Here is a 57,671-nt window from a genome sequence, read left to right as displayed (position 1 = left end):
TGGCAGTCCGTGTCGCGACAGCCAGAATTGGCGAGCGCCAGTTGGCTGCCTTGGAGCGACTGCTGGACGAGATGGACGATTACCGCGAGGAAAGCGCCGAGTGGGTCAGCCGCCATCGCGCGTTCCATGAGTACCTGTGCAGCCTCAGCGGTCGTCCGCGATTGCTCAAGCAGATCAGCGCGCTCTATTCCCTGATCGAAGCGCCCATGCGCCTGTGGCTGCAGCATGTGGAAAAGCCCCTGAGTGCGCGCCAGGAGCACATGCTGATCCTCGATGCCCTGCGTGCGGGCGACGCCGACAAGGCCGAGGCGGTGGTGCGTGCGCACATCGAAGGCACCGTCCCTGAATTGATCGAGTTCCTGCAATCGAAAAAATAACGAGAGCGGGCTCCGAGCCTGCCCGTGTTCTGACTTTGAGTACTGCCCGTTACTTACTGAACTGGAGTGTCTGGTCATGCATAAGCCTCGCCTGTTGGTTGCCGCTTTATCCTTGGGTTTCTGTGCACAGTGGGCGGTTGCCGCGCCCGTTGTCCCGGAGCGTTTGCTCAAGGTCGATAAACTCGTCTACTGCTCGGGCATGGATTCGCCGCCGCTGGTGTCCTTCGATGAGGCGCAGAAACCCAAGGGACTGACCGTGGACCTGGGGCTGGAAATCGCCAAGCGCCTGGGCGACAAGAAGGTGGAATGGCGGGTCATTCCCTTTTCCGGGCTGCTCCCCGCGTTGCTGGCTCGACAGTGCGACATGATCGTCGACCAACTGTTTGACAAGCCCGAGCGCCGCGAGGTGATCGACATCGTCAACTACATGTATTCCAGCCAGGCGGTGGTGGTGCCCAAGGGCAATCCAAAGGGCCTCAAGACGCTGGCGGATCTCTCCGCAGACAAGGTCGCGGTACTTAACGGTTCCACCATCAAGACCCTGCTCGACGCCGAGAACGAGACCCTGGCCAAGGCCGGCAAGCCGCCTATGAAACTGGTGGTCTACAACTCCGACACCGATGCCTTCCAGGCTCTGCGCATCAGCCAGGTCGACGCCTACGGCACCACCGTGGAAACCGCCGGTTATTACGCCGCCATGGCGCCCGATCTGTTCGAGGAGGGCGTGCCAGCCTTCAGCCGGATTCTCACCGGCCTGGGCATTCGCAAGGACGACCCGCAACTGACCGCCGCCGTGCAGCAGGTCATCGGCGATATGCGCAGCGACGGCAGCTACAGCCAACTGCTGGGCAAATGGCATGTCGCCAGTGACACGCTTGATTGAGGTGAACCACCGATGAATTTCAATTGGGATGTGTTCTGGCAGTACCTGTTGCAGCCCAGTGGGGTGTACCTCACCGGGCTCTGGCTGACCTGCCTGATCAGTGTGCTGGCGATGCTGCTGGGCTGTGCCCTCGGGCTGGCTGCCGCGCTGTTGCGGTTGTCGAGGAACCCGTTGCTGCATTTGCCAGTGCGCTTTTACGTGTGGCTGATGCGTGGCACACCGTTGCTGGTGCAGATCGTCTTTCTCTATACCGCGCTGGCCGCTGGCGGGATTTTCCGCTTCGAAGACATCGACCTCTTTGGGCTGGTAATCCCTGGCAATATCCAGGCGGCGATCATTGCCCTGGGTCTCAACGAGGGGGCCTACATGGCCGAGATCATCCGCGCCGGCATCGGTGCGGTGGACAAGGGCCAATACGAGGCCGGGCGCTCGCTGGGCATGACCTTCGCCAAACTGATGCGCCGCATTGTCCTGCCCCAGGCGTTCCGGGTCATCGTGCCGCCGCTGGGCAACGAGTTCAACGTGATGCTCAAGAACACCACGCTGGTCAGCGTGATCGGCGTACAGGAATTGTTGCTCAGTACCCAGATGGTCACGTCGGCGACGTTCCGGGTGTTCGAACTGTATCTGGTGGTGGCGATCTACTTCCTGTTGCTGACCACGCTGTGGGGCTTTTTCCAGCGCTGGCTGGAAGCCCGTTTCGGTCAGTCGGACCGGCCCTCGTCACCGCCGCCGGCTTCGACGCGGATGTTCGGTCGCAGCACCCTGAACCTGCTGAGGGCACGTTAACCATGGCGCATAAAAGCGAAGAGCTGATTATCGAGGCGCTGGATGTCCACAAGTCCTTCGGCGAGCTGCAGATTCTCAAGGGCATCTCCCTGCAAGTGCGGCGCGGCGAAGTGGTGGTGCTGATCGGCGCTTCGGGCTCCGGCAAGACCACCTTCATCCGTTGCATCAACCTGCTGGAGGACATCCAGGGCGGGCGGATCCGCGTCAACGGCCGGGCCATGGGCTATCGCGAGCGGGCCGACGGCAGCCTGGTGCGTGAGTCGGAGCGCAACATCGCCCGTCAGCGGCGGGACATCGGCATGGTCTTCCAGCGCTTCAACCTGTTTCCTCACATGACGGCCCTGGAGAACATCATCGAGGCGCCGATCCAGGTGCTTGGCGTGACTCGCACCGCAGCGCTGGAGCAGGCCCGCGGCCTGCTGGAGCGGGTCGGCCTGGCGGACAAGGCCGATCACTACCCGTCGATGCTTTCCGGCGGCCAGCAACAGCGAGTGGCGATCGCCCGGGCCCTGGCGATGAAACCCCAGGCCATGCTGTTCGACGAACCCACCAGCGCCCTCGACCCGGAGACTGTCGGCGAGGTGTTGCAAGTGATGAAGGAGTTGGCCGAGGAGGGGATGACCATGGTCGTGGTGACCCATGAAATGGGCTTTGCCCGGGAAGTGGCCGACCGTGTGGTGGTCCTGGACCAGGGCGAGCTCATCGAGCAGGGGCCGCCGGAGCAGATTTTCTGTCACCCCATTCATCCTCGTACCCGGGCTTTTCTCAGTCGCGTGTTATGACTTTTCCCGGCCACTGAATTCCTGTATCGAAGAGCCTTCGCCATGCTGAAATTTTCTGCCCACCAATACCCTTATCCGTCGCAACGCCAGAGCGTTTTCGCCCGTCGGGGCATGGTCGCCGCGTCCCAGCCCCTGGCTGCCCAGGCGGGCATCGAGATCATGCAAAAGGGCGGCAATGCCATCGACGCCGCCATCGCCACGGCAGCCGCACTGACCGTGGTCGAACCCACCGGTTGTGGCATTGGCGGTGACGCCTTCGCGCTGGTCTGGTGCAAGGGCCAGTTGCACGGCCTCAACGGCAACGGCCATGCGCCGGCCGCCTTGAGCATCGAGGCGGTCAAGGCCGCCGGCCACGGGCAGATGCCGCTCTATGGCTGGACACCGGTGACCGTCCCGGGCTGCCCGTCGGCCTGGGCCGAGTTGTCCCGACGCTTTGGCAAGCTGCCCTTTGCCGAGCTGCTGCAACCGGCGATCAGCCTGGCGCGGGAGGGCTTTGCGCTGTCGCCGGTGGTTGCCCATCAATGGCAGGTTGCGGTGAACGAGTTCACGCCCCATCGGGATGCCGTCCTCGAGGCCTGGTTCGATACTTTCCTGATCGATGGCCAGGCACCACGGGCCGGGGAGGTTTTTCGCAACCCGGCCCAGGCGCGCACCCTTCAGGAATTGGCCGATACCCGCTGTGAGAGCCTGTATCGCGGTGCGTTGGCCGAGCGCCTGGACGCCCATTCCCGGGCCAGCGGCGGCTATCTGCGGGCCTCGGACCTCAAGGATTATCGTGCCCAATGGGTGGACCCCATCCACGTCAATTACCGAGGCGTGGATGTCTGGGAAATCCCACCAAGCGGGCAGGGCCTGGTGGCCTTGATGGCGTTGAAGATTCTGGAAGGTTTCGACTTCGATCACCGTGACAGCCAACAGACCTGGCATCGCCAACTGGAAGCGATGAAGCTGGCCTACAGCGACGGCCTGCACTACATCACCGATCCTTTGCACATGCGCGTGGCGGTGGCTGACCTGCTCAGCGATGACTACAGTGCCCACCGTCGTCGACAGATCGGCGAACAGGCCCAACCGCCCGCGCCCGGCGACCCCCACGCCAGCGGCACGGTGTACCTGGCGACCGCGGATGGGGAGGGCAATATGGTCTCGTTCATCCAGAGCAACTACCACGGGTTTGGCTCCGGTGTGGTGCTGCCCGACAGCGGTATTGCCTTGCAGAATCGAGGGCAGGAATTCAGCCTCGATTCGACCCACGCCAACTGCCTGGCCCCAGGCAAGAAGACCTTCCATACCATCATTCCCGGTTTCCTCACCCGCAATGGCGAGGCCCTCGGTCCCTTCGGCGTGATGGGCGGCTACATGCAGCCCCAGGGGCATGTGCAGATGGTCATGAACCTGGTGGATTTCGGCCTGAACCCGCAAGCGGCGCTGGATGCACCGCGCTGGCAATGGCTGGGTGGGATGAAAGTCGGGATCGAGCACGGCGCCTCACGGGACCTGGCCAATGCCTTGGTTCGACGGGGGCATGAGGTCCAGATCGCCAGCGACCTGACCGACTATGGCCGCGGCCAGATCATCCTGCGCGACCCGGTCAGCGGGGTGCTGTGTGGTGGTACCGAACCCCGGGCGGATTCGCATATTGCTGTCTGGTAAATGCGCGATCCGCCGACGCCTGGAGTGTCGGCAGGTCGCGTTTGCCGCTCAAGCCTCAGTAAGGATTGCAGTACTGTGCGACAGCCCTGGCCTGGTCGACGTAAGGACGTGCCGGCTCAAGGTTCCACTCGGGTTTGTCCCTGACGGGTTTGCCATCGAAGGTTGCCGCCAGATGACACACCAATTGCCGGCGGAGGGACCCACCGTAGACGCTGTATTGCCGCCATTGCCCGTCGTCTTTGTGCTTGTTGTACAGCTCGGCAAACATCCTGTCGGTCTGGTCATCCTTGATCGCGCGACCACAGGCCGTGGGCACGACCTGGAGCGACCAGGTGTCGGGCCCAAGCTTCGGATCAGGACGTTTTACCCAAGTGCTGGATTCGATGTAGCGGTCACAGAATTGTTGCGTGGGCGGTGGCGTGGTTCGGGTGCAGGAGAACGTGGCCTTGCTGCCCGGCGTCCTGGGGAAGTCGATCTTGATGACGTTGCGATCCTTGCCGGTCTTGTCCTTGTAGTCCCGTTGGTTGGCCAATGCATCGTTCAGGCCACGTTGATCGCTGTAGAAAAACGCCAGGATCGGCAGTGCATCGTCTTTCGGGTTACCCAGGCGCAGTTCGGTCTGGGTTTGAAACTCGCGGGTATTGATGACTTGCCGGGCGCCCATGAAGTTTCGAAACGCGTCGACCCGTTCCCGGCTGCTCATGGGGTTGCGCATATTGAAACCACATTGCAACTGGTCTTGCCTGCGGTCGTTGTTGAACCGGGTGAAATGCGCGACCCAGGCATTGGCGTTGAGGATAGGCGGCGCCATGGCCTGGCAGACCGCCTCTGTCTGGGCGGTGTTTTTGTTGTTGCCGCAGCCTCGGTCATCGCGAAAGTCGGTCCAGGCATCGTTCGGAAATGCGCAGTAGATGTGCACCGGGGTTTCCGGTTCACGTACCTGGTCGATCGGCGTGATGATGTAGCCGTTCTGGGTGCTCATGCCAGGATCTTCATAGCTGATGCCATCGACCCGCATCCAGGAGGCGGCAAAGGTGCCCAGCTCCTTCGCTTTCGGGCTTGGATTCCAGACATCCCATTTCTCGCCCTTCGCCGGATTGGCGCGGTGAGTGCCCCTGATCAGCAATCCCGAACAATCCGAGGCCGGGTCTTGCCGGCAACTGTCGACGGTGTTGTTGTACAACCCCTCCACCCGTTTCAGCGTCTCTTCGCACGACTCGGCATTGGCTGCTGTCGTTTGCCAGAACAATGGGAGGACGAGCAGTGGCGTGATCCTGTTCAAACGTGTCTTCATGACGTGACTTCCTTGTGGTGGAACCAGTAGCCGGCACGGCATTCCATGCCGGGGAAAGAGAAAACAGAAGGGTTCGTGGCGCCCGGCCGACGGGTTTCATTGAACCTGTCGCGGGCATCGGCGGTGTTATGGGCGAGGGCAACTCAACGCGAGAGCGAATGGCAACCGGCCGCAGCATCGAGTTCCTGGTGGATGTTGTAGTTGGGGTTGATGCGGGGCTTCAGCGGATCATGCGGCGACTGGGCAGCTACCGCATGGAACGCCAGGGGCGGGGTAAAAAACGCACGAGCAGCTGCGCACATGTCGACACTCCTTGTCGAACGAGATGGGTGAGTTTCAAGGTAGTCAACCCATTCCCGCAGGTCAAATCAACGCCTTTCCTCCAGGAGCCATTCCCGAGTGAATCTTGATGACGACCTTGCCCTTCGATCGTCCTTGTTCGACATAGCTCAGGGCATCGGCTGTCGCCTCGAAGGGGAAGGATCGGTCAAGCACCGGCTTGATACTGCCGGACTCGACGAGCGTGGTGATTTCACGCAGTTGAGAACCGCTGGCACGCATGAACACGAAGGCGTAGCTCACACCTTTTTGGCGGGCCTTGCGGCGTATACCGCTGCTCAACAGGCCCATGATCAGTCTCAGCACCCAGGAAAATCCCTGGGCCCGGGCGAACTGTGGGGTGGGTGGTCCTGAGATGGAGATGAGCTGGCCGCCAGGTTTCAGGATCTTCAGCGATTTCTCCAGCTCATCGGCGCCCAGGCTGTTCAACACGACGTCATAGTCCTGCAGAACGTTGGCGAAATCCTGTTGCTTGTAATCGATGACAACGTCCGCGCCCAGGGCTTTGACCCACGCCACATTGGCGGTGCTGGTAGTGGTCGCAACGAAGGCGCCGAGGTGCTTGGCAAGCTGGATGGCGAGGGTGCCGACGCCACCTGAGCCGGCCTGGATGAAGACCTTTTGGCCTTTCTTCAATCGGGCTGTTTCAACCAGTACCTGCCAGGCGGTCAGGGCGACCAAGGGCAGGGCGGCGGCTTCTTCCATGCTGATGTTTGCCGGTTTCACGGCCAGGGCATTTTCGTTCACTGAAATCTGCTCGGCGAAGGTGCCGATATGCCCATCCGGGGCGCGGGCATAGACTTCATCGCCCGCCTTGAATTGCTCGACACGGGATCCCACGCGGACCACGACCCCCGCCAAGTCATGACCCAATGCCAAGGGAAATGAGTAGGGCAGGATCAGTTTGAATTCGCCTTTGCTGATCTTTGAATCCAGCAGATTGACGCTGGCGGCCTGCACGCGGACCAGAACGTCATGGTCACCCACGTCAGGGGCCGGTAGCTCGCCGATACGGCCACTGTGCTTGCCGTAGCGGTCGATTAAAAATGCCTTCATGGTGCTTTGCTCTCATAAGGGATGCGGCGCAGTGATCGCCCGGCCCGGCATCCGGAAATACCGGCGCTGTCCTTCGCGCCGGCGCCCGCTAAACAATGATCACGCCGGGTCTTGATAGCGTTCGGCAACATGGGACTGCCGGATTTGCCCGAGCAGGCCTTGACGCGCGGCCTGCAAGGCATCCCAGCGTGCTTCTTCATGCAAGGGCGGGATGGTCACCGGCTCGCGACGATCAAAACCGACCAGCGCGGCATCGACCAGGTCACCGACTTCCATGACTTCATTCAGGGTGTTGATATCGATGCCCGCGCGTTCCCAGATCTCGGTACGGGTGGCCGCTGGCAGGACGGCTTGTACGTAGACGCCTTTCGGAGACAGCTCCAGGCTGAGTCCCTGGGAGAGAAACAGCACGAACGCCTTGGTCGCGCCGTAGACCGACATACCGAACTCCGGTGCCAGGCCAACGACGGAGCCGATGTTGATGATCGCGCCGTCACCCGCTTTGACCAGGCGTGGGGCGATGGCGCTGGCCAGCCGGACCAGCGCGGTGGTATTGAGCGACACCAGGTGCGCGACACTGTCGGTCGACTGTTCGATGAAGGTCCCGGATTGGGCGGCGCCGGCGTTATTGACCAGGATGCCGATGTTGGCGTCATCGCGCAGCCGGGCTTCGACGGTTGTCAGGTCGCCGGTCTGGGTCAGGTCGGCCTGGAGAATATCGACGGCAACGTTGTGTTCGCTGCGCAGCTTGGCGGCCAGCGCTTGCAGGCGCGCGCTGTCGCGGGCCACCAGGACGAGATCGTGTCCACGTTGCGCAAAGCGCTGGGCATAGACAGCGCCAATACCGGTGGAGGCGCCAGTGATGAGAACAGTTGTGCGAGTGTCCATGGAGATTCTCTTCTTCAAGGTGTTGATGAGCGAGTCGCGCGCTGTTGTTCAGGCGCGCGGTCGGGTCTGGCCAGTGTTACTGCGTGCTGGATTCAGCGAGCGTTGGATAATCGATGTAGCCCGTCGCACCACCACCGTAGAGGGTAGCGGGATTGAAAGCCGACAAAGGCGAACCGGTTCTGAGCCGCTCCACCAGGTCCGGATTGCCGATGAACGGCCGGCCGAAGGCGATCAGGTCAGCCTTGTCCTCGACGAGTCGTGAGGTGGCCAGGTCCAAGTCGTAGCCGTTGTTGGCGATGTAGGTTTTTTTGAAGCGCTGGCGCAAGGCACCAAAGTCGAAGGGCGCAACGTCGCGCGGCCCACCGGTCGCGCCTTCGACCACGTGCAGGTAAACGATGTCGAGGGCGTTGAGCTGGTCGACCAGGTAGTCGAACTGGGCCTGTGGCGCGCTGCTGGACACACCATTGGCCGGCGAGACCGGCGAGATGCGCAGGCCGGTGCGGTTGGCGCCGACTTCGTCCACCACTGCCGCGGTCACTTCCAGCAGCAGGCGAGCACGATTTTCAATCGAGCCGCCGTAGGCATCGGTGCGCACGTTGGCGCCGTCCTTGATGAACTGGTCCAGCAGATAGCCGTTCGCGCCGTGGATCTCCACGCCGTCAAACCCCGCCGCGATGGCGTTCGCCGCTGCCTGGCGAAAATCGTTGACGATCCCGGGCAACTCGCTGATGTCCAGCGCTCGCGGTTCGGAAACGTCCTCGAAACTATTGTTGACGAAGACCTTGGTCGCCGGACGCAGGGCGGAGGGGGCTACTGGCGCCGCACCATTCGCTTGCAGGTCGACGTGGGAAACTCGGCCGACATGCCACAGTTGCAGGAAAATCCGCCCACCTTTGGCATGCACGGCCTCGGTGACCGTGCGCCAGCCGTCGATCTGTGCCTGGGTGTAGATCCCGGGTGTGTCCTGATAGCCCTGTCCTTGCTGGGAAATCTGTGAAGCCTCGGAGATCAGCAGGCCTGCCGACGCTCTCTGGCTGTAGTAAGTGGCAGCGAACTCGCTCGGTACAAAGCCTTGCCCCGCACGGTTACGTGTCAGCGGCGCCAGGACCACTCGGTTGGAAAGCGTGAGATCACCCAACGTGTAGGGCGTGAACAGGATCTGGTCGGTCATGACGTCTTGTTTCCGTAGGTTTGGATAAAGGGAGCGCGTGCAGCCTGGCGAGGTGAGCGCGACTTTTCATTAGGATGATGACCGAAATCTAAACTGTCAACGAATTTGATTATGTTCGACATCTATGTATGATGTGAGCATGATTTTCGAGCAGCACGAGGGAGTGAAAAATGAGGGTGACCAAGGCCCAGGCCCAGGCAAATCGGGAGCACATCGTCGAGACGGCCTCTGTCTTGTTTCGCGAGCGAGGCTTTGACGGCGTGGGTGTGGCGGACTTGATGGCGGCCGCCGGCTTCACCCATGGCGGGTTCTACAAGCATTTCGGCTCCAAGGCCGACTTGATGGCCGAAGCGGCAGCTAGCAGCCTTGCGCAGTCGCTGACCGACAATGCGGGCATCGACGTGGCTGATTTCGTCGATCTTTACGTGTCCAGGGATCACCGTGACGGCCGGGGTGGTGGTTGCACCATGGCGGCACTGTGTGGCGACGCTGCCCGTCAATCGCCCGAACTGAAGGCTACCTTTGCCAACGGTATCGAAAACACGCTGGCCGCGCTCGAAAGCCGGTACGAGGCCGGGCAAGACGCGCCGCAGGAAGCGATCAGGGCAAAAATGCTCGACATGTTGGCGCATGCCGTCGGTGCGATCATGTTGTCGCGTGCCTGCCCGGACGATTCCGCGCTGGCCGATGAAATCCTCGAGGTATGCCGCACCCGGATCATCGCGGCGCTGCCGCCGTCGCCCGCGAAGCAGCCTTGAGGGCAGGGCGCCGGATGCCGATTGGCGTTATAGCGACGCCCTGACCACCAGCGGGCAATCCACCGGCTGGGCACCCGATACCTCGAGGTTCTCGATCAGGTGCCGGGCCGCCTGGCGACCGATCTCGTAGTACGGCAGTTGTACCGTGGTCAGTGGCGGGATGAACAGTTCGGCGATGCCGATCATGTTGTCATAGCCGAGCACCGCGACATCGTCGGGAATTTTCAGGCCGCGCCCCAGCAACAGCTGATAGGCGCAAAAGGCGATGCGGTCGTTGCCGCAGACCAGGATGTCGAATTGCGGACGGCCGTCAACGATATGCCGGTCGAGAATGGCGGCGGTTTCACCGTAGGCGTCGTGATCGGAAAGGTCGTACTGCAGGAGTGCTTCAGGTGCCAGCCCGACGGCCTGGCAGGCGCGTTGCAGGCCTTGCTGGCGCAGGCCCCAGGCAAGACTCTTCCTCGGTAAATTGATACACAGCGGGCGCCGATAGCCTTGGCTCAACGCATGCTGCATGGCTCGATGCTGCCCGGCTTCATCATCCGGCACATAACTGACCAGGTGGCTGTCATCGGCCAGGCAATTGGCGAGCACCAGCGGCTTGCTCTTGAGTCGCTCGGGAATGCTCACCTGGCGCAATCCCATGGCACTGAAGATCAACCCGTCGGGGCGGTGCGACAGCATCAGGTCGATGTTCTGGTCGGTGGGCGGGTTGCTCAACAGGTTGAGGATGAAGACGTTCCAGCCTGCCTGCTGCGCGGTCTGTTCGATGGACAGCAGCAACTCGACGGCGAACGGCGTGGTCGCGGTGTCCAGTGCGAACACACCAATGGTGCGCGCCTGCAGGTTGTCGCCGCGCATCCTGCGCGCCGACAGGCTCGGTACGAATTGCAGTTCCTCAATGGCGCGACGTACCCGCTGAAGGGTTTCGGGGCTCAGTTTTTCCGGCGTGTTGAGCGCGCGCGAAACCGTCATCAGGGATACGCCGGCCAGCTGTGCAACGTCTTTCACGGAAGTCATGCGAAGTGCGGCCAGTCAGGTTGACGCAGAATCATGACACAGGCCCTAGGCTTCTCGCGACTCGAATGACGGTACTCACAGCCAGCCCGAGTCCAGCGGCCAGGCCTTGGGAATGGCGACGCGCCCGCCAGTCCCGTTCGCCAACAGCTTCACCCCGAGGCTGTCGGGCCGCGGATAGAGGCGGCTGCTGAAGCTGAAGCGGCCGTTTTCCTCGAACACCTCGATGGACGAGCGATCGAGAAATACCCGCAGGTGCAGTTGTGTTTGCGTCGACTCGATCGACACGCTGCGCTGACCACTCACTTGCGCACCCGAGCGGCTGCGATCGAGCACCAGGCGTTGCAGTGACGCGTCGTAATAAAGCAGGGTTTGTTCCTGCTCATCGGCACTGCAGCGCAAGGCGACGCCCAGGCGGCCTTCGGTGCAGCCGAGCAGATCCAGATGCACATGGATTTCGATCCTGTCGCCCTGCACTTGCGGCACCCAGCAGCTGCCCGACTCGCCCCACGGTGCGACGCTCGGCAGCGGCGCCTGGCGCAGCGCCGTCAGTTCCCGTGCCGGAAACACGCCAAGGCGATCGCCCTGCAGTTCAAGCTCGCGGGGCAAGCCGAGCATGCCGCACCAGTGATGAGCCTGGCTCGGCATCGGGCTTTCCCACATATCCAGCCAAGCCCACACCAGGCGCCGACCATCGGCGGCCTCCAGCGTTTGCGCGGCATAGAAGTCGTGACCGTTATCCAGTTCGATGAACGGCCCGCCGGTGAAGTGCCATTCGCTGTCGAGTCGGCCAATGCGATAACCGGTCTGGTACTTGTTGAGGCGTTCGTAACCTTCGGCTTGCATGCCCTGGGGGGAGTACAGCAGCACGTCGCGCCCGTTGAGGTGAAACAGGTCCGGGCATTCCCACATGTAGCCATCGCCCTCATTGCCGCTGGACACGTAGTCGAGGAATTCCCAGGTGTGCAGGTCGGTGGAGCGGTACAGCGGCAGCAGCGGCTTGTCGCCCAGGCGCGCGCCGGCAATCAGGTACCAATAGCCGTCCTCCTGCCAGACCTTGGGGTCGCGAAAGTGCATGATCGTTTCTTGCGGCGCATTCTCGATGACAGCGCCATGCTTGACGAACCGGATGCCGTCGTCACTGGTGGCCAGGCACTGGACCTGGCGGATAAAGCGTTCGTCACCCACTTCTCCCAGCCAGGTGTGCCCGGTGTAGATCAGCGCCAGGGTGTCGCCACACACCACCGCGCTACCGGAAAAACAGCCGTGGCGGTCGAAGTCATCGCCTGGCGCCAGGGCAAGGGGCAGATGCTGCCAATGGACCAGGTCGGCGCTCTTGGCGTGCCCCCAATACATTGGCCCCCATTTGGCATCGAAAGGGTGGTGCTGGTAGAACACGTGATATTCGCCACGGAAAAACACCACGCCGTTAGGGTCGTTCATCCAGCCCGCGACAGGCGCCAGATGATAGTCCGGTCGATAATCGTCGATGAGACGAGACTGACCTTCACTCAGCGCCTGCTGCGCATGTTCAAGGGGGAGGGCATGGGTGCATTCATGGCATTCACAGACACAGTCATAGGGCGCCTGCTTTTGGCGAGCGCTGCGGGACGTCCTCCGGGAGGACTTCAATAACAGCAGGATGGCGTCTCAAGGCCGTGCCATCCGCGTCGAACAGATGCACGCTGCCGAACGCCAGTTGCAGTTCAACCCGATCGCCCACTCGCCATCCGGCGTTGACTTCGCAGCGACAGATCAACGGTTCATCCTCGCCTGACTCCAGGTGCACGTAGGTTTCGCTGCCCAGGTATTCGACCCCGACCACGACGATGCCGGCGCTGCCTTGCGCCGCTTTGAGCGACACGTGTTCCGGGCGAATCCCCAAGGTCAATGGGCTGTTCGCCGCCAGGTGGGCGCTGTCGAAGGGAAGGGGCGTCATGCCCAATAAAGGGCTGTCGATCTGGCTGGTTTCACCTGGGGTGTGCAGGTGCGCCGGCAGAAAGTTCATCTTGGGCGAACCGAGGAAACCGGCGACAAAGCGGCTGGCCGGATGCTCATAGAGTTCGCGTGGCGAGCCGACCTGCTCGATGCGGCCGCCATTGAGCACGACAATCTTGTCGGCCAGGGTCATCGCTTCAACCTGGTCGTGGGTCACGTAGATCATGGTCGAGCCCAGTCGTCCATGCAGCCGGGCGATTTCGTTGCGCATCTGCACGCGCAAGGAGGCGTCGAGGTTGGACAGCGGCTCGTCGAACAGCAGGATGTCCGGTTCCCGCGCCATGGCCCGGCCCATGGCCACCCGCTGGCGCTGTCCACCCGACAGTTCCCGTGGTTTGCGCTGCAGCAGTTTGTCCAACTGCAGGATCTGCGCGGTTTTCAGCACTCGCTCGCGCAGGCTGGTCTTTTCGGTCTTTGCCAGTTTGAGGCCAAAGCTGATGTTGTCGTAGACGCTCATATGCGGGTATAGCGCATAGGACTGGAACACCATGCCGACGCCACGCTCGCGCGGTTCCAGGTCATTGACCCGGCGTCCGTCGATCAGCAGGTCGCCGTCACAGATCGAATCCAGTCCGGCGATCAGTCGCAGCAAGGTCGACTTTCCGCAGCCCGAAGGGCCGACGAAAACCACGAATTCACCCGCCGAGATTTCCAGGCTGACGTCGCGAAGAATGCGTGCGCCGCCCAATTGTTTGTTCACGTTGTCCAGCTTCAACTTGATCACGATGCTGTTCCTTTCTTGTCTGTGTTGGGCCTCAACCCTTTAACGCGCCGGCAGTGAGGCCGGAAACGATGCGGCGCTGGAAGATCAGCACCAGAATCACCAATGGGACGGTGACCAGCACCGACGCCGCCATCAGCAAGCCCCAAGGCAGTTCATGTGGGCTGCCGCCGGAAATCAGCGCGATGGCGACCGGGACCGTGCGTTGCGAGTCGGTCAGGGTGAAGGTCAGGGCAAACAGGAACTCGTTCCAGGCGGCGATGAAGGCCAAAAGCCCCGTGGTGACCAGTGCCGGCCAGAGCAGCGGCAACAGCACGCGGGTCAGCGTGACCCAAGGTGACGCACCGTCCATGATCGCGGCCTCTTCCAGTTCATGAGGCAGTTGGCCCATGAAGGTGGTCAGCACCCAGACGGTGAAGGGCAGGGTGAAAATCGTGTAGCTCAGGATCAACGCCCAGGACGTGTTGTACAGGCCCAGGGCACGTATCACTTCGAACAATCCCGACAGCACCGCGACTTGTGGAAACATCGAGACGCCCAGGACCATCATCAACACCACGCCACGTCCGCGAAACTTCACGCGGCCCAGGGCATAGGCGGCGGTCAGGCTGAGGAACAACGCCAGCGCGACCACGCTCAGCGCAACCACCAGCGAGTTGCCGATGGCCCGCAGGAACGAGGCCTGGCTCAGCACGGCGGCATAGTTGGAGAAGTCGGGGTTGTCGATCCAGTAGCTCACCTGGAACAATGCGCTGGACGGCTTCAGCGACGTCACGATGGCGTAGTAGAACGGGAAGACCGCATACAGCAGCAAGATCCCGATCAGGCACCAGAACCCGGCGCGCAGCAGGGCTTTTTTCAGCAGGCGCGGGCTCATGAGCGAACCTCCAGCTGACGGCGTCCGAGGTACAGGTAAGCCATGGCGATGACCGCTACGACCAGGAACAGCAAGGTCGAAGCGGCGCTGCCGTAACCGACGTCCTGGAATTCCACCAGGTGCTGGCGGGCATAGACCGACATGCTCATGGTGCTCGATGAGTTCGAGGTCAGCACATAGATGACGTCGAACACCCGCAAGGAATCGAGGATGCGGAAGATCGCCGCCACCAGCAGTGCCGGCATCAACAGCGGCAGGGTGACCCACCAGAATACTTTCACCGGGTGAATGCCATCGACCCTGGCGGCTTCGTAGCAGTCGCTGGGCAACATCTGCAAGGCCGCCAGCATCAGCAGCGTGACGAAAGGCACGGTCTTCCAGACGTCGACGATGATCACTGCCCACATCGACAGGTCCGCGTCGGCTGTCCAGGCCAGGGGCGCATCGATCAGACCGAGGCCGAGCATCAGGTGATTGATGATGCCGAACTGGTCGTTGAGCATCCATGACCAGATTTTCGCCGAGACGATGGTCGGGATCGCCCAGGGGATCAGGATCAACGCCCGCACCAGCGCGCGTCCGGTGAACTTGACGTTCAGCAGCAACGCCACCATCAGCCCTAGTACGATTTCCAATCCCACTGACACCACGGTGAAATGCAAGGTGTTGCGCACCGCGTTCCACCACTGTGGATCGACCAGGATGCCCGACCAGCCGGCGCTGCTGTGATACAGATAATTGCTCAAGCCGACAAAGCTTGCATCGCCCGTGTCGGCCAGGCTGGCGTCGGTCAGGCTGAACCAGAATGTGCGCAGCAGCGGCCAGGCCGCCACCAGGGCCAGGCATAGCAACATCGGGCTCAGGAACAGCCAGGCGGCGCGAACGCGACGGCGTTGTACCGGCGTTTCCCGAGTGAGCAGGTACTCGTCGTCGCCGGGGGCGAGTGTAGTGGAGACAGACATGGTGATTTCCTTCCTTGTGGCTTACCAGTTCCGGCGTTTGATGCGCGTGAGTTCGCTTTCCAGTTCGGCCAGCGCCTGATCGACCGGCCGTTCGTCCGCCAGCACGCCGTGCACTTGATCGAAGAACGCATTGGAGACCCGTGGATAGCGGTCGGCGGTGATTGAAGCAGGGCGCATGACCCCATCATTGAGGATGCTGCGCAGTTGGCTGTAGTACGGCATGGCGGCGAGCAACTCGGGATCCTGGTAGAGCGACTCGATCACCGGGTTGTAGGCACCCACCAGGGCGCGGTGTTTCTGCTGTTGGGCGCTGCTCAGGTAGCTCACCAGTTCTGCGGCGAGCTTGGGGTTGGCGCTGTAGCGCGACACCGCCAGGCCCCAGCCACCGAGGGTGGACGCATGGGTGCCCGTCGCGCCGCCGCGGGGCAGGGGAGCGACGCCGACCTTGTCCTTCACGACGCTGTCCTGGCTTTGCACCAGGGCCCAGACATAAGGCCAGTTACGCATGAACAACGCATTGCCCGACTGGAAGACGCCGCGTCCTTCTTCCTCGGTGTAATTGAGTACGCCACGCGGGGAGATGTCTCCCACCCAGCTTTTGGCCAGGGTCAATGCGGCCCTCGAGGCCTGGCTGTTGACCACGATGTTGCCTTGCGCGTTGACCAGCCCGCCTTGCGGCTGGCTGCTGATCCACTCCAGTGCGTTACACGTCAGACCTTCGTAGGCGCGCCCCTGGAATACATAACCCCAGGCATTGGCGTTCCCGGCATCGCGTTCGGCCTGCTGGACAGCCCTGGCAGTCGTGGTCATTTCTTCCCAGGTCTGGGGCACGGGCTTGTTGTACTTCTCGAGCAGGTCCTTGCGGTAATACAGCAGCCCCGAGTCGGTGAACCACGGCATGGTCACCAGGCGCCCGTTCACCGTGGCGTTGTCCACCTGGGCCTGGAAGTAACCTTGGGTCGCGTTGGCAGGAAGCACCTCGCGCAGGTCCATCAAGTGCTTGGCAAGCATCCCCGGCCACACCATGTCGATCTGGATGATGTCGATGTCGCTGGATTGCGCACTGAGGATCTGTTGGTAGAACGACAACCGCTCGGTCGCCGAGTTAGGCGTGGAAACCACTTCGACGCTGTTGCCGGTCTGCTTCGACCACGCCTCGACGGCCTCCTTGCACAGTTGCAATTCAGCACCCACGGCACCGCAGGAAATCGTCAGGCTGGCGGCTGTGGAGAGGGATGGAAACCCGACGCACAGGCCGAGCAGTGCCGCTGGAAGGATCGATTTGAGCTGTTTCATAAAGCCCTCTTTATTTTTGTTTTTAGAAAAGTTAACGTTAACATCGCCAAATGTAGCAGTGTATTTGCGATGAGGCATCCTTTTTTTCCTTTGGTTTGACAATTCAGAACCTGGGCGAAAAAGACCGGTCGCGGCAACAGAACAATAAAAACAAAACAGGGAAAATCCACATGCAGAAAGCATCAAGCTGGCTACTCGCAGGCGTGCTCGGCGCCGCGGCGACCACTTCTCAGGCCGCGACTCTGGAAGAGCGCATGGCCGCGTTCGAGGCCCGTGCCAGCGCAGCGGAAAAACGCGCAGCCGCCGCCGAACAGCAAACCCAGGCACTCGCCAGGGAATTGCAGCAACTCAAACTCGCCACGCCCGCCACACAACCGGTGGCGTCCGCTGCTACGGTCCCCACGCTCGATGCTCGCCTGGCAAAACTCGAAGCCAGCCAGCAAAGCACGGCGAAGCAGGGCAGTGGCGCACACCTTACCGACGGCTTCAGCTTCAAGGGCTATGCTCGCTCCGGGTTGCTGATCAATGATGGGTTGGGCGGTGGTCGTGGCGGTCCGTACACCACTCCGGCCGGTTCTGTGGGTGGCGCTGTCGGGCGACTCGGCAACGAGGACGACACCTACATGCGCATCGACCTGTCGAAAGAGCAGTACGCGCAGAACGGCACCCACTCCAAGTTCACGGTGTCCATCGCCGATGGTGTGGAGAGCTCCAACGACTGGACCGCCGATGAAAGCAACCTGAACGTGCGCCAGGTGTTTACCGAACTCGATCACCTCGCGGCATTCAAGGGCAATTCGATGTTCGAAAACTCGACCCTGTGGGCCGGCAAGCGCTTCGATCGGGACAATTTCGACATCCACTGGCTGGACTCCGACGTCGTCTATCTGGCCGGCACCGGTGGCGGCATCTACGATATACAGATGACCAAGGACTGGCGCTCGAACTACTCATTGATCGGTCGCAACTACGGGGATTTCAGCGAGGGTGGCGTCAATGCCGATGTGGAAAGCTACATCCTGACGTCCAACCAGTTTTTCGACGGTGGCCAGTGGCAGTGGATGTTCAACGCCATCGGCTCGAAGAAAAACGACTTTGCTACCCGCACCAACGAGGCGGGGCTGACGCCGGCCGATTCCGGCTTGCACAGCATGGTCGCCAATCACCAGAAAAACTTTTTCGGCCGCGAGGGCTTCTTCAAGACGGCGCTGCTCTATGGGCAGGGCCTGGGGGCTGAGGTCAAGAACGTTGGCTCGGATGGCGAGCTGATCGATGATGCTCGTGCCCTGCGTCTGGCGCTCTACGGCGAGACCCCTATAGCGTCCGGCTGGCGCATCGGCCCGAGCCTGCTGGCTGAACAAAGCAAGGACCGCTACGTCAAGGGCGACGACTACCGTTGGATGACCCTGAACGTGCGGTTGGCCAATGAAATCAACAGCAATTTCGAGATGGCCTACGAGATGAGCTGGCAAACCATGAAGCTGGACCCCAAGGGTTACCTGCAACGCAATGCGGTCGACGGCAACTTCTGGAAGTTCACGGTCGCCCCGACCTTCAAGCCTGACCTGGGCGATCTGCTCACGCGTCCTGAGCTACGCCTGTTCGCCAGCGTGATGAACTGGTCGTCGGACCTGGACCGGTACAGCACCACGGATTCCTTCGGCAAGACTGACTTCAACGCCGGCGGTGTCTGGCAGTACGGCATCCAGATGGAAACCTGGTTCTGATGCCGGCCAGTTGAAACCTGTGGGAGCGAGCTTGCTCGCGATAGCGGTGGATCAGCCTGCAATGATGTTGGGTGTGCCGACACCTTCGCGAGCAAGCTCGCTCCCACAGTTTTACCGAGTTGCTCACAGACCTTGCGTACGCCACACCCCTTGTGGGAGCGAGCCTGCTCGCGAAAGCGGTGGATCAGTTTGCAATGATGTTGGGTCTGCCGACGCCTTCGCGAGCAGGCTCGCTCCCACAGGGGCTTTGCTTGACTGATGGGTATTACCGCGCATGCCAGCCCAACTGGCTTGAGATCTGTTGGGTGGCTTGCATCAGTTGCTTGACGTAGTCCTGCTTCAACTCTTCCCTGAAGCGAAAGCAGGGAAATGAAACGCTCATCCCGCCGATCACATGGCCAAAACGGTCGCGGATCGGTGCCGCCAGGCAACGCATGTTGTCTTCGAACTCTTCATGGTCCTCGGCATAGCCTTGCTGGCGGACGGTCTCCAGTTCCTGCAGATACGCTTCGGCACTGGTCAAGGTATTGGCCGTGCGACGCTCGAAGCTTTCCTGCGCCAAGTGCGCCAGCAACTCCTCTTCTTCAAGCCAGGCCATCAGCACCTTGCCGATGCCGGTGCAGTACAACGGCGCCCGCCGGCCGATGCGCGAGTACATGCGCAGGTTGTACTTGGAGTCGATCTTGTGCACGTAGACGATGCTGCCTTCGTCGAGAATCCCCAGGTGGACGGTTTCGCCGGTCAGCTCGTTGATCCGCCGCATACCCGGCTCCGCTTCCCGGACGATGTCCAGGTGGGGCAGGGCCTGGGCCCCCAGTTCAAACAGCCGGACGCTGAGGCGATAGCGATCCTCGGCGTCCTGCACCACATACCCACGCGCCTTGAGCGACTGCAGGAAGCGATAGACCGTGGCCTTGGACATGTCCAGCTTGTTGGCGATTTCCGAGACGCCGCTTTCTTCCGGATGCTCGGCCAGTGCCTCGAGCACGGCCATGGTCCGGCCAACCGCCGACACCAGATCGTTGTTTGGAATGACGCTGTTGTCCATGAAGGCTCCAACGTGAAAGTAAAACCCAAGGATATACGCAAGCAGAACAAAACGCTGTTTCATTTTTGCTTGACGAGGCGGCAAATCTGACTAGACTCGGGCCTTGAGATAAAAATGAAACGCCGTTTTAAAAACAAGAAAGGCGCGTTGATTATGGATGTAACGCTTAACCATGGCCCAGAGACCCGCTTCGCCCGCCCGATGAAGGTGGCGTTGGTGGGGGAATGCATGATCGAGATGCGCGGTGAACCGGGTGCCGCGATCACGCAGACCTTCGGTGGCGATACGCTCAACACCGCGGTCTACCTGGCGCGATTGAATCTGCGTGGCGCAGTGGCCGTGGACTACGTGACGGCCGTGGGCTGCGATGCGTTCAGCGTTGCCATGCGCCGCTCCTGGCTGGACGAAGGGATCGGCGATGCCCATGTCCGCGTGATCGAAGACGCGCTGCCGGGGCTGTATTTCATCCAGACCGATCCCCACGGCGAGCGGCGTTTCCTTTACTGGCGCGGGGAGGCGGCGGCGCGGCGCATGTTCGAGGGCCCCAAGGCAGAGGTCATGCTCGAAGCACTGGCTGATTACGACTACGTCTACCTGAGCGGCATCAGCCTGGCGATCCTCACGCGAGAAGGGCGCCAACGCCTGATCCAGGCCTTGCACCTGGCGCGCCGAGCCGGCACGCGCATCGTCTTCGACAACAACTACCGTCCCCACCTCTGGCCCGATCCTGAAACGGCCCGGCAGGCCTACCGCGACCTGTTGCAGATGACCGACCTGGCCCTGGTCACCTGGGAAGATGACGCGGCCCTGTTCGGCTATCGCGACACGGAGGCCTTGTTCAGTGCCTACGCCCAGGCGGGAGTCCGCGAAGTGGCCCTCAAGCGCGGCGCCGCCAGCTGTTTGATCCAGTGCCCGACAGGGCGTTTCGAAATACCCGCGCAAACCGTCGTCCATGTCATCGACACCACCGCTGCCGGTGATTCGTTCAACGCCGCCTACCTGGCCTGTCGCCTGCGTGGCGGCGATCCAGAGCAGGCCGCCCGCTGGGGCCATCGCCTGGCTGCCCAGGTCGTCCAATACCGAGGTGCGCTGATTCCCCAAGCGGCGATGCCGAACATGGGCACGTCCTCACTCCCTTCTGTTGCACAGGTCTGACTTTATGAAAATTGTTGAAGCGCGCGTCATCGTGACCTGCCCGGGTCGCAACCTGGTCACCTTGAAAATCGTCACCGACGAGGGCCTCTACGGCATTGGCGATGCGACGTTGAATGGCCGCGAACTGGCGGTGGTCGCTTATCTGGAGGAGCACGTGCTGCCCGCGCTGATCGGCCGCGACGCCCACCGCATCGAAGACATCTGGCAGTACCTGTATCGCGGTGCGTACTGGCGCCGGGGGCCGGTGACCATGACCGCCATTGCCGCCGTCGACGTGGCGCTCTGGGACCTCAAGGCCAAGGCCGCGAACATGCCGTTGTACCAGTTGCTCGGTGGCAAGAGCCGCGAGCGGGTGATGGTCTATGGGCATGCCACCGGCAAGGACATCGAAGGGTGCCTGGACGAAGTCGCCCGTCACGTCGAGCTGGGCTATAAAGCCGTGCGTGTGCAATGCGGTGTGCCCGGCATTGCCACCACCTACGGCGTCGCCAAGCGCAGCGGTGAGCGCTATGAGCCGGCCGACAGCGACCTGCCCGCCGAACACGTCTGGGACACCGCCAAATACCTCAACTACGTCCCCAAGTTGTTCGCCGCCGTGCGCGAACGCTTTGGCGATGACCTGCATATCCTCCACGACGTGCACCATCGCCTGACGCCCATCGAAGCCGGGCGCCTGGGCAAGGCCGTGGAACCGTACAACCTGTTCTGGCTGGAAGACTGTACACCGGCCGAAAACCAGCAGAGCTTTCGCCTGATTCGCCAGCACACCACCACACCGTTGGCCGTTGGCGAGGTGTTCAACTCCATCCATGACTGCCGCGAGTTGATCCAGGAACAATTGATCGACTACATCCGCACGACGCTGGTGCATGCCGGCGGCATTACCCATGTGCGGCGTATTGCCGATTTCGCCGCGCTGTTCCAGGTGCGCACCGGCTTTCACGGCGCCACCGACCTGTCACCGGTGTGCATGGGCGCGGCGCTGCATTTCGATACCTGGGTGCCCAACTTCGGCATCCAGGAACACATGCCTCACGAAGACCGCATCGATGAAGTCTTCCCCCATGCCTATCGCTTCGAGGACGGCCATTTCACGCCGGGCGAAACACCGGGACATGGCGTCGACATCGATGAAGACCTTGCCCGCCAATACCCCTACAAGCGCGCCAGCCTGCCGGTCAACCGTCTTGAAGACGGCACGCTGTGGCATTGGTGAAACGCTTTTAACCCTTTGAGCAAACGGGGCGAATGTCCCGTCAGGAGTGACCCGATGAAAGCGTTCCAGGTAAGAGCACCCTTCGAGTTCGGGTTGGCCGAGGTCGACCGACCGCAGCTCGCCCGAGGCGAGGTCCAGGTCGATGTGGCGTATGCCGGCATCTGTGGCTCGGACATGCACATCATTCATGGGCAGAACGCATTCGTGCGTTTCCCCCGTGTCACCGGCCATGAGTTCTCCGGGGTGGTCCGGCAAGTCGGCGACGGTGTCGAACACCTGCAAGTGGGTGACCGAGTGTGCGTCGATCCGGTGATCAGTTGCGGTACCTGTTATCCCTGCCGGATTGGCCGACCGAATGTCTGCACCCACCTGCAAGTGATCGGCGTGCATCGTGACGGTGGTTTCAGCGAGCAGGTGTGCGTACCGGCCGAGAACGCACACCGCTTGCCCGATTCGATGTCCCTCAGCCACGGCGCCCTGGTCGAGCCTTACTCCATTGCCTTGAACGTGCTGGATCGGATGCAGCCTCATCCGGGCGACAGCGTGCTGATCTACGGTGCCGGGGTGATCGGCCTGACCCTGGTGCAGATGGCCCGGGCGCTGGGATTGACCGACATCACCGTGACCGATGTCATCGACAGCCGCCTGGAGACGGCGCGGGCGCTGGGCGCCAGCCGGACCCTCAACGGCCAGCAAGTCGACGTCGAGGCCACGATGCGTGAATTGACTCAAGGTGAAGGTGTGCCGTTGATTGTCGATGCCGCCTGCATTCCGGCACTCATGCCGCAGATGGTGCGCCTGGCTTCGCCGGCCGGCCGCATCGGGTTGCTGGGGTTCAATGCCACGCCGAGTGATCTGGTGCAGTTGGAAATGATCAAGAAGGAACTGACCCTGGTGGGCTCGCGGCTCAATAACCGCAAGTTCCCGCGGGTGATCGAACTGATCGCCAGTGGCAAGTTGCAGGTCCAGGACCTGATCAGCCATCGCGTCAGCTTCGACGAAATGCCTGGCGCCATCGACCTGATCGAAAAACATCCCGAGCAAACCCGAAAAATACTGGTGGAACTGACGAACGCCCATCCCTGAGCTGTCTGTACCACCGGTTTCATCGTGCCTGTCATGGGCACCCTCACCGAATAAACACAACAAGCGGGAGGTTCCACCATGTTTGGTCAAGGACGTAGCTTAATCATCATCATGCTGTTCCTGGCCGGGGTCATCAATTACCTCGACCGGTCGGCATTGTCTGTGGCGGCGCCTTTCATCCAGAAAGACTACGGTCTGAGTACGGGTGAGATGGGCATGATCTTCAGTAGTTTCTTCGTCGGTTATGCCGCTTTCAACTTCATCGGTGGCTGGGCCGCCGACCGCTACGGCGCCAAGACCACGTTGCTGCTGGCCATGGTCCTGTGGTCGTTGTTCAGCGGCCTCACCGTGTTGACGGTGGGCTTCGCTTCGCTGGTACTTATCCGGATCCTGTTCGGCATGGGTGAAGGACCGCTGAGCGTCACCACCAGCAAGATGGTCAACAACTGGTACACCCCCAAGCGCCGGGCGCGGGCGATTGGCACCTCGATGTCCGGCACGCCGCTGGGCGGGGCGATTTCCGGTCCGGTGGTGGGCTTTATCGCCGTCACCTACGGCTGGAAGATGTCGTTCATCATCATCATGGTGATCGGCCTGGTCTGGGCGGCGGTGTGGTTCAAGTTCGTCAAGGAAAGGCCAGAAGGCGAGGGTGCCGAGGAGATTCTGCGGGCCGAGGGGCAAAGCGAGTTGGCAGCACAACCGGTGTTCCCACTGCGCTTCTACCTCAAGCAGCCAACGGTGCTGTTCACCTCCCTGGCGTTCTTTTCCTATAACTACACCTTATTCTTCTTCCTGACCTGGTTCCCCAGCTACCTGACCATGGCCCACGGCCTGAACGTCAAGGACATGAGCATCGCCACGGTCATTCCCTGGGTGCTGGGTTTCCTCGGCCTGGCCTTGGGCGGTTTCATCTCCGACTTTGTGTTCAAGAAAACCGGAAAGATGATGTTCTCCCGCAAGGTGGTGCTGGTGACCTGCCTGCTGGCCTGCGCCGTTTGCATCGCCTGTGCGGGGATGGTCAAGACCCTGTATCCGGCGGTCATCCTCGTCGCCTTGGCGGTGTTCTTCCTGTACCTCACCGGTGCCATCTACTGGGCGATCATCCAGGACACCGTCCCGGCGGCGCGGGTGGGCGGCGTCAGCGGTTTCATGCATTTCCTGGCTAACACCTCGGGCATTGTCGGCCCGACCCTGACGGGCTTCCTGGTGCAGTTCACCGGCTCGTTCACCAGTGCATTCCTGCTGGCGGGGCTGTTGACCGTGATCGGTGCCGTGTGTGTGGCGCGCTACGTGAAACCGCTGTCGGTGGCCGATACCGGCAACGCGGCGGCACAAAGCTCGCAACCCGCTTCGGCCCTGGGCCATCCCTGAACAGAAGGAGTGAGTCGATGCCTGTTGTGAAACGTGTACCTTGCACCGGGACTGCAGCGCAGATCGGTATCGTGCACCTGGGCCTGGGCGCGTTTCACCGCGCGCACCAGGCGGTCTACCTGCAACGCCATCTCAATCGCCATGGCGAAAGTGACTGGGGATTGTGCAGCGCCAACCTGCGCTCCAATCGCACCTTGGTCGAGCAATTGCGCGTGCAGGACGGCCGCTACCATGTGGCCGAGTACCGCGACCGCGAGCAGGTGACCCTGCGTGAAATCGGGGTGTTGCGCCAGGCCTTGTATGTGGGCGAGGGCGGTGATGAATTGGAGCAGTTGCTGCAGCGCATGGCTGCGCCGCAAACGCGGATCGTCACGCTCACCGTCACCGAAAAAGGCTACTGCCTGAGCCCTTCCTCCGGGCAGTTGCGCCGCGAAGATCCGACGATTGCCCATGACATCGAGCAGCCACAAACGCCGCGCTCGGCCCCCGGCATTGTCCTTGAGGCCTTGCGTCGCCGTCGCGCGGCAGGCATTCCGGCCTTCACCGTGTTGTGCTGTGACAACATGCCCGACAACGGCCAGCGCACCCGCCAGGCTGTGAGCGCCTTGGCGGCGTTGCAGGATGAGGCGCTGGCACAGTGGGTCGAGCAACAGGTGACGTTTCCCAGCTGCATGGTCGATCGCATCGTGCCGGCCATGGACGACGAGTCCTTCCGTCGGCTGGAGCAGCAACTGGACTGCCACGACCGCGCGGCAGTGGTCTGTGAAAGTTTCAGCCAGTGGGTGATCGAGGATCACTTTCCCCTCGGCCGCCCGGACTGGGAAGTGGAAGGCGTGCAGATGGTCGACGATGTGCGTCCGTTTGAAACCATGAAACTGCGCATGCTCAATGGCAGCCATTCATTGCTGGCCTACGTAGGGCTGCTGGCCGGCCATGAGTCGGTCTTCGACGCCGTCAGCGACGTGAAGCTGGCGCGCCTCCTCGAGCGTTACATGGCCGAGGAAGCCGCACCCACCCTGGACATGCCGGCCGGCATCGATCTTTCGGTGTATGCCCACGACCTGCGGGCGCGCTTTGCCAACGACAGCCTGCAACATCGCTTGCGCCAGATCGCCATGGACGGCTCGCAGAAACTGCCGCAACGCTGGTTGCTCGGCGCGCAGCAATTGCTCGACCAAGGGCGCAGCATCGACTGTACCGCCCTGGGCATCGCGGCCTGGATTCACTACTGCACGCAACCGTTGCCTGGTCAGTCGATGCACGTGATCGACGACCCGCTGAGCGCAACCTTTGCCGATCTTGCGGGACGCTTCGAGGGCGCATCGCGGGTGAATGCTTTCCTCGACCTGGATGAAGTCTTCCCGCCGCAACTGGCGGCTCGCGCAGAGTTTCGCGATGCCGTGCACCGCGCCTATCGCACCCTGGTCCGCGATGGTGTGGACAGCCTGTTGCCCGCCCTTGCCGCACTCAACTGATAACAAGGAGAAGAACATGGAACAGACATGGCGTTGGTTTGGCCCCAAAGACCCGATTTCCCTGGCGGACGTTCGCCAAACCGGTGCGACCGGCATCGTCACCGCGCTGCACGAAATCCCCAATGGCCAGGTGTGGCCAGTGGAGGCCATTGCGGCGCGCAAGCAGATGATCGAAGCGGCCGGCTTGAGCTGGTCGGTGGTGGAAAGCATTCCGGTGCACGAAGACATCAAGCGCGGCTGTGGGCGGCGCGACGAATACATCGCCAACTACCAGCAAAGCGTGCGCAACCTGGCGAGCTGCGGCATCGATATCGTCTGCTACAACTTCATGCCGGTGCTGGACTGGACGCGTACCGACCTGGCCTATGAGCTGGCGGATGGCGGTTGGGCACTGCGTTTCGATCAAACCGCATTCGCTGCTTTTGACCTGTTCATCCTCCAGCGCCCGGCTGCGCAGGCCGAATACAGCGCCGAGGATATCCAGCAAGCCAAGGCCTACTTCGAACAACTGTCACCGACCCAGCGTGAAACCTTGGTCAACACCCTGATCGCGGGCTTGCCCGGCGCCGAGGAGCACTACAGCCTGGACAACTTCCGTGCCTTGCTGCGTACCTACGCCGACATCGACGAGGCCACGTTGCGCGAACACCTGGGGTATTTCCTGCGCGCGGTGATCCCCGTCGCGGAGGAGGTGGGTGTGCGCATGGCGATCCACCCGGACGACCCGCCCCGGGCGCTGCTCGGTTTGCCACGCATCTTGTCCACTGCCGAAGACGCCCAATGGCTGCTGGACGCGGCGCCTAGCCCGGCCAATGGCCTGACGTTCTGCACCGGCTCCTATGGTGTGCGTGAAGACAACGACCTGGTGGCGATGGCCAAGCACTTTGCGCCGTTCATCTACTTCACTCACCTGCGTTCAACTCGCCGGGAAACCGACCCACGCAGCTTCCATGAGGCCCATCACCTGGATGGTGACGTCGACATGGTCGGGGTCATCGCCGCCCTGGTGGCTGAAGAGCGCCGACGTGAGCGCGAAGGTGGCCCGCGCTTGCCGCTGCGTCCAGACCATGGGCATCAATTGCTTGACGATCAACAGCGCAAAAGCAATCCCGGCTACTCGCTGATCGGCCGTCTCAAGGGCTTGGCGGAAATTCGCGGCGTGGAGCTGGCGGTGCGGCAACAGCTGAGCTCTGTAGGAACTGGCGAAGCCTGCGATCTTTGATCGTTCCCACGCTCCTGCGTGGGAGTGTCGCCAGGGACGCTCCGCGTTCCGCTTCCGGGGTGTGACGCAGAGCGTCACGGGATGCATTCCCACGCAGGAGCGTGGGAACGATCAAGCCCCTTCCGGTTCCAGCGCTTGCAGCCAGCGGTTCTCCGAACGGCTCAGATGCTGGCGCATCGAGGTTTGGGCGCCGAGCACATCCTTGTTGGCTACGGCGTGCAGGATCGCCTCATGCTCGACGACCGCAGCTTCCCACGTCAGGGCATTCTCCGAGTGTTTGCTCAGGTGAGCCGAAATCGGGTTGTGTCGTTCATCAAAGAGCGCAGTGATGATCCGGACCAGGGCGGAGTTGCCGCTCATCTTGGCCAGGCGCTGATGGAAGCGACGGTCATCCTCCAGCGGAGGCAGGCCATTGGCGATGCTTGCGCGCATGGCATCGATACAGTCCTGCAAATAGCGGTAGTCGCTTTTCTTGCCATGCAAACACGCCAGGATCACCGACTCACCTTCGATCAAGGCGCGCGCCTGCATCAGTTCCGACGGGCTCTCGCCCAAGGTCATGCTCGGGTTCTTTCCGTCCTTGGGCTTGGCGCGCACGTACACGCCGGAGCCCATCTTGATCTCGATGTCGCCGTCTATTTCCAAGGCAATCAGCGCCTCGCGCAGCGATGGCCTGGAAACCCCCAGCAGTTGGGTCAAGTCACGCTCGGGGGAAGCCTGGAGCCTGCTTTGAAATCCCCCTGGGCGATGTAGTTGCGCAGTTGATCGGCGATTTTCTGGTACGGCTTTCGCTCGGCGGTGTTGATCGGTGAGACCATGGGGTGGCGTCCATCGGAGAATCCGCAAAGGCTACCATAGGCGCTTGATGGTGTTCATTTATGTGGGGAAGGGTTGCAGTGACTCTGCCATTCACATCACCGCGCCGATCTGCCAAGGCAGGAACTCGTTATCGCCCAAGCCGTTTTCCTCACTGCAGGTGCGATGTCCGGACGCCGTCTCCAGCATCAGTCGGAACAACCGCTCTCCCGCCTGCGCCACCGACTCCACGCCATCGACAATGCCGCCGGCGTTGAAATCCATATCCAGTTCCATGCGTTGGAACAGGCGAGTATTGGTGGCGATCTTCAAGGAGGGCGTGGGTTTGCAACCGTAGGTCGAGCCGCGGCCCGTGGTGAAACAGATGAGATTCGCGCCTCCGGCCACCTGGCCGGTCGCGGACACCGGGTCATAGCCGGGTGTGTCCATGAACACGAGGCCCCCGGTATCGACCGTTTCAGCGTATTGGTAGACGCCCATCAGCCCGGTCGCACCGGCTTTCGCCACGGCGCCCAGGGATTTTTCCAGAATGGTGGTGATGCCCCCGGCCTTGTTGCCCGGCGAAGGGTTGTTGTTCATATCGCCGTCGTTGTGGCGCACGTAAGCTTCCCACCAGTGGATCCGCTCCATCAATTTTTCCGCGATTTCGGCAGACGCCGCGCGGGCCGTCAGCAAGTGTTCGGCCCCATAGATTTCCGGCGTTTCCGAAAGAATCGCGGTGCCGCCATGCTGCACCAACAGATCCACGGCCGCGCCGAGTGCCGGATTGGCCGTAATGCCCGAGTAACCATCCGAGCCGCCGCATTGCAAACCGACGCATAAGTGGCTGGCGGCCACGGTCGACCGTTGGTATTGGTTGATGACCGGCAGCATCGCTTCAATATGGGCGATGCCACGGCGCACGGCTTCGCGAGTACCGCCTTCTTCCTGAATGATCAGGCTGGCCTTGAGCACAGCGCGGCGATCTCCCAGTTCATTCATCAACGGGGTCAGTTGGTTGACTTCGCACCCCAGGCCGATCAACAGCACGCCGGCGAAGTTGGCGTGATCGGCATAGCCGCGCAAGGTGCGTTTGAGGATGTCGATGCCTTCACCCTTGGCGCCCATGCCGCAGCCGCTGCCGTGGGTGATCGCCACGACGCCATCGACATTGGGAAAGTCTTTCAGGCGGTCAGAAGAAAAGGCATTGGCGATGTGTTTGCAGACGGTTGCCGAGCAGTTGACGCTGGAAATGACCCCGATGTAATTGCGTGTACCGACGCGCCCATCCTCACGAACGTAACCTTCGAACGTAGCGGGATCATTGCTCAACGAGGTGGGCACATAGACGTTCCGTACACGGTGTTCGGCATTGGAGGCGGACATGTCCAGGTTGTGCACGTGGACGTAATCGCCGGGTTCGATGTCCCGGGTTGCCTGGCCAATGGTCTGCCCGTACTTGAGCACCCGTTGGCCGGCCAACACCGTGCGCAGGGCGATCTTGTGGCCGGACGGAACCGGCTGGCTGGCGGTCAGTGTGATGCCGTCGGCACTCACGTGCTGACCTTTGGCGATATCGCCCCGGGCCACTGCGACATCATCGCCCGGTGCCAGCACAAGCAAAGAAGAAGGCGGGTTCATGTGGCGTCCTCCGATTCCTAGCACTCGATGATGGCTTTGACGACACCCTGGCTGGGGTCGAGCAATGTGGAGAACGAATCGGCCACGTCGCCCAGGGTCAGTCGGTGGGTGTTCAGGACCGCATCCGGAATCAATCCGTCGCGCAGGCATTGCTCGACGTGGCGGAAGTCTTCCTGGGTGGCGTTACGGCTGCCCATCAGCGTGGCTTCGCGCTTGTGGAATTCAGGGTCGGAGAAGGTGATGGAGTCCCGCACCACCGAAATCATCACATAGGTGCCGCCATGGGCGATGAACTCGAACCCGCGCTCCATGGCCCGTGCGTTACCGGTGGCATCGAACACCACGTCGAAGAAATCACCCCCTGTCAGTTCAGCCAGGGTCTGCTTGTCGCCTTCGCCGATGTGCACGGCGGCGTGGATATCCAAGTGTTGCTTGCAGAACGCAAGACGATCCTCACGGGTATCCAGGACAGTGACTTGCGCCCCACGCAGGCTGGCGAAGATCGCCGCGGCCATGCCGATCGGGCCGGTGCCGACCACCAGCGCACGTTTATCCGCCTGGACATTTGAGCGCCGCACAGCGTGGGCGCCGATGGACAGGAACTCGATCATCGCCGCCTGATCGAGGGAAACACCCACAGCCTTGTGCACGAACTCGTGGGGAACGCTCAGGTACTCAGTGAACGCGCCATCGCAATGAACCCCCAGCACTTGAATGCGGGTGCAGCAGTTGGTCTTGCCCTGGCGGCAGGCGATACATGTCCCGCAGGAAAGGTAGGGCATCACATAGACAACATCACCGATGGCGAGGTCGCTGGCGCTGTCCGTCTCGTCGACAACCCCGGAAAACTCGTGGCCCATGACGCGCGGATATTCGAGGTACGGCTGATTGCCGGTGAAGATGTGCAGGTCGGTGCCGCAGACCCCGACACGCTTGACCCGGATAAGGATCTCTCCCGGTTTCCTGAGGGGCTTTTCACGTTCGATGGCGGTTAACGAGCCGGGTTCGTTACAGATGACAGTCAGCATGTTGATGCTCCTTGGCTGGCGTACGGGCAGTGGCTGCCTGCAGGCGGGAGGAGGGTTGTGAGCGCACGGCTGCCGGGACCGGGGCTCTTTTTTTGTTGTAGGCGGGCAGTGACCTGCACCGATGACCTTGGCCCGAAACTACACGCCGTAAAAAATATTGGCAAGACCAATTAATAAAAATATTGATTGGACTGACCAAATTCAATCTGGACGTCGCCCGGCGCTGCATCTTGAGTGAACCCAGGTCCATCCCGACAGGTCACTCGTTTATCAGGAACGAAAAACAGGATGGACCCTCTGATGCGACCTATCGATCTCGCCAGCCTCTCCTTTGCCGCGCTGCTGTGCGTGGCCTGTTCAAGCCAGCCGCCCGCCAAATGGAGCTACGCTGACGCCCAAGGACGGGCCAATCTCCCCCCCGATCAGGCCTATCCCGAACTCTTTGAAGCGGTGCAACGCGGGCAGGTGTTCACTGACCAGAAGCATTTCGTGGACGCACTGTCCAACCGTGACCCGGCGCAGATTCGCGCCGATTACCTGGCCCGACGTAACAGCGATGGCTTCGATATCAAGGCTTTCGTGAAAGACAACTTCATCGAGTCCGGCGAAGCCGAAAGCCCGGCTCCCAAGCCCGGTGCTCCGATCGAGGCACACATCGACAGCCTCTGGCCGGTACTGAGTCGATCCTACAGCCAGGTGCCGGCCTACAGCAGCTTGTTGCCGCTGCCGCAGCCCTATGTGGTGCCCGGTGGACGCTTTCGCGAGATGTATTACTGGGATTCGTATTTCACCATGCTGGGGCTTGAGCAGAGCGGTGATAAGGCCCAGGTCCGCCAGATGACCGACAACTTTGCCTACATGATCGACACCTACGGCCACATTCCCAACGGCAATCGCACCTACTACCTGAGCCGGTCGCAGCCGCCATTCTTTGCTTACATGGTGGAGTTGCAGGCGCGTATCGAGGGCGACCAGGCTTATGGACGATACCTGCCGCAGTTGCAGAAGGAGTATGCCTATTGGATGGCGGGCGCCCAGGCACTCAAGCCCGGCACGGCTGAGCGGCACGTGGTCAAGCTCGCCGATGGCAGTGTGCTCAATCGCTATTGGGATGCCAGCCCGACGCCTCGACAGGAATCCTGGCTGCAAGATGTCAACACCGCCGAGCAGGCGCCGGACCGGCCCAGGGAAGAGGTCTGGCGAGACCTGCGCGCCGGCGCCGAAAGTGGCTGGGACTTCAGCTCGCGCTGGTTGGACGATGGCCACAACCTGGCGAGCATTCGCACCACCGCTATCGTGCCGGTGGATCTGAATAGCCTGATCTATCATCTGGAAAACACCATCGCCAAAGCCTGCGAGACGGTGCACAACAGCCCCTGCGTCCAGGCTTACGGCCGGCGCGCCGAACTGCGCCAGCGTGCCATCGAGAAGCACTTGTGGAATGCCGACAAAGGCTTCTACGTGGACTACGACTGGCAACGCAACCAGCCACGCCAGCAGCTCACGGCCGCGACGCTTTTCCCGCTGTATACGGGGCTGGCGTCTGTCGAACATGCCAATCGCACCGCCGATGCGGTACGTGATGGCCTGTTGCGCCCCGGCGGCATCGCCACCACCCAGGTCAGTAATGGCCAGCAGTGGGACGAGCCCAATGGCTGGGCACCGTTGCAATGGGTCGCGGTGGAGGGGCTGGACCGATACCGGCAAACCGCCCTGGCGCAGCAAATTGGCAGCCGCTTCTTGCAGCAGGTCGAGAACCTTTACCGCAAGGAAAACAAACTGGTGGAGAAATACGATCTGTCCGGGCGCGGTGACGGCGGGGGAGGCGGCGAATATGAACTGCAGGACGGTTTCGGCTGGACGAATGGGGTGACGCTCAAACTACTGGGTAAATATGGCGCGACTCCCCCAACCCTGATGGGCAAGTGAATGCCGTACACATCTCTGTGGGAGCGAGCTTGCTCGCGATGACGGCGTGCCAGCCACCCTCAATGTTGCTGAACCACCGCTATCGCGAGCAAGCTCGCTCCCACAGGGGGATGTGTGGCGTGGTCAAGTCGCACCATCACCTTAGTAGGAAGGTGGGCTCGCTATTCATGGATCGTCACCCGATTGCGCCCGCTCTTCTTCGACGTATACAGCGCCTGGTCCGCCCTGGCGATCAGGTCGGCGTGGTCGTTCGAGGGTTGGCTCAGGTCGGCCACCCCCAGGCTGATGGTGAAGCGGATGGCCTGGTCGTTGTAGTGCACTTCCAGCGTTTCGACGGCCTTGCGCAGGCGCTCGGCGAAAATCTGCGCGCCGGCCTTGTCGGTGTCTGAGAGCACCACGCCGAACTCTTCACCGCCATAACGCCCAGCCACGTCGGCGTCGCGCACATGCTCGCGCAGTAGCCCGGCGACATGCTCGATGACCTTGTCGCCGGCCTGGTGACCGTAGGTGTCGTTGACCCGCTTGAAGTGGTCGATATCGAGCATCACCAGGCTCAACGCATGGCCGTAGCGCTGATGCCGGGCGTAGGCGGCTTTCAGGTTGGCCTCCCAGTGACCGCGGTTGTACAACCCCGTCAGTCGGTCCGTGCTGGAGAGTTTTTGCAGCTGTGCATTGGCGGCCTGGAGCTGATGCCGGTTGGTGGCGACGTCGGTGACGTCGTAGATCACCAGGCAGATGTGCTTGATGGTATTGTCGGGCGAGCGCAGCGGCAACAGCGTGGTGTTCTGGTACATGAACGCTTCCTGGCCGGTAATCGGCTGGTAGCTCTTGAACCGAATCAGGTACGGGCGCTGCTCCCAGACCGTGAACGCCGGCGTGCCCAGGGTCGCGACACTTTCCACCTTGCGGCTGAACCATTGGCGATCGATTTCAGGGAACAGAGTGAAAAAATGCTGATTGTGGGCGTCCTTGGGCTGCACCCCGGAGCGGTTCTCCATGAAGGTGTTCCAGACCTGCACGCGGTACTCGCGGTCGAGCACCACGACACCGACGTCGATGCTCTGAACGATGGCCAGCAACCAGTGAAACTCGTTCAGATCGATGGAATCGTTCATGGCTCAGCTCATCAGATAGGCGAGTTTGTGGGTCAACCGTTCGATGGAGTCTTCCGTGAACAGCAGCAACAGGTCGAAGCGAATATCGTGCCCTTCCAGGCTGTAGCTGATTTCCACCGCCAGGGTCTTTTTCCAGTGCTTGCGGTTGACCTGGATCAGTTCCTCGATGGCCGCGTGCTGGCCGAGAATCTGCGGATGGCCCTGGGAAAACACCACATCGATTTGTTCGGCAATGCTGCTCAGGCACGCACCGATCAAGACGCTGGAAAGGTCCAGCAACATTTCCAGGTCCGAATAATCGGCGCTCTCGCGCTGCATCAGTTGCGCGATGTCAGCGATTTCCGAGTCATGGAATATCAGCAGGGCTTCGCCGGCGATGCCGCTGCCGATGAAACCCTGGCAGATGGCCGTGAGTTGCTGGGAGCTGCCGACGTCGTTGAGCGCCATATGCAGTTCCCCGACCTCGAGAATGTTCACGTTCGGCACCGGTAACTGCACAAAGACCCCCAATACCTTGGCGATCAGGGCCGCTGCCCGGCCGATGGCCACGTTGACCGTCTCGCGGAACACATCGTGAAAACTGATGGCCGTGTTCGTGGCCGAACGATTCTGCAGCGGCACCTGGCCGGATTGGGTCAGTAGCCCCACCCGGATGAGGGTCTGGCGCAGTTCGTTTTCGTCGAAAGGCTTTTTCAGGAACGCCAGCGCGCCCAGCTCAAGCACGCGGCGCACCGCCTCGTCCTGGATGTCACCGGAAATCACGATGACTTGCGCCTGCAATCCCTCGGCGCGCAAGGCGCTCAACACCTGGTAGCCATCCATCTCCGGCATGGTCAGGTCGAGCAGCACCACTTGCCCCAGGCCTTGGCGTATGGCGTCCATGGCCTGGCGCCCGTTGACCGCCTCGGTGACCGAAACCGGCCAATCTGTCGGCAGCGCGCGCAACACCTGTTTGCGCGCCATGTTGGAGTCGTCACACACAACCAGGGGAATCAACGGCACAGGGGCATCCATTGGCGTTCAATGGCAGGGGAGGTCCTACGTACATCATTCATAGGCAGGCAGGGGCCCTTTGATTAACGAACGGGATTTATCAGGCATTGCGTCGTGCATGAAAGACCTGCATGACACTGTTGTATTAAAAACTGGACCAATAAGTCAGGGGAGTCAACTGCACTTCGTCATTACAACCAGCGCAAAGCCACGGACGACGTGCCGATTGGCAGTGGCAGACGCAGTTTGTGGTCTATAGTTTTCTGCAGGTCCGGAATCCTTCAGTGCCGGCGATCAGGAACCACGGACGCCTCGGAGCGTTGCCGCGTTGGATACCCGCAGGCCGTCAGCAGTGAACAATGCAGGGAGCACATCATGGCGATCCAACGGGCGAGTGTACTGACGTCGGCCCAGGATGTTGCCCCTCGTGAAAACGCCTTGTCCGATGCGACGAGCGATCTGTTTCGGCGCGGCTTCGACCAGGTCAAGGAAGCCTACATTCTGTTCCCGCTGCTGGCGGTTCTCCTGCTGTCGGTCATCTGGGCGGGCACCCTGTACCTGATCAAGTTCGAACAGGCCCGCGCGCAGCAGGGCATTGCCGAGGCGAGCCTGGAAATCGGCGCCACCTACGAAGCGCAGATCCTAAGGGCGGTGCGTGAAATCGATCAGACCCTCAAGCTCGTCAAGTACACCTACGAGTCCGAGCGCGAGCCAAACCCGCTGCCCAAGCTCAAGGCCCGTGCCTTGCTGCCTTCACCCTACTTGTTTGATGTCAGCGTGGTCGATGCCAGTGGCCTGGTCGTCGCCAGCACCCAGTCGAGCGAAGTCGGAAACCGGATCGCCAAGGATGAGCTGCAAACGGTGGGGCGTGACACTGCACTGTCGATCAGCCGCCCGTGGAAAAGCCCGGCGACGGGGGAGTGGAAGTTGCGTTTCAGTCGACGGCTCGACACGGGGGATGGCGCATTCGCCGGGATCGCCATGGTCGAAGTCGATGCGGCCTATTTCGTCAGCAGTTATGACACCTCCAAGCTTGGCAATCAGGGCTTGCTCGGTCTGCTGGGCATCGACGGTGTCTTTCGGGCACGGCGCAGCGGGGAAGCGATATCGGCGGGCGACGAGGTCGATTACGCCGTCGTGGTGCCAGACACTGAAAACGCTGAAGCCGTACGCTTGATCAACGGACCGGACGGTGTGCGGCGCTATATCAGCGCCCGTCAGCTCTACGATTTTCCGCTGGCGGTGATTGTCGGCTTATCCGAAGAAGAACAGCTGGCCACGGTGAAGCGACAAGCGCGCACCTACCTCTGGCGGACCGCGGGCGGCAGCCTGTTGCTGGTGTTGTTGGCGGGGCTGCTTGCCCGGATGAGCTGGCAACTGCTGCAAAGCCGCCTGCGCGCTGGTGAAGCGAAAGTCGCCTACGCCGAAAATGTCGAGTACCTGGCCTATCACGACGGCCTTACGGCGTTGCCCAATCGCAGTCTGTTCAGCAAGCTGTTGAGCCAGAGCATTGGCGAGGCGAGCCGTTATCATCGGCAACTGGCGGTGCTGTTCCTGGATCTCGACCGCTTCAAGCAAGTCAACGATACGCTTGGGCACGATGCTGGCGATCAATTGCTCAAGGAGGTCGCGCTGCGACTCAAGGCGTGCCTGCGCACCAGCGATACGGTGGCCCGATTGGGCGGCGACGAATTCGTGATCCTGCTGCCGGAGCTGTCCGATGACAAGGACGTGGCAACCACCGCCCAGAAAATCCTGGGTGCCATTGCCCGGCCTTTCAACCTCCAGGGGCAGGAGTTCCGGGTGACCGCCAGTGTCGGCATCAGTGTTTTCCCACAGGATGGCCTGGACGAGCAGACACTCAAGAAAAACGCCGATATCGCGATGTACCAGGCCAAGCAATGCGGCAAGAACAACTTCCAGTTCTACTCCGCGAAGCTGAACGCGGACTCACTGGAACGGTTGACGCTGGAACTGAGCTTGCGCCACGCGCTGGAGCGCCACGAGTTCCAGCTTCACTACCAGGCCAAGCGAGATATCGGCAGTGGCCGCATTACCGGCATGGAAGCGCTCCTGCGCTGGAATCATCCGGACCTGGGTATCGTGGCACCGATGCAGTTCATCCCCGTCGCGGAAGAGACCGGTTTGATCGTGCCGATCGGCAAGTGGGTACTCAAGACCGCCTGCCAGCAAAACGTGGCCTGGCAGCAACAGGGATTGCCGCACCTGGGGGTCGCCGTGAACCTCACGGCACGGCAGTTTGCCGATGAGAACCTGCTTACGGACCTGGCTGAGATATTGGCCGAAACCGGTATGGATGCACGTCTGCTGGAGCTGGAGATCGCCGAGAGCCTGCTCATGCAGGACGTCAAGAGAGCGTTGAGCGTGTTGACCGGGCTCAAGCACCTGAGGGTCCGCATCGCCATCGATGATTTCGGCATTGGCTATTCTTCGCTCTCTGCCCTCGAGCAGTTTCCGCTCGACGCCATCAAGATCGACCGCTCGTGTATTTGCGATACCAGCAGCGTGTTGGAAGACAAAGCCTTGACCGAGGCCATTATCGCCATGGGCCGGACCCTCAGCCTGACCGTGGTGGCCCAAGGCGTGGAAACCAAGGAGCAGGCCGATTTCCTGCGCGACAATGCCTGCGACGAGTTCCAGGGTTTTTACTTCAACAAACCGGTTCCCGCCGATCAGTTCAAGGTGTTGCTGCAAGCCCAGGCGGTTGATACGGATCTCGATACCTAAGGCCCGCGCTTATTGCGGGTCAAGCGGCAGTGCCCTAATGCTGCCGTCTACCTCCCGAGCATCGATATAGCCAATGGTGCCGGGGTTCTCTGCAACACGCTTCTTGACCTCCGAACTGCTTGAAACAGCCTGGGGCGGTTGGCCTCTGCCGGTAAAGATGATTTTCGACCAGTGCGCCTTGAGCTGGGAGGCGGACTTGCCTGTGAACGTTGTATAGAACTCATCGCGGGTCGGCGAGTCTTCCGTCAGGTCAATGGGAGTCGCCTGTCCGCCGTCGGGGAAGCGACTGGTCTTGCCGAGGAAAATATCCGACACCTGATTACGCGCGAGCGCTTTCACCGGGCTGGACGTGGCGACGACCACGACCACGTCGGCCTTGACGGCAGCGCTGGCTGCGCACATGGCGAGCCCCGCTACGGCGAATCCGATGAGCCTCACAAACCACATGGCCCGCTCCATCAGAATACAAAATCGACAGCTAGGCTGATGACGTTGAATGAGCCCCCAGGCTCGAAGTCCGGTTGGGGGTTGATCAACGGACCGACCGAGTTACCCTTGAAACGTGTGTGATCGTATTGCAGCTTGGCGTCCATGTTCTTGGTGAAGTCCCAGCGCACGCCCAGAGAAAGGGTCTGCTGGCCTTCGTTTGAGCCCAGGACAGAGTTGAGCGCACCATTGAGCTGCGCAGCGGCACCCGCCAACTCCGGTGGCAAGGCCGATGTCGTCAAGCCCGGGCTGGAGACTTCTGTTTCGGTCTTGGACCGAGCGTAGGTGACATAGGGGGTGAACGCTTCAATGCGGTATCCGCCGCTGATGTACCAGGCGCTGGTCCTGCCCAGGCCGGAGCGGCTATCCAGGCGCCCCCATTCGCTCATGACGAACCAATCGCCCGGATCATAGCTGGCACCTACTCCAAAGAATTCGACGGGCGTGTCATCGGAGTCGTAGCGATCGGCGATGGCGATGCCTTCTGCACCAAACTCCCTGAACGTATCGAAGAGTGAGTTGAACTGCTCCAGGGTCAGGTCGGCTTTCATGAAGGTGATGCGCGTGGTCAGGACGCCGAACTCGGTGGTGTTGGTGACTCCCCAGAAATTTCTCGTCAGTGCTTTGCCGGCGCCATCAGGCTGGCGGCTGTCGGTCTGGCCGTAGTGAGCCTGTACGGTATCGGTGATTTCATCGATATGAAACCGGTAGCTGCCATCGATGCCGTCGCTGCTGGAAATCGGCATCAGGCTGTAGACCTCCATGGGCGCCCGCGCCCAGGGCAGGGTATAGCCCACTTTTCGAGTGTCGGAGACCAGGAAAGTCGGCAATACGGTACGGCCAATGCGTGCGTTGAAGTCCGGCGTGAACTGGTACTTGATGTTGGCCCACTCGACAAAGGGCCGGTAGCTGTTGTCGTAGCGCTGCTCTGAAATGACCTGCACCACAGCCGACAGCTGCGGGGTGAACGTGGCGGTCAGTTGGGCGCCGATCAGGCTGTCGACGTCGGCGCTCCAGTTGCGTGAATGTCCTGCGCCATTGGGTTTGAAGATACTGGTGGTGAAGTCGGCTTTTTTCTCGCTGGAGTGGACGATCCCCACCGTGCCGAAGCTGCTCAACGAGAATATCGACGTATCGGCTGTATCGGCGCTGGAACCGCCGGCATACAGCGTCATGACGGCCAGGGCCAGTGTATTGGGTCTTGTCGCCATAGGGTCAACGTGACCTCGTTGCATGGATCGCCATTCGTCTGTTCCTTGTAACGTTGGCTGAAGCTGCCTGAAACCACCGAAGCGTAGCCTAGATCGCCAATTTGAGCGTAAAGGTCGCTCCCGTTCCCGGGCCATCGCTGTGGGCCTCCAGCGAGCCACCCATCTCCATGGCCGCCAGGACGCAGCTGTGCAGACCAAAACCATGGCCGTCCTTGCGCGTGGTAAAGCCGTGGGCAAAGATCCGTGTCAGGTTCTCGGGCGCGATGCCTTCGCCATTGTCGATGACCTTGATCACCAGGGTGTCTCCTGGGTGCAGCTCACTCTGAAGGATGATTTGATGGGCAAGCTCCGGCTTGTCATCCATCGCCCTGCTGGCGTTTTTTATCAAGTTGACCAGGATCAGCAGCACCCGGTGCTTGTCCAACAGCAGCAGGGGCGTTTCGGCAAAGTTTCGCACCACGGTTATCTGGCGCGCCGCGATGATGCCGGCGTTCATGCGCAGGGCATCCTCGATCAGTTCCTTAATCTGCACGGTTTCGGCAATGGTGGAGGTGCCCGCATACGATTGCTGGGCGGAAACGATTTCCTTGATGTGGTCAACGCTTTTAGTCAGTTGGCCGAGTTCCTCGGTCATGCTCTGTTGCTCGACCGCCAGCGCGTCCACCAGTTGGTTCAGGTAGCCGGGCAGCAGCTTGCCTTTTTCGTCGTGGGAGATGAAGTCGCCGAGGTCCTCGGCATGCTCGTTCATCATTTGCACCGCTTTGCCGAGCCCCAAGGCCTTGCTGGTACGCAGCTTGCGGGTGACCAGGTCGGCGGAGATATTCACGCTGTTGAGCACATTGCCCACGTTGTGCAGGACGTTGGTGGCGATTTCGGCCATGCCGGCCTGGCGGGCGGCCGCTGCCAGTTGCGTCTGGGCTTCGGCGGCGCGCAAACGGCTCTGCGCCAGTTGCCAGCTCATCCGGGCGAGCAGGCTCACCAACAACACCAGCACCAGGCTGCCGCCCGCGGCGCGCCAGAGATAGGTGCGCGCTTGCTGATTCACCGCGGCCAGTTGCTCTTGCTCGGACAAGCCGACAATCACCGCCAACGGAAAGTCGTAGAGCTGGCGGGCACTGGTGTAGCGCCGCACTCCGTCCCACCCATTGACCGAGAGCACGGCCTCGGTGTTTTCGGCGTCCGGCACCACGGCGCTGTAATCGACCGTATCGCCAGCCAGTACCGTTTCCCCGGTGCGCCGTACGCGGAAGATGCCATCGGTGCCAAGGAGCCCGAGCGCACCCTGGTCGCCGAGTTTCGAGGCGTCGTAGCTGCTGACGAAGTAGGCGGCATCGACCTCGACCCTGGCGATCCCGGCAAGCCCGCCATCCGCCGCGTCGAGTCGCCGACTGAAGCGCAAGCGCCATTCCCCGGTGACAGGGCTTTTCCACGGGTGGCTGATGGACAGCGAGTCGCTATGGCGCAGCGTTTGTTGCTCATCCGGGTCCGCGATATTTTCCCGGTCGTTGGTCCGCGTGCTTGCCACGAGCCTGCCGTCCGGGTTGACCACACTGACGTCGAACACCAAGGCCGGCGGCAACAAGGCCCGCTCCTGGAGACGGCGCAAGGGATTGGGCTCACCCTCTGCTTCGTAGGTGTATTTGACCAGTTTGAGGGTTTGATCGATTTCGTGAATGGCGCGCAACATTTGCGCTTCGTAGGTGGCGCCCATCTCCAGGCTTGCCGTCGCGGCGCTCTGCTGCGCGCGGGCATGTTCAACCTTGATCAGGTACAGGGTCGCGGCCCAGATGGCCAGCAACAGCAGCGCGGCCAGCAACGGGAACAGAATGTAGGCTTCCTTGGCCTGGTCGAAGCCGAACCGAAACACGCCGGCCTCGGTATCGCCATCCATCGCTGGATGATGGGCAGGGCCAGGGGCCAACCTCAGTGTCTCAGGCCGCTGGATCGGCATGGTGTGCTCCCTGCATTATTCACTACCGAAGGCTGGTGGGCATCCGACATGGTTACGGCTCGAGGGGGTGTTGCTCCTATGGCCCGAGCGAAACTCTGGATATGTCAGGAACTATAGACCACAAAACCTGCATGCCAATGGGCGAATGGTGCCTAGATTGATAGGTGCACAGGGGGCTTTGTGGCGAGGGGATAAATCCCCTCGCCACAGGTTATTCAGCGTTTGCTCTATTGGGCTCACACCGCTTGTTTGACCTTGCGATGCACCCACTGCGCCTCGTCCCGCAATTCAAGGACTTGCCAATGGAAGTGCTCCAGGGAGGCGCTGTGCCCGACACTGATCAGGATCGTGTCCGGCAGCGTTTGCTTGAGCAGTTGATAGCAGCGCGCTTCGTTTGCCGCATCCAGCGCCGAGCTGCTCTCGTCGAGAAACAGCACCGTAGGGCGGGTCAGCAGGGCCCTGACGAATGCACAGCGTTGCTGTTCGCCGACGCTGAGGGTCTGCGCCCAGTCCCGTTCCTCCTCCAACTGATCGGCCAGGTGTTGCAGGCCGACTTGCTCCATGATCTGGCGCAGCGCCGCATCTTCTTCGCGACGGGGCGGTTTGGGATACCACAGCGCCTCGCGCAGGCTGCCCAACGGCAGGTAGGGTTTTTGCGAAAGTGTCAGGGCGCGCTCACGGTCATAACAACTTGAACCGCGAGCGTGATGCCAAAGCCCGGTAATCGTGCGGATCAGCGTCGATTTGCCGTAGCCGGACGGCGCGCTGATCATCAGGCTGTCGCCGGGCTTGAGGGAAAGGTTGAAGCCTTTGAACAATGGCCGACCGTTCGGCAGCCAGATGTCCAGGTCCTTGATGTCGAGGCCGTTGGCCTGTTGCTCGTGCCTGACCTGGGACTTGACCTCGACGTTATCCAGGCGCTCCTGGAAACCGACCAGCCGGTCGATCACCGACTTCCATTCCGACAGCTCCGGGAACACGCTCACCAGGTAGGCGATGGCCGCGTGCACTTCGCCGAAGGCCGCGCTTATCTGGGTCAGGCGGCCGAGGGGAAAGGCGCCGGCAAAGAACTGTGGGGCCATGATAAACATCGGGATGACCGTCGCGCTGCGCAAGTAGAAGGTCGAGTAGCCCATGATCAGCTTCTGTTTCTTCACCAGCGCCCAGAAGTTCTCCAGCGCCGCCTCCAGGCGACGGTTGAAGCGTTCGTTCTCCACGACTTCACCCCGGTATTGCGCCACCGAATCAGCATTCTCCCGCAGGCGGATGAGCGAGAAGCGAAAATCCGCCTCACGCCGCTGTTGCATGAAATTGAGGCTGGGCAGCGCGCGGCCCAGCCAGAAGGCCAGGCCGGTGCCCGCCAGCGCATACACCAGGGCGACCCACACCAGCAGCCCCGGAATGACCACCGATTGGTCGTTGAACGGCACGCTGACGAGGCTGGAGGCCTGCCAGAGGATATGCAGGAAGGAAAACAGCGACACCACCGCCGTCAACAGGCCCAGGCTCAACTTCAGCGACTTGACGATAAACAGGTCGATGTCCTCGGCGATCCGCTGATCAGGGTTGTCGACCTCGGTTTCGGTCAGTTTCAGCTTCTGGTAGCGCTGGCTGCCCAGCCATTGATCGAGCAAGTTGCGGGTCGCCCAGCGCCGCCAGCGGATGGTCAGCTTCTGCTGGAAGTGGAATGCGCCCACGGTAAAGGCGGCCGTGCCGATCTGCAGCAGGATGAATTGCAGGCTGCCGATCAGGAAACCGTGATAGTCCAAGGCCTGCAAGGCGTTATAGAAGTGCAGGTTCCAGAAATTGGTGAGGATATTGACGCCAACCAGGCACAGGGTCATCAGCACGGTGGCCAACAGCAGCAACAGGGCCGGGTACTTTTCCTCGGAGGCCCAGAAAGGCCGCGCGAGACGCCAGAAATTGCGAAGTGTGTGCATGTGGTCTTGGTAAGCCTGGTCGCTAACGACGTTGAGTTTGCAAGGGCGGGAGGATAGGATCAGCCAATGCTAATCGTTTGCATTAATTAGGGAAAGCCACGGGAGCCCCGCTATCGAATTTCCAGAATGGCTTAACCAGGCCTGGCCGCCGATACAGCGGGTTATCCGGCAGGCACCTGGCGACCAGCCTGCCATCGCGTTGAGCCAGCTTGCCGACCCTGCCGTACTGCAACCTTTGCTGAGCCGGTTTGCCCTGCGTTACCCGGGGGTGAACCGCGCCGCCGTGGTCTCGCAGTGGTCGATGAACTACATGAGTATTGTCCTGCCGGCCACCCTGGCCTGCGTGCTGACGCGTCATTGCGCCATCGAGTTCTGGGGCGAAGACGCGCTGCTGCTGCACGACGACGGTCAACCTGCGGCGCTGGGCCTGGCCACCGGGCTGTCGGCCTTGGGTGCGGATGATCGTGCCGCGTACTGGTCGCGATTGATCCACGAGCACCTGGCGCCGCTGTTCAGCACCTTGGCCGCCGCTGGTGGCCTGGCTCCGAAGATATTGTGGGGCAACTTCGTCGCCATCTGGGATGGCGCGTTCGCCAGGCTGGACCCGGACCTGTCCAGGGACGGCTTCGCCGAGGCGCACCAGTGGCTGGAACACGTCACGGTGAACAACGGACGCTTGAAGCTGCGAGGCCTGCAACGCATGGTCGAATCACCGGCGCCGCAGATTTGCCCGTGCTTGCCCCTGCGCCGGCATTGCTGCCTGCATTACCAGCTGCATGAGCCGGTCGAAGGCCAACCGCCAGTGCTCTGCGAATCCTGCCCCAAGCTGCACCGCCTGCCGGTGGCGGAGCAGGTGAGCTACCTGCGTTACATCTATGAGTAGGGGGGAGCGCGTCGTTTTCTTTTGGGTGGGTTGGACTGGGTTGGATTGGATTGGATTGGATTGGGTGCATATCCGTTGCTGCGGTAACGGCTGCTTAGGGTTCCGCCCTGACGGCGGCTCACTTTTGAAAAGCCCGGGAGCCGGCCCAGTCAAAAGTAAGCAAAACGCATGTGTCCCACCACTCGGTGCCTCGCTAGGGCTCGGCATGCCCTCACTCCGGCATTGCTCCGTGGGCCCACTCCACAATGCCTGCGTTCGGCCATCGTGGTTAACGGGGCGTCCGAGATCAACGTCCACGCCGAGGCGGCCTTATAGCCGACCTGGTTCTCCCGGTCATACACCCATCAGAACTGTGGGAGCAAAGCTTGCTCGCGATGGCGGTGGCTCAGTCGCATGGATGTTGGGTTTGCTGGCCTCATCGCGAGCAAGCTTTGCTCCCACAGGTGATCTTGGGGGTTCATGAGTTCTGTGTTCACTGCGGCCCATTGTGGGAGCGAGCCTGCTCGCGATAGCCGTGGCGCAGTCACATAGATGCTGGACATGCCCCGCTTTTGCTTTGCTTTAGATCTTGATCTGAGAGCCCCGTTAAACCACGCTGGCCGGAGTGAGGGCATGCCGAGCCCTAGCGAGGCACCGAGTGGTGGGGCAAAGCGTTTTTGGTTACTTTTGGCTGGTCCGGCTCCCGGCTCTTCCAAAAGTGACCCGCCGTCAGGGCGGAACCGCCAGCCGCCGTTACCGCAGCAACGGATATACACACCATCCGTCCGGAAAAAAGGCGAGTAGCTTTATCAAAAAAACGACGCTTTCCATTTCTGAAAGAAGCGCCGTAAGTGAACAGCATTACCCACAATGTTCAGGGCTTCCTCAAGACAGCATTTCGGCCACGGGCATCGCATCAGCCTGCGGGGCGACTTCGCTGAGCTTGCCATGTTCGATGCGGATCAGCCGGTCGGCCAGGCCGAAGTAGGCGTCGTCATGGGAAATGACGATCAGTAATTTGCCGCGCTTGCGCAGGTCCGGCAGGATCCGGGTGTAGAAAAAGTGCTTGAACACCGGGTCCTGGTCGGCGGCCCATTCGTCGAACAGGTAGCAGGGGCGATCATCCAGGTACGCGCTGAGCAGCGCCAGGCGCTTGCGTTGCCCGGTGGACAGCGCAAGCGTCGTCAGCTTGCCTTCCTCGATTTTCACCTTGTGGTCCAGTTGCAAGTGCACCAGGTAGTCCTGGGCCTGTTTCACCAGGTGTGGATCGTCGCCATCGAACAGGTTTTCGAACAGGCAGAAGTCGGTGAAGATCGCCGAGAAGTGCTGTCGGTAATGGTGGTTGTCATTGCTCGAAGACACTTGCTCGTCGAGCATGATGTCGCCGCTTTCCGGCCGGTACAGCCCGGTCAGCAACAAGGCCAGGGTCGTCTTGCCGCTGCCGTTGCCGCCGGTGATGAACACCACTTCGCCGGCATTGAGGGTGAGGTCGATGGGGCCCAGGGTGAAATGACCGTCCTCGCGCTCGCGGTAATAGGTGTGAGTGACCTGGCGGCACACCAGGCTGCGAACCTGGGTTGGCGAGATCGTGTCGAGGGCCTCGTCGGCGGTTTGCATCTCGCCTTCCAGGGCGCGGATCTTGTTCAGCGCCACGCTGGCCCGGCCGAGGGTCGGCAAGGCGTGCATCAGTTCCGACAGCGGCGTGATCATGTAGAGGATCGCCAGGATATAGCCGGTGACCAGGCTCACGCCCAGCTCGATGAAGTGCGGCGCGGCGAACAGCACCACGCCGATCAGCATGTAGAACACCGCATTGCCCCAGTTCAGGACCAGGGCGTAGATGCTCATGCCCCGGACAAAATCGCGGCGATATTGCTGGCTCACCGGTATCAGCAGGCGGGTGAAGAAGTGCTGCCGGCGCGGATGGTTGAGTTGCAGTTCCTTGCTGCCATCGGTGAGCAGGCGGTATTGATTGAACAACTGGTCCTTGAGCTCGCGAGCGCGGGATATCGAGGTCAGTGCCCGGCGTTGCGGCCAGTGAAAGCTCAGGCTGCCGAGGGCGATCAGCAGTAGCGTCAGGCCCAGCAGCGGCATGCTGAGCCAGCCCAGGTAGCCCAGGCACGCGACGATGATCCCGACGTTGACCAGCAGGATCGGCACCAACTCCACCGCTTGGCTGATGGTTTGCGTATCGTCGGTGAGCATTGCTAGCAGGCGATGTTTGCCCAGGCGCTGCAATTGCGCGTAGGGCGTGTCGATCAGCTTGGCGCTCAGGTGCAGGCGCATGTCGTTGACCGCGGCCTGGCCCAGGCGCAGCAGGCTGATGTCGGAGACTATCCGCGATACCGCGACCAACACCACCAGGCCGGCGAAGAGCAGGCCATCCACTGGGCGCAGTTTATCGAACACCTCCAGGCTGTGGTTGATGTTGGCGATCAGGCCGGCCGCTGCGAGGCCGCAGGTCAGCCCCGTCAGGGTCGCCACCAGCAGTGCGCGCCATGAGCGTTTAGCCATGAGTAACAACAGATCCATTTCAAACCGCTCCGTGTGTAGCAATGGCCGTGAGGCGCGCCGCCAATTGTTCATGCAAGGCGCGTTGCTCAAGGATGGTGAGGTGTTGTGCGGCGATGACCTCGCGGGTCAACGGCCCGCTGCTCAAGCGTTCCCACTGCGGATCGGCGAAGTCAGGCTGGGCGAGGGTGTCGCTGGCCCACCAGACATGCACCGGGCAACTTAGCCGGGCAGGCTGGAAAGTCGCCAGCAGATGCTGCGTATGCTGCTGGTAGCGCAGCCGCGTTTGCAAATGCTCCCAACTGTCGCCATCGAGTTGCAGGCCTTGTTGCCGTGCCCACTGGACCAGTTCCGGCAGGCGTGCCGCTGGAGGCAGGGCGTCCAGTTGCGCCAGCAAAGCGGCCATGATCGGCGGCGGCAACTGGCGCAACACTGCCTGGCTGTCCGGTGTCACTGCTTGGGAAGCCGATTCCAGCAGTGCTTCGACACTGTCTTCCGGCGCCTGATGCTGGTATTGCGAGTCGATGATACCGAGAAACGCCACTTCTTCACCCTGGCTTTCCAGGCGAGCGGCCGCGGCAATCGCGAGCAGGCCGCCGAGGGAAAAGCCCAGCAGGTGATAAGGCCCCTGCGGTTGCCGCTGGCGCAGGTGTTCGACATAAAGCGCGCCGAGGCTCTCGATATCGCCGCCCAGCGCTGTGCTGTCGTCGCTCAGGTACGCCGCCTGCAAGCCCCACAGATGCCAGCCCGAAAGCGGCGCCAGCAGCGTGCGGTAATCCTGCACGTGACCGGTGGATGGGTGGAAGCAGAACAGGTTGGCGGCCTCAACGGTGTTGGGCGCCGACAGCCGGACCAGCGGCGAGAGCTTGAGCTCGGCCTGTACCAGCGCCGCAAACGCCGAGACGCTCGGGGCGTTGAACACCGCATTGACCGTCACCGGTGCCGAAAGCGCGGTCTGCAAGCGACTGGCAAGGGTCACTGCTGCCAGGGAGTGACCGCCCAGCTCGAAGAAGTCATCGTCGATGCCCACCCGCTCCAGGCCCAGCACCTGCGCCCAGACGTCGGCGAGCAGGGCTTCCAGCGGTGTGCGCGGCAAGGCGCTGCCGACTGTGTCGAGAACTTTATCGGCCCATTGCTGCAGGGTCTTGCGGTCGAGCTTGCCATTGCCCATCAGTGGCAATGCTTCGACGATCCGCAGGGTGGGCAGCATGTAGTCCGGCAAGCAATCCTGGGCCTGGCCGTGCAGCCGGGCGACCGTGGTCGAGTGCCCGGGCGCCAGGGTCATGAACGCGAACAGTTGCTGGCCGAGCTCGCCCCGGGGGATGCATTCCACGGCAGCCTGGGCTACACCGGGAAGGCCGGTCATCTGCGCCTGGATCTCGTCGAGTTCCACACGGAAACCGCGGATTTTCACCTGGCGGTCTGCGCGTCCGGTGATTTCCAGGCTGCCGTCATGGCGATAGCGGGCCAGATCGCCGGTGCGATAGAGGCGTTCGCCAGGCAGTTGCGCCAGTTCGATAAAACGCCCGGCGTTTTGTTGCGTGTCCAGATAACCGCGGGCCAGTTGCGGGCCGGCGATATACAGCTCGGCGCTCTGGCCGGGGGCGGCCAGCGCTTGCTGCTCGTCGAGCAGGTACAGACGCATGCCGTCGAGACGGTCGCTCAGCGGCAGGCGGCGATAATCCATGGTCGGCTCGGCTTTGTGCATCACCACGCCAACGGTGGTTTCGGTCGGGCCGTAATGGTTGAAGACCGCCAGCGTCGGCGCGAGGTCGCGAATGCTTTGCAACAGGCGCCGCGAACAGCTTTCGCCACCGAGGATCAATTGCTTGCGTGGCAACACGGCAGCGCTTTGGGCGTGAATCAACCAGGCGTCGAGCAACGACGGCACGATCTTCAGGTGGTCGATCGGGTACCGCGCCTGCCAGGCAGCCCAGGCCTGGGCGTCCATCGCCGTTTCCTTGTCCAGCAGGTGCAATTCGCCGCCGCTGAGCAGTGCCGGGAACAGCAACGTGTAGCCCAGGTCGGCCGCCAGGGAAGTGACCACCGCACTGCGTTCGCCGGGTGCCAGCGCCAGGCGGCGGGACACGCTGGCGACATAACTGGCGAGCTGCCAATGCTCGACGATAACGCCTTTGGGTGTGCCGGTGCTGCCGGAGGTGAACAGCACGTAAGCCGCGTCCTGGGCTTGGATCTCGACGTCGACTGGCGTGGTGGGTGCTTGCTGCCAGGTCGCTTCATCCCGCAGGTCGAGGCTGCCGATGGCGGGCAACGCAGGGGCGCTGCCGGCCGAACCACTCAGGATGAAGACCGGCTGCGCCTGTTGCAGGATGGCCAGGGAGCGCTGTGCCGGCTGATGCACGTCCAGGGGAACGAACGCCGCGCCGCTCTTGAGCACGGCGAGCATGGCCAGGACCATCTGCGAAGAGCGATCCAGGTACAAGGCGACGCGGTCTTCGCGACCCACGCCTTGAGCGCGCAGGTAATGCGCCAGTTGGCTGCTGCGGGCCTGCAATTGGGCGTAGCTCAGTGGCCCGCAGTGGTCGCGCAGAGCCAAGCGCTCGGGGAACTGCGAAGCACACGCATCGAAGCTCGCCGGCACGCTGCTAAACGGCAGCGCCGCGACGTCGACTGGCGCCTGCAGGGCGGCCAGCGTCGCGGTGAAACTCGGCGACTGCAATGACAGCTCGGCCAAGGGCTTGCCCGGGTTGGCGAGGGCATCGAGCAGCAGCGATTGGAACTGCTCCAGCAAGATCAGGGCGGCTTGCTCGCTGTAGCGGCTCGGCAGGTGGCAGAGGTTCAGGCGATAGCCGCCAGCGGTGGTTTCGGCCACCAGCAGCAACTCCATGCCCGCGGGGATGGCCTGTGCGTCCAGCACGGTGAGCGTCGATGCCAGGCTGCCCAAAGTGTCGAGCCGATCGGGCAACTGCCCACCCCACTGGAAACCGTACTGCGAGGCGTCGCCCGGCTGTGCAGCGCTGACGCCGCAGTATTCCTGCCATTCCGTGGCTTGTTCGCAGAGCACCTGCAGGTTCGCCAGCGCCTGGGCAAAATGGCTGTCCGCCGCCGGTTGCCAGCGCAGGGGCAGGGGCTTGGCGAACAAGCCCCAGCAGTCGGCGAGTTCTTCATAGTCGTCGCGGCAATCGTGGACCCAGTTCAAGGTCAGTGCCGGGCTGTCGCCGGTACTCAGGCGCTGCAACAGCACGCCCCAGGCCGTTATAAAGACCTGCTCGGGTGATGCGTCGTGACGCTGGCAAAAGCTGTCCAGGGCCATGCTCAACGACGGGTTGGCGTCCAGGCGAGTGGTGACCGGGGCGTCGGGGCGGTCGCTGCGTACCTGGCGGTAGAGCAATTCGCTAGCGGCCGGCTCGTCCAGGGCCTGGCTGGCCCAGAAGCGTCGGCCAGTCTCGGCGTCTTCATCGGCCTGCAATTCGTAGAGCCAGGCGCTGTACTGGGTATAGGTCATGGCCTCGTCATCCACCGATGGCGCATCGGTCGAGGCCAAAGCCTGTGCCAGGCGCAGTAACGTCCCGCGATCGGCGCTCAGTGCCGGCAATTGCAGCGTCACCCGGTGGCGATCGGCGCCGATTGCTTGCACCTCGACGTTGAAGGCGTTCGCGGCCATGACGGCGGATTCGATCACTTGCAATGGCATCAGCAAGCCAGGCTCAGGCCGCACCTGCAGGCGCAGGGCCTCGTGGCAGGCGCTCAGGGCGACGAGTCGTTGCTGCAGACGTTCCAGGGCCAACGGACCTTTTATTTCCAGTTCCAGGCGCGCCGGTGGCAACCCCGCCAACCACTGGCTGCGTTGTTGGGGCGAGAGGGCGAAGGCTTCTTCACGTTTTTCGAAGGCGCTCATGCCTGCACCTCCGCAGCCGGCGACGGCTGTGCTTCGGGCAGGCAGCCGGTCAATTGTTCGCGACGCATCATCTGGCCCATGGCGACACAGATCTTGCGCTCGCCCTCGAAGGGGTCCCGGGCATGGGCCACCAACATATTGTCCAGCATCACCATGTCACCCTTTTGCCAACTGAAACGTACTGCGCAGTCTTCATAAGCTTCGCCGATCACTTGCATCACCGCGTCTTCGATCACGCTGCCGTCGCCGTAGTACACGTTGCGGGGCAGGTGCCCGGGGCCGAACAGGCTGATCAGGTTGCTGCGCACTTCCGGCTCCAGGCAGGCGGTGTGGTGCAGTTGCACCTGGTTGAAGAACGACAGTTCACCGGTCTCGGGATGCGCGACGATGGCCGGGCAATGCTGGGCGATCCGCAGGTTGTCGGTCCCCAGCCATTCCCAGCGCATGCCCGACGCCAGGCATTGGCGCTCGACTTCCTCGCGCTGTTCGGTCTTGAAGAAGTCCTGCCAGCGTACATCCAGCTTGTCGGTGAAGTGCCGCACATAAAGCAGCCCCAGGGCCTTGAAGCGAGCGACGATGTCCTCGGGCAAGCGCGCCAACACTTTCCGGCAATCGACGATGGGCGTGCAGCCGCCGCGCGGTGCCGGCGTTTCGCAATAGAACCACTGCTTGCGTGGCCACTGCGGCAGATGGGAGCTCTCGTTGTGGAAGAGAATCATGTGCTGTTCCGGGTACGGCGTGGAGTGGTAGATGTTCTTGCCCGAGGTGTTTTTCGGCAGGTCGCCGTAGGTCCCGTAGAGGTCGGGTTCGATGGCCTGGGCGAATTGTTCGAAAGCGCCAGCGTCCGGCAGGTTGAAACCCCGGAACAGCAGGCCACCGTGGGTCAACAACTGGGCATTGATCCATTCCCGGGCTTGCAGCGCCCAGTGCACCGGGTCCAGGTCGCCGAGCAACGGCTCGATCACCAATGGCAAGGCCTGCCCGGCGTTGAGGGTGCGGGCACGGACCTGCTCGTGGGCCACCTGGCTCACGGCGGTTGCACGAGTCTGCTTGAGCTTGCTCAGTTTCGACTGCTTGCGCGCGCTACGGGCCGAGGCGTCGTCGAGCGGCAAATCAGGCGTGGCGCCAGCGTTGCTGCCTTCAAGGCGCCACGACCACAGGTCCAGCGCCTGCGCCGGGGCCGCGACGAGCTGCTTCAGCAGGTGCTCGAAGCCTTGTTCGAGGCGCTGGACGGTCTGCGCCTGCAACACGCTGGTGCGATACACCCAGCGCACGTTCAGGCCTTGTTCCTCGTCCTCTTCGACGAACACAGCGAGGTCGAACTTGCTGCTTTCCTGGGGCGATACCAAGTGCTCCACCTCAAGGTCCGGCAGGCTGGCATTGCCGCTGGGTGTGTTCTGCATGACGAACAGCACCTGGACCAGTGGGTTGACCCCCGGCGTACGCGGCGGCTGCAACTCCTCGACCAGTTTGTCGAACGGCACCTGCTGGTGCTGGAACGCCGACAGGCAATCCTCGCGCAAGCGTTGCAGGCGGACGTCAAAGGTTTCGCCCTCGCTCAGGCGGGCACGGATCGGCAACACGTTGACGAAGAAGCCGATGAGGTGTTCCAGGGCCGGATGTTCGCGGTTGGCCAGGTCGGTGCCGACGATGAAGTCGTTGGCCCCGGTGGCGCGCTGCAACAGGCTGTTGAAGGCATTGAGCAAGACCATGAACAGCGTCGCCCGTTGCGCTTGCGCATAGGCCTTGAGCACCTGCGTCTGGGCCGCGGTGAAGCGTTGCTCCAGCGCCGCGCCCTGGTAGTCGGGGCGCGCCGGGCGTGGCTGGTCAAGCGGCAGCGGGATCAGCGTTGGCGCGCCGTCGAGCTGGCGGCGCCAATAGTCGATGGCCCTTGCCAGCAGGCGCTGTTGCGCTTCGCTGCGTTGCCAGTAGGCATAGTCGGCGAACTGGATCGGCAGCACCGGCAGCACCGGTGTCGAGCCGCTGGTACGGGCCTGGTACCCGACGATCAGCTCCTGCATCAGGATGCCCATGGACCAGGCGTCGGTGGCGATGTGATGCAGCACCAGTTGCAGCACATGATCATCGGCCCCCAGGCGCAGCAGGTTGGCGCGCAGCATTGGTGCCTGTTGCAGATCGAACGGGCGAGCGGCCTGTTCAGAGATCAGGCGTTGCAGGGTTGGCGCCTGCTGCTTGCTGTCGAGGTGACTCAGCTCGGTCGGCGTCAAGTCCACCACAGGCGCCGGGCTGATGACCTGGCAAGGCTGGTCGCCGTGGAGGTGGAACGCCGTGCGCAAGGATTCATGGCGCTCGAAGACTGCCTGCAACGCCGCTTGCAGCGCTGCGATGTCCAGCGCGCCACGCAGCCTGACGGTGGTGGTCATGTTGTAGGCGGCGCTGGGGCCTTCGAAGCGATCCAGGAACCACAACCGTTGCTGGCTGTAGGACAGCGGCAACGGCTGGTTGCGCGGCGCCAGGGTCATCTCGCTGTCGCTGTCGGCTTCGGTCTGGGCGTTGCGCTGCTGATCGACCGCTTCGGCCAATTGTTCGAGGGTGCCGCGCTCGAACAGCGTGCGCAGTGGCAGGTTCACGTTCAACCGTCGACGAATCCGCGACAACACCTGGGTGGCCAGCAGCGAGTGACCGCCGATGGCGAAGAAGTCGTCATGCACACCGACATCGTCCAGGCCAAGGATTTCCTGCCAGAGTTCGGCGAGCACTGTCTCGGTTGGCGTACGCGGTGCGATGCCTTGCGCCTGCGCTGTCTCGTCCTGGGGCACATCCAGGGCGGCGAGGGCGCGGCGGTCGACCTTGCCATTGGCGTTCAGCGGCAATTGCGCAAGGGCCAGCCAACGGGCCGGGACCATGTAGCTTGCCAGTTGCTGGCCCAGGTAAGCGCTCAAGACCTGTTGCGCGGACTCACCGCCCAGGTCGACCGCTTCGTCGAGCACATACCAAGCCACCAGTTGCAACGCACCGCGGGCGTCGGGCAGCGCCAGCACCGCCGCGCTGTCCACCGCCGGGTGTTGCATCAGGCGGTTTTCGATCTCGCCCAGTTCAATGCGGTGGCCACGGATCTTCACTTGCTGGTCGCGACGGCCGAGGTACTCGATCACGCCGTCGGCGCGCATCCGGCCGATGTCACCGCTGCGATACAGGCGCGCATCGGCCTGGAACGGGTGCGGCACAAAGGCTTCGCGGGTACGTTGCGGGTCGCGCAGGTAGCCGCGACCTACGCCGACACCGCCGATGCACAACTCGCCGGGTACGCCGATGGGGACCATGCGCAGCGCCGAGTCGAGGACGAACACCTGGTTATTGGCGGTCGGCTTGCCGATGGGCATGTGCAGGCAGTCGTCGGCCGGGGCTTGGGTGATGGGGTAGAAGGCGACGTCGTCCGAGCATTCGGCGGGTCCGTAGGCGTTCATCAACGGGATGGCCGGGAAGCGTGCGAACCAGTCCCGCGCCAGGGCCGGTGGCAATGCCTCACCGGTAGGCAGGAGCCAGCGCAGGCTCGCCAGGCTGTGGTGCGCCTGGCTTTCCTGGAGCATGCCGCGAATCAGCGCCGGTACGGTTTCCAGCAGCGTCAGTTGCTGTTCTTGAACCGCATCGAGCAAGGCCACAGGGTCGTGGGCCTGGGCATCGGGAAGAATGTGCACGGTGGCGCCGAACAGCGGTGCGGCGAGGAATTGCCACACACTGATATCGAACGCCGCCGAAGCCGTCTGGGCAATCCGGTCGTGCTCACCCAGGCCCAGGCTCGGGACCTTGCCGAACATGTTGTTGAGCATGCCGCGTTGTTCGACCATCACACCTTTGGGCGTGCCGGTGGAACCGGAGGTGAAGATCACGTAGGCCAGTTGATCCGGGTTGTGCACATAGCTGACCGGCGGCTGTTCGCGGCCTTGCCAGAGTGCCTGGGCGATCAGGCAGGTGGGTTGCTGGCGCATCTGCGGCAGGACGTTGTCCAGTGCCGAGGTCGCGTGCTCGCACACCAGCAACAGCGGCGCTTCGCCCAGGGCCAGCAGCTCCGCCAGGCGGGCATGAGGCTGTTGGATATCCAACGCCTGGAACGCGGCGCCGGCCTTGAGCGTGGCGATCATCATCGTCAGCAAGGCCAGGCCACGCTCAGCGAACAGCGCCACCAGGGTTTCCGGGCCGGCCCCGGCGGCTTGCAGCGCATGGGCGATGGCGTTGGCGCGGCGATCCAGTTCGGCGTAGGTCAGCGATTGTCCCCGGCATACCGCGGCCAAGTGCTGCGGGCGGCTGCGCACTTGTTCAGCGAACAGCGCCGCATAGCCGCGCTCCAGTGGGAAGTCGACGTCGCTGCGGTTGCAGTCGATCTGCAACTGCCGGCGTTCCGCCTCGGGCAGCATGTGCAGGCTGCCCAGGGGCGCCTGCGGTGCCTCCAGCATGCCCGAAAGCAACTGCACCAGGTGCCCGAGCATGCGCTGCACGGTGTCAGTGCTGAAACGCATGCTGTCGTAGGACAAGCGAATGCCCAGGCGGTCGCCGGGGTACAACACCACCGTCATCGGGAAGTTGGTGTGGACCCGGTCTTCGTAGATGTCGATGCTGAAGGCATCCAGTTGCACGCTGCTGATATCCAGTGGCGCGTTCTCGAACACCACCAGGCTGTCGAACAACTGCTGGCCGCGCGGCACTTGGCTGCAACGCTGAATGTCCACCAGCGACGCGCTTTCGTGTTCGCGCAATTGCGCGTTGTGGGACAGCAGCGCCTGCAACCAGTCGGCCACTGGCGCTTGTGGGTCGACATCGATGCGCAGTGGCAAGCTGTTGATGAACAGCCCGACCATTTCTTCTACACCGGCGAGGTCAGTCGGGCGGCCGGCGACGGTCACGCCGAACAGCACGTCGCGGTTGCCGCTGTAGCGCGACAGCAACAGCGCCCAGGCGCCCTGAATCCAGGTGTTGGGGGTCAGTTGGTATTGCTGGCATAGCTGCTGCAGACGCTGGGTCTGGGCGATGCTCAGGGTCTGGTCGAAGTCGCCGACCTGTTCCGGCGCCTGTTCCGGGCCGGCTGCGGGGCTGTCCACATGCAGTGGCGTCGGCTCGCTGAAACCGGCCATTTCGGCTTGCCAGAACGCGTGTGCGGCGGCCATGTCATGGCGTTCCAGCCAGCTCATGTAGCCGCGGAACGAGCGCAAGCGCGGACGGGCCACAGGTTCCTGGCGCACGATGGCCTGGTAGATCGCCAGCAGGTCTTCCATCAGCAGGCCGAAGCACCAGGCGTCGGTCAGGATGTGATGGAAGCTGCGCACCACGGCGAAGCGTCGCTCGTCGAGTTGGAACACCCGTAGGTGGGTCAGTGGCGCAGCGGCCATGTCGAAACCTTGCAGGCGTTGTGCTTCGAGGGCCTGGTCCATGGCCAGGCGCTGCTGTTCTTCGTCGAGATGACGCAGGTCCTGCCAGTCGAACGCCGGGTGGGTCTGGCGGTACACGCATTGCAGCGGCTCATGGTCGTCCTGCCACCAGAAGGCGGTCCGCATCATCGGATGGCGCTCGAGGAACAACTGCCACGCAGCTTCCATCGCCGGGCGTTGCAATACCCCGTCCCAGCTGTAGCGTTGTTGCATCAGGTAGATGCCGCTGTGGGGTTGCAACAGCGTGTGCAGGAGCATGCCTTGTTGCATCGACGACAACGGGTAGACGTCTTCGATGTTCAACCAGTCCAGCGGCTCGGCCGCCAGGGTCGCCGCTTGCTTGTGGCACAGTGGAAACGCCTGGCTGGCAGGGCGCAGGTCCGGTGTGGCGACGAGTCCGGCGAGTTCGCTCAAGCGTTGAGCAAGGCGCGGTGCCCAGTCGGCGGCGAGGGTGCCCTGGCTGCGCAGGTGCAGGCAGTCATCCTGCCACCAGGCGTCCAGGGTCAGTGGGCAAGGCGAGGCCGCCGACGGGCTCGCGGCTTCGACCTGGGCCAGGATGCCGCGCTCTTCGCGATGGCTGTCGAGGTTGCCCAGCCAGCGAATGGCGACCGAGGCCGTCGGCAGGTCACGCAGCGGTTCTTGCAGGTAGGTGTTGTCCGACAGGTAGCGCAGGGCGCCATAGTCGACGCCGTGTTGCGGGTAGGCGCGCATCTGCGCGGCCAGTGCCTGCAAGCGTTGCAGCAGGCTGTCGCCTTCGGGCTGAAGGAAATAAGGCACCGCCAGTGCCAAGGGCCCGATGATGCGTGCCGGGTCGAGGTCGGCCACGGCAATCGGCGCCGCGACCGGCAAGCGCTCGACACTCGGCCGGGCGCCGTGCACGCTCAGCGCGATCAGGCCATTGCCGCACAGTTCACGGTACTGTTCGGCCACGGCTGCGGCCAACAGGCTGTTCCAGTCCAGTTGCAGCACTTCGCCCAGGCGCTTGAGCTCGCCTGAGGTGGCGGCCGCCAGGGTCTGTTCGATCACGCTGGCCGGCTGCTGGCTGTCAGGCAGTTGCAGCGGTTCCAGACCGGCGTATTGCAGCCAGTGCTCCCAGGCGTCGTCCAGGGCATCGCCCTGTGCGTGAGCTTGCTGGTGCCGTGTCCACTGGGTGAAGTCACCACCGGCGTAGGACAGGCGCACCGGCCGCTGATAACGCAGTTGCGCCAAGGCCAGGTTGAGGTCAGTCAGCAGCAGCGACCAGGAGGCTTCGTCCAGGCACAGCGGATGAGCGGCCAGCAGCAGGGCGTGCTTGCCGCCCACTTCCAGCAAGCTGGCGTGCAGGGTTTGGCCGGCGTCCAAGTCCAGCGCATCGACACCGGCCTGGGCCAGGGCTTGCAGTTGCGCCGGGGCGCAGGTCTCCAGTTTTTCGGTGGTGATGACCGGGGCCTTGGTCGCGACCAGCACCCGTTGCTGCCACTCGCCCTCCGGCAGGGCCTTGAGCGCCAGGCGCAAGGCCTGGTGGTGTTGCTGCAAAGCGGCGATGGCCTGGCTCAGCAGCTCGCTGTCGATCGCCTGGGTCAGCGCCACGCAACGCCAAGTCGCGTGCAACGGCCCTTGTTGCAAGCGCGCCAGTTGACCGGCGGCCAGCGGCAGTTCATAGCCATCGGCAATGTCTTGTGCCACACCCTGGCTGGCATCGGCGCCCAGCACCCGGGCGATGTCGGCGATGGTGCGGTTTTCGAAGAGCTGGCGGGGCGTGAGTTTCAGCCCTTGCTGGTTGGCGCGGGCGATGATCTGCAAGTTGATGATCGAGTCGCCGCCCAGGGCGAAGAAGTTGTCATGCACGCCGACACGCTCAAGCTTCAGCACCTCCTGCCAGATGGCGGCCAGTTGCGCTTCGACTTCATTGCGCGGGGCAACGTGGGTGGCGCTGTCGTCCGTGGGCTTTTGCGGGAGCGGCAGGCGCTGGACATCGACCTTGCCGTTACGGGTCAGGGGCAGTTCGTCGAGGGTGATGAAGTGCGCCGGCACCATGTAGTCCGGCACCCGCGCTGCGAGGTCGTTACGCAGTTTCG

At 62.3% G+C, this 57,671-nt stretch carries 39 protein-coding genes and 1 pseudogene (2 of these 40 running past the window's edge); 16 read left to right on the top strand and 24 right to left on the bottom strand.

Features of this window, described 5'->3' with window-relative positions; translation table 11 throughout:
* The 5 genes from AB4O22_RS13705 to AB4O22_RS13685 form a co-directional block, all read left to right on the top strand.
* Window positions 1-377: the 3' portion of a GntR family transcriptional regulator gene (locus AB4O22_RS13705; RefSeq protein WP_003200810.1), read on the top strand. It extends 292 nt beyond the left edge of the window; only the last 377 of its 669 coding nucleotides appear in the window; the start codon falls outside the window, past its left edge; its stop codon occupies window positions 375-377.
* Between the two features lie 76 nt (window positions 378-453).
* Window positions 454-1,260 (top strand): ABC transporter substrate-binding protein, encoded by an 807-nt coding sequence (locus AB4O22_RS13700; protein WP_013693048.1) that lies wholly within the window; start codon window positions 454-456, stop codon window positions 1,258-1,260.
* A gap of 12 nt (window positions 1,261-1,272) precedes the next feature.
* Window positions 1,273-2,049: an amino acid ABC transporter permease gene (locus AB4O22_RS13695; RefSeq protein ID WP_003200814.1), complete on the top strand. Its 777-nt coding sequence runs from the start codon at window positions 1,273-1,275 to the stop codon at window positions 2,047-2,049.
* A gap of 2 nt (window positions 2,050-2,051) precedes the next feature.
* Window positions 2,052-2,831 (top strand): amino acid ABC transporter ATP-binding protein, encoded by a 780-nt coding sequence (locus AB4O22_RS13690; protein WP_003200817.1) that lies wholly within the window; start codon window positions 2,052-2,054, stop codon window positions 2,829-2,831.
* 42 nt (window positions 2,832-2,873) lie between these two features.
* The gene (locus tag AB4O22_RS13685) at window positions 2,874-4,484 is read left to right on the top strand and encodes a gamma-glutamyltransferase family protein (RefSeq protein WP_223471699.1); all 1,611 of its coding nucleotides are present in this window, start codon (window positions 2,874-2,876) and stop codon (window positions 4,482-4,484) included.
* A 55-nt stretch (window positions 4,485-4,539) separates the two neighbouring features.
* Here AB4O22_RS13685 and AB4O22_RS13680 read toward each other — a convergent pair whose 3' ends face one another.
* The 5 genes from AB4O22_RS13680 to AB4O22_RS13660 all read right to left on the bottom strand — a co-directional run bounded on the left by AB4O22_RS13680 (window position 4,540) and on the right by AB4O22_RS13660 (window position 9,232).
* Window positions 4,540-5,778 carry a DUF2599 domain-containing protein gene (locus AB4O22_RS13680; protein ID WP_003200821.1) on the bottom strand — a complete coding sequence of 413 codons (1,239 nt, stop codon included), beginning with the start codon at window positions 5,776-5,778 and terminating at the stop codon, window positions 4,540-4,542.
* 143 nt (window positions 5,779-5,921) lie between these two features.
* A complete protein-coding gene (locus tag AB4O22_RS13675; protein ID WP_003200823.1) occupies window positions 5,922-6,080 on the bottom strand; it encodes a hypothetical protein in 159 nt (52 codons plus the stop codon).
* 61 nt (window positions 6,081-6,141) lie between these two features.
* Window positions 6,142-7,173: an NADP-dependent oxidoreductase gene (locus tag AB4O22_RS13670; protein WP_053162371.1), complete on the bottom strand. Its 1,032-nt coding sequence runs from the start codon at window positions 7,171-7,173 to the stop codon at window positions 6,142-6,144.
* 99 nt (window positions 7,174-7,272) lie between these two features.
* Window positions 7,273-8,061, bottom strand: coding sequence for an SDR family NAD(P)-dependent oxidoreductase (locus AB4O22_RS13665; protein ID WP_460096492.1), 789 nt, complete (start codon window positions 8,059-8,061; stop codon window positions 7,273-7,275).
* Between the two features lie 76 nt (window positions 8,062-8,137).
* Entirely contained in the window at window positions 8,138-9,232 is a 1,095-nt protein-coding gene (locus tag AB4O22_RS13660) for an alkene reductase (protein ID WP_460096491.1), read from the bottom strand.
* A 170-nt stretch (window positions 9,233-9,402) separates the two neighbouring features.
* Between AB4O22_RS13660 and AB4O22_RS13655 the strand changes: the two genes are divergently transcribed.
* On the top strand, window positions 9,403-9,990 hold the full coding sequence (locus tag AB4O22_RS13655) for a TetR/AcrR family transcriptional regulator (protein WP_100264163.1): 588 nt from the start codon (window positions 9,403-9,405) through the stop codon (window positions 9,988-9,990).
* A gap of 27 nt (window positions 9,991-10,017) precedes the next feature.
* On the opposite strand, the gene AB4O22_RS13650 is transcribed toward AB4O22_RS13655, so the two are convergent.
* The 6 genes from AB4O22_RS13650 to AB4O22_RS13625 form a co-directional block, all read right to left on the bottom strand.
* Window positions 10,018-11,010 carry a LacI family DNA-binding transcriptional regulator gene (locus AB4O22_RS13650; protein WP_460096489.1) on the bottom strand — a complete coding sequence of 331 codons (993 nt, stop codon included), beginning with the start codon at window positions 11,008-11,010 and terminating at the stop codon, window positions 10,018-10,020.
* Window positions 11,011-11,085: 75 nt separating this feature from the next.
* Window positions 11,086-12,450: a glycoside hydrolase family 32 protein gene (locus AB4O22_RS13645; RefSeq protein ID WP_460096487.1), complete on the bottom strand. Its 1,365-nt coding sequence runs from the start codon at window positions 12,448-12,450 to the stop codon at window positions 11,086-11,088.
* A gap of 133 nt (window positions 12,451-12,583) precedes the next feature.
* Entirely contained in the window at window positions 12,584-13,729 is a 1,146-nt protein-coding gene (locus AB4O22_RS13640; RefSeq protein ID WP_027912346.1) for an ABC transporter ATP-binding protein, read from the bottom strand.
* 31 nt (window positions 13,730-13,760) lie between these two features.
* Window positions 13,761-14,603, bottom strand: a complete 843-nt coding sequence (locus AB4O22_RS13635; protein ID WP_038858890.1) for a carbohydrate ABC transporter permease — start codon at window positions 14,601-14,603, stop codon at window positions 13,761-13,763.
* The gene (locus AB4O22_RS13630) at window positions 14,600-15,565 is read right to left on the bottom strand and encodes a carbohydrate ABC transporter permease (RefSeq protein ID WP_038858891.1); all 966 of its coding nucleotides are present in this window, start codon (window positions 15,563-15,565) and stop codon (window positions 14,600-14,602) included. Before AB4O22_RS13630 ends, AB4O22_RS13635 begins: the two co-directional genes overlap by 4 nt.
* A 21-nt stretch (window positions 15,566-15,586) precedes the next feature.
* Window positions 15,587-16,861, bottom strand: a complete 1,275-nt coding sequence (locus AB4O22_RS13625; protein WP_038858892.1) for an ABC transporter substrate-binding protein — start codon at window positions 16,859-16,861, stop codon at window positions 15,587-15,589.
* A gap of 170 nt (window positions 16,862-17,031) precedes the next feature.
* Between AB4O22_RS13625 and AB4O22_RS13620 the strand changes: the two genes are divergently transcribed.
* The gene (locus AB4O22_RS13620; protein ID WP_027912344.1) at window positions 17,032-18,588 is read left to right on the top strand and encodes a carbohydrate porin; all 1,557 of its coding nucleotides are present in this window, start codon (window positions 17,032-17,034) and stop codon (window positions 18,586-18,588) included.
* Between the two features lie 265 nt (window positions 18,589-18,853).
* Here AB4O22_RS13620 and kdgR read toward each other — a convergent pair whose 3' ends face one another.
* Window positions 18,854-19,636, bottom strand: a complete 783-nt coding sequence (gene kdgR / locus AB4O22_RS13615) for a DNA-binding transcriptional regulator KdgR (protein WP_003200849.1) — start codon at window positions 19,634-19,636, stop codon at window positions 18,854-18,856.
* A gap of 153 nt (window positions 19,637-19,789) precedes the next feature.
* Here kdgR and AB4O22_RS13610 point away from each other — a divergent pair, with 153 nt between their 5' ends.
* From AB4O22_RS13610 to uxuA, 6 genes are all read left to right on the top strand, one after another.
* On the top strand, window positions 19,790-20,791 hold the full coding sequence (locus AB4O22_RS13610) for a sugar kinase (RefSeq protein WP_038856084.1): 1,002 nt from the start codon (window positions 19,790-19,792) through the stop codon (window positions 20,789-20,791).
* A gap of 4 nt (window positions 20,792-20,795) precedes the next feature.
* On the top strand, window positions 20,796-22,007 hold the full coding sequence (gene manD, locus AB4O22_RS13605) for a D-mannonate dehydratase ManD (protein ID WP_003200855.1): 1,212 nt from the start codon (window positions 20,796-20,798) through the stop codon (window positions 22,005-22,007).
* A gap of 54 nt (window positions 22,008-22,061) precedes the next feature.
* Window positions 22,062-23,093, top strand: coding sequence for a Zn-dependent oxidoreductase (locus AB4O22_RS13600; protein WP_460096486.1), 1,032 nt, complete (start codon window positions 22,062-22,064; stop codon window positions 23,091-23,093).
* 78 nt (window positions 23,094-23,171) lie between these two features.
* Window positions 23,172-24,464, top strand: coding sequence for an MFS transporter (locus tag AB4O22_RS13595; RefSeq protein ID WP_003200859.1), 1,293 nt, complete (start codon window positions 23,172-23,174; stop codon window positions 24,462-24,464).
* A 17-nt stretch (window positions 24,465-24,481) separates the two neighbouring features.
* Complete coding sequence (locus AB4O22_RS13590; RefSeq protein ID WP_460105590.1) at window positions 24,482-25,939, top strand: mannitol dehydrogenase family protein; 1,458 nt, start codon at window positions 24,482-24,484, stop codon at window positions 25,937-25,939.
* A gap of 16 nt (window positions 25,940-25,955) precedes the next feature.
* Window positions 25,956-27,161, top strand: a complete 1,206-nt coding sequence (gene uxuA / locus AB4O22_RS13585; protein WP_003200863.1) for a mannonate dehydratase — start codon at window positions 25,956-25,958, stop codon at window positions 27,159-27,161.
* Window positions 27,162-27,272: 111 nt separating this feature from the next.
* Here the strand turns inward: uxuA and AB4O22_RS13580 are convergent.
* The 3 genes and pseudogenes from AB4O22_RS13580 to AB4O22_RS13570 form a co-directional block, all read right to left on the bottom strand.
* Window positions 27,273-27,979, bottom strand: a pseudogene (locus tag AB4O22_RS13580) (FadR/GntR family transcriptional regulator).
* Between the two features lie 91 nt (window positions 27,980-28,070).
* On the bottom strand, window positions 28,071-29,597 hold the full coding sequence (locus tag AB4O22_RS13575) for a UxaA family hydrolase (RefSeq protein WP_460096483.1): 1,527 nt from the start codon (window positions 29,595-29,597) through the stop codon (window positions 28,071-28,073).
* Window positions 29,598-29,614: 17 nt separating this feature from the next.
* Complete coding sequence (locus tag AB4O22_RS13570) at window positions 29,615-30,625, bottom strand: zinc-binding alcohol dehydrogenase family protein (protein WP_223471705.1); 1,011 nt, start codon at window positions 30,623-30,625, stop codon at window positions 29,615-29,617.
* Between the two features lie 300 nt (window positions 30,626-30,925).
* Between AB4O22_RS13570 and treA the strand changes: the two genes are divergently transcribed.
* Complete coding sequence (gene treA / locus AB4O22_RS13565; protein WP_223471706.1) at window positions 30,926-32,554, top strand: alpha,alpha-trehalase TreA; 1,629 nt, start codon at window positions 30,926-30,928, stop codon at window positions 32,552-32,554.
* 161 nt (window positions 32,555-32,715) lie between these two features.
* On the opposite strand, the gene AB4O22_RS13560 is transcribed toward treA, so the two are convergent.
* Together AB4O22_RS13560 and AB4O22_RS13555 are read right to left on the bottom strand one after the other, a co-directional pair.
* Window positions 32,716-33,669 (bottom strand): GGDEF domain-containing protein, encoded by a 954-nt coding sequence (locus tag AB4O22_RS13560; RefSeq protein ID WP_028236528.1) that lies wholly within the window; start codon window positions 33,667-33,669, stop codon window positions 32,716-32,718.
* Window positions 33,670-33,672: 3 nt separating this feature from the next.
* Entirely contained in the window at window positions 33,673-34,683 is a 1,011-nt protein-coding gene (locus AB4O22_RS13555; RefSeq protein ID WP_038859032.1) for a response regulator, read from the bottom strand.
* A 354-nt stretch (window positions 34,684-35,037) separates the two neighbouring features.
* Here AB4O22_RS13555 and AB4O22_RS13550 point away from each other — a divergent pair, with 354 nt between their 5' ends.
* Window positions 35,038-37,410 carry a putative bifunctional diguanylate cyclase/phosphodiesterase gene (locus AB4O22_RS13550; protein ID WP_460096482.1) on the top strand — a complete coding sequence of 791 codons (2,373 nt, stop codon included), beginning with the start codon at window positions 35,038-35,040 and terminating at the stop codon, window positions 37,408-37,410.
* 9 nt (window positions 37,411-37,419) lie between these two features.
* Here AB4O22_RS13550 and AB4O22_RS13545 read toward each other — a convergent pair whose 3' ends face one another.
* From AB4O22_RS13545 to AB4O22_RS13530, 4 genes are all read right to left on the bottom strand, one after another.
* Window positions 37,420-37,857: a type 2 periplasmic-binding domain-containing protein gene (locus AB4O22_RS13545; protein WP_460096481.1), complete on the bottom strand. Its 438-nt coding sequence runs from the start codon at window positions 37,855-37,857 to the stop codon at window positions 37,420-37,422.
* A gap of 11 nt (window positions 37,858-37,868) precedes the next feature.
* Window positions 37,869-39,107 carry a porin gene (locus AB4O22_RS13540; RefSeq protein ID WP_123423049.1) on the bottom strand — a complete coding sequence of 413 codons (1,239 nt, stop codon included), beginning with the start codon at window positions 39,105-39,107 and terminating at the stop codon, window positions 37,869-37,871.
* 88 nt (window positions 39,108-39,195) lie between these two features.
* The gene (locus tag AB4O22_RS13535; protein ID WP_038856853.1) at window positions 39,196-41,058 is read right to left on the bottom strand and encodes an ATP-binding protein; all 1,863 of its coding nucleotides are present in this window, start codon (window positions 41,056-41,058) and stop codon (window positions 39,196-39,198) included.
* Window positions 41,059-41,294: 236 nt separating this feature from the next.
* On the bottom strand, window positions 41,295-42,998 hold the full coding sequence (locus AB4O22_RS13530; protein ID WP_460096480.1) for an ABC transporter ATP-binding protein/permease: 1,704 nt from the start codon (window positions 42,996-42,998) through the stop codon (window positions 41,295-41,297).
* Between the two features lie 199 nt (window positions 42,999-43,197).
* On the opposite strand from AB4O22_RS13530, the gene fhuF reads away from it, so the two are divergent.
* Window positions 43,198-43,881, top strand: coding sequence for a siderophore-iron reductase FhuF (gene fhuF / locus AB4O22_RS13525; protein ID WP_013693066.1), 684 nt, complete (start codon window positions 43,198-43,200; stop codon window positions 43,879-43,881).
* A gap of 864 nt (window positions 43,882-44,745) precedes the next feature.
* On the opposite strand, the gene AB4O22_RS13520 is transcribed toward fhuF, so the two are convergent.
* The 3 genes in view from AB4O22_RS13520 to AB4O22_RS13510 are tightly spaced (at most 1 nt apart) and all read right to left on the bottom strand, a layout consistent with a single transcriptional unit that may run on beyond the window.
* A complete protein-coding gene (locus AB4O22_RS13520; protein ID WP_223471712.1) occupies window positions 44,746-46,392 on the bottom strand; it encodes a cyclic peptide export ABC transporter in 1,647 nt (548 codons plus the stop codon).
* 1 nt (window position 46,393) lies between these two features.
* A complete protein-coding gene (locus AB4O22_RS13515) occupies window positions 46,394-50,230 on the bottom strand; it encodes a non-ribosomal peptide synthetase (RefSeq protein ID WP_460096479.1) in 3,837 nt (1,278 codons plus the stop codon).
* Window positions 50,227-57,671, bottom strand: the 3' portion of a protein-coding gene (locus AB4O22_RS13510; protein WP_460096478.1) for an amino acid adenylation domain-containing protein. The gene runs 2,755 nt beyond the window's last position; only the last 7,445 of its 10,200 coding nucleotides appear in the window; its start codon lies beyond the right edge, outside the window — the gene reads right to left on this strand; it ends in the stop codon at window positions 50,227-50,229. Before AB4O22_RS13510 ends, AB4O22_RS13515 begins: the two co-directional genes overlap by 4 nt.

The sequence above is a fragment of the Pseudomonas sp. S3_B11 genome, assembly GCF_054667715.1.
This window is presented reverse-complemented; position numbering and strand designations above follow the sequence as displayed.

Coding starts and splice junctions, on each gene's coding strand:
- AB4O22_RS13660 (WP_460096491.1), bottom strand. CDS start 9,232: ATGACCGACCAGATCCTGTTCACGCCCTACACGTTGGGTGATCTCACG.
- AB4O22_RS13610 (WP_038856084.1), top strand. CDS start 19,790: ATGGATGTAACGCTTAACCATGGCCCAGAGACCCGCTTCGCCCGCCCG.
- AB4O22_RS13545 (WP_460096481.1), bottom strand. CDS start 37,857: ATGTGGTTTGTGAGGCTCATCGGATTCGCCGTAGCGGGGCTCGCCATG.
- AB4O22_RS13635 (WP_038858890.1), bottom strand. CDS start 14,603: ATGAGCCCGCGCCTGCTGAAAAAAGCCCTGCTGCGCGCCGGGTTCTGG.
- AB4O22_RS13690 (WP_003200817.1), top strand. CDS start 2,052: ATGGCGCATAAAAGCGAAGAGCTGATTATCGAGGCGCTGGATGTCCAC.
- AB4O22_RS13550 (WP_460096482.1), top strand. CDS start 35,038: ATGGCGATCCAACGGGCGAGTGTACTGACGTCGGCCCAGGATGTTGCC.
- AB4O22_RS13680 (WP_003200821.1), bottom strand. CDS start 5,778: ATGAAGACACGTTTGAACAGGATCACGCCACTGCTCGTCCTCCCATTG.
- AB4O22_RS13515 (WP_460096479.1), bottom strand. CDS start 50,230: ATGAGCGCCTTCGAAAAACGTGAAGAAGCCTTCGCCCTCTCGCCCCAA.
- AB4O22_RS13575 (WP_460096483.1), bottom strand. CDS start 29,597: ATGAACCCGCCTTCTTCTTTGCTTGTGCTGGCACCGGGCGATGATGTC.
- treA (WP_223471706.1), top strand. CDS start 30,926: ATGCGACCTATCGATCTCGCCAGCCTCTCCTTTGCCGCGCTGCTGTGC.
- AB4O22_RS13655 (WP_100264163.1), top strand. CDS start 9,403: ATGAGGGTGACCAAGGCCCAGGCCCAGGCAAATCGGGAGCACATCGTC.
- AB4O22_RS13600 (WP_460096486.1), top strand. CDS start 22,062: ATGAAAGCGTTCCAGGTAAGAGCACCCTTCGAGTTCGGGTTGGCCGAG.
- AB4O22_RS13670 (WP_053162371.1), bottom strand. CDS start 7,173: ATGAAGGCATTTTTAATCGACCGCTACGGCAAGCACAGTGGCCGTATC.
- AB4O22_RS13645 (WP_460096487.1), bottom strand. CDS start 12,450: ATGAACGACCCTAACGGCGTGGTGTTTTTCCGTGGCGAATATCACGTG.
- kdgR (WP_003200849.1), bottom strand. CDS start 19,636: ATGGACAACAGCGTCATTCCAAACAACGATCTGGTGTCGGCGGTTGGC.
- AB4O22_RS13665 (WP_460096492.1), bottom strand. CDS start 8,061: ATGGACACTCGCACAACTGTTCTCATCACTGGCGCCTCCACCGGTATT.
- AB4O22_RS13540 (WP_123423049.1), bottom strand. CDS start 39,107: ATGGCGACAAGACCCAATACACTGGCCCTGGCCGTCATGACGCTGTAT.
- AB4O22_RS13650 (WP_460096489.1), bottom strand. CDS start 11,010: ATGACTTCCGTGAAAGACGTTGCACAGCTGGCCGGCGTATCCCTGATG.
- AB4O22_RS13685 (WP_223471699.1), top strand. CDS start 2,874: ATGCTGAAATTTTCTGCCCACCAATACCCTTATCCGTCGCAACGCCAG.
- AB4O22_RS13535 (WP_038856853.1), bottom strand. CDS start 41,058: ATGCCGATCCAGCGGCCTGAGACACTGAGGTTGGCCCCTGGCCCTGCC.
- AB4O22_RS13625 (WP_038858892.1), bottom strand. CDS start 16,861: ATGAAACAGCTCAAATCGATCCTTCCAGCGGCACTGCTCGGCCTGTGC.
- AB4O22_RS13700 (WP_013693048.1), top strand. CDS start 454: ATGCATAAGCCTCGCCTGTTGGTTGCCGCTTTATCCTTGGGTTTCTGT.
- AB4O22_RS13695 (WP_003200814.1), top strand. CDS start 1,273: ATGAATTTCAATTGGGATGTGTTCTGGCAGTACCTGTTGCAGCCCAGT.
- AB4O22_RS13570 (WP_223471705.1), bottom strand. CDS start 30,625: ATGCTGACTGTCATCTGTAACGAACCCGGCTCGTTAACCGCCATCGAA.
- AB4O22_RS13530 (WP_460096480.1), bottom strand. CDS start 42,998: ATGCACACACTTCGCAATTTCTGGCGTCTCGCGCGGCCTTTCTGGGCC.
- AB4O22_RS13630 (WP_038858891.1), bottom strand. CDS start 15,565: ATGTCTGTCTCCACTACACTCGCCCCCGGCGACGACGAGTACCTGCTC.
- AB4O22_RS13555 (WP_038859032.1), bottom strand. CDS start 34,683: ATGGATGCCCCTGTGCCGTTGATTCCCCTGGTTGTGTGTGACGACTCC.
- AB4O22_RS13560 (WP_028236528.1), bottom strand. CDS start 33,669: ATGAACGATTCCATCGATCTGAACGAGTTTCACTGGTTGCTGGCCATC.
- AB4O22_RS13590 (WP_460105590.1), top strand. CDS start 24,482: ATGCCTGTTGTGAAACGTGTACCTTGCACCGGGACTGCAGCGCAGATC.
- AB4O22_RS13520 (WP_223471712.1), bottom strand. CDS start 46,392: ATGGATCTGTTGTTACTCATGGCTAAACGCTCATGGCGCGCACTGCTG.
- AB4O22_RS13620 (WP_027912344.1), top strand. CDS start 17,032: ATGCAGAAAGCATCAAGCTGGCTACTCGCAGGCGTGCTCGGCGCCGCG.
- manD (WP_003200855.1), top strand. CDS start 20,796: ATGAAAATTGTTGAAGCGCGCGTCATCGTGACCTGCCCGGGTCGCAAC.
- AB4O22_RS13675 (WP_003200823.1), bottom strand. CDS start 6,080: ATGTGCGCAGCTGCTCGTGCGTTTTTTACCCCGCCCCTGGCGTTCCAT.
- AB4O22_RS13595 (WP_003200859.1), top strand. CDS start 23,172: ATGTTTGGTCAAGGACGTAGCTTAATCATCATCATGCTGTTCCTGGCC.
- uxuA (WP_003200863.1), top strand. CDS start 25,956: ATGGAACAGACATGGCGTTGGTTTGGCCCCAAAGACCCGATTTCCCTG.